The sequence below is a fragment of the Halomonas sp. MS1 genome, assembly GCF_024182575.1.
Classification (GTDB): Bacteria; Pseudomonadota; Gammaproteobacteria; order Pseudomonadales; family Halomonadaceae; genus Vreelandella.
This window is the reverse complement of the sequence record NZ_CP098926.1, coordinates 2,016,579-2,074,249: the sequence shown is the minus strand read 5'-3', so window position 1 is coordinate 2,074,249 and position 57,671 is coordinate 2,016,579. Positions and strand designations below refer to the sequence as shown.

The 57,671-nt window shown below is 55.3% G+C and carries 44 protein-coding genes (2 of these 44 cut by a window edge); 16 read left to right on the top strand and 28 right to left on the bottom strand.

Annotation, left to right across the window (positions count from 1 at the left end; all coding sequences use genetic code 11):
- The 3 genes in view from NF683_RS09385 to phnP are tightly spaced (at most 32 nt apart) and all read left to right on the top strand, a layout consistent with a single transcriptional unit that may run on beyond the window.
- Positions 1 to 549 carry the 3' end of an alpha-D-ribose 1-methylphosphonate 5-triphosphate diphosphatase gene (locus NF683_RS09385; RefSeq protein ID WP_253921792.1) on the top strand. It extends 600 nt beyond the left edge of the window, so only the last 549 of its 1,149 coding nucleotides appear in the window; the start codon falls outside the window, past its left edge; it ends in the stop codon at positions 547 to 549.
- Entirely contained in the window at positions 549 to 1,109 is a 561-nt protein-coding gene (phnN, locus tag NF683_RS09380; protein WP_253921791.1) for a ribose 1,5-bisphosphokinase, read from the top strand. Before NF683_RS09385 ends, phnN begins: the two co-directional genes overlap by 1 nt.
- Positions 1,110 to 1,141: 32 nt before the next feature.
- Positions 1,142 to 1,903 carry a phosphonate metabolism protein PhnP gene (gene phnP / locus NF683_RS09375; RefSeq protein WP_253921790.1) on the top strand — a complete coding sequence of 254 codons (762 nt, stop codon included), beginning with the start codon at positions 1,142 to 1,144 and terminating at the stop codon, positions 1,901 to 1,903.
- 366 nt (positions 1,904 to 2,269) lie between these two features.
- Here phnP and NF683_RS09370 read toward each other — a convergent pair whose 3' ends face one another.
- From NF683_RS09370 to lhpI, 3 genes are read right to left on the bottom strand one after another with little or no spacing between them, the layout of a single operon-like run.
- Positions 2,270 to 3,532 (bottom strand): NAD(P)/FAD-dependent oxidoreductase, encoded by a 1,263-nt coding sequence (locus NF683_RS09370; protein WP_253921789.1) that lies wholly within the window; start codon positions 3,530 to 3,532, stop codon positions 2,270 to 2,272.
- Positions 3,529 to 5,049 (bottom strand): Na+/H+ antiporter NhaC, encoded by a 1,521-nt coding sequence (gene nhaC / locus NF683_RS09365; RefSeq protein WP_089039305.1) that lies wholly within the window; start codon positions 5,047 to 5,049, stop codon positions 3,529 to 3,531. The genes NF683_RS09370 and nhaC overlap by 4 nt, the downstream gene beginning before the upstream one ends.
- 46 nt (positions 5,050 to 5,095) lie before the next feature.
- The gene (gene lhpI, locus NF683_RS09360) at positions 5,096 to 6,052 is read right to left on the bottom strand and encodes a bifunctional Delta(1)-pyrroline-2-carboxylate/Delta(1)-piperideine-2-carboxylate reductase (protein ID WP_089039306.1); all 957 of its coding nucleotides are present in this window, start codon (positions 6,050 to 6,052) and stop codon (positions 5,096 to 5,098) included.
- A 239-nt stretch (positions 6,053 to 6,291) separates the two neighbouring features.
- Here lhpI and NF683_RS21275 point away from each other — a divergent pair, with 239 nt between their 5' ends.
- Positions 6,292 to 7,122, top strand: a complete 831-nt coding sequence (locus NF683_RS21275) for an AraC family transcriptional regulator (RefSeq protein WP_089039307.1) — start codon at positions 6,292 to 6,294, stop codon at positions 7,120 to 7,122.
- 448 nt (positions 7,123 to 7,570) lie between these two features.
- Here the strand turns inward: NF683_RS21275 and NF683_RS09350 are convergent, their stop codons facing one another.
- From NF683_RS09350 to NF683_RS09315, 8 genes are all read right to left on the bottom strand, one after another.
- On the bottom strand, positions 7,571 to 8,953 hold the full coding sequence (locus NF683_RS09350; protein ID WP_089039308.1) for an L-serine ammonia-lyase: 1,383 nt from the start codon (positions 8,951 to 8,953) through the stop codon (positions 7,571 to 7,573).
- A 272-nt stretch (positions 8,954 to 9,225) separates the two neighbouring features.
- Entirely contained in the window at positions 9,226 to 10,092 is an 867-nt protein-coding gene (gene purU, locus NF683_RS09345) for a formyltetrahydrofolate deformylase (protein WP_089039309.1), read from the bottom strand.
- Positions 10,093 to 10,154: 62 nt separating this feature from the next.
- A complete protein-coding gene (locus tag NF683_RS09340; protein ID WP_089039310.1) occupies positions 10,155 to 10,790 on the bottom strand; it encodes a sarcosine oxidase subunit gamma in 636 nt (211 codons plus the stop codon).
- Positions 10,783 to 13,833, bottom strand: coding sequence for a sarcosine oxidase subunit alpha family protein (locus NF683_RS09335; RefSeq protein ID WP_253921788.1), 3,051 nt, complete (start codon positions 13,831 to 13,833; stop codon positions 10,783 to 10,785). Before NF683_RS09335 ends, NF683_RS09340 begins: the two co-directional genes overlap by 8 nt.
- Positions 13,830 to 14,171 (bottom strand): sarcosine oxidase subunit delta, encoded by a 342-nt coding sequence (locus NF683_RS09330; protein WP_038480866.1) that lies wholly within the window; start codon positions 14,169 to 14,171, stop codon positions 13,830 to 13,832. The genes NF683_RS09335 and NF683_RS09330 overlap by 4 nt, the downstream gene beginning before the upstream one ends.
- A gap of 25 nt (positions 14,172 to 14,196) precedes the next feature.
- Positions 14,197 to 15,447, bottom strand: coding sequence for a sarcosine oxidase subunit beta family protein (locus NF683_RS09325; protein ID WP_083000851.1), 1,251 nt, complete (start codon positions 15,445 to 15,447; stop codon positions 14,197 to 14,199).
- Between the two features lie 47 nt (positions 15,448 to 15,494).
- On the bottom strand, positions 15,495 to 16,808 hold the full coding sequence (gene glyA, locus NF683_RS09320) for a serine hydroxymethyltransferase (RefSeq protein ID WP_089039312.1): 1,314 nt from the start codon (positions 16,806 to 16,808) through the stop codon (positions 15,495 to 15,497).
- Positions 16,809 to 17,113: 305 nt separating this feature from the next.
- Positions 17,114 to 18,220, bottom strand: coding sequence for a hybrid-cluster NAD(P)-dependent oxidoreductase (locus NF683_RS09315; RefSeq protein WP_089040919.1), 1,107 nt, complete (start codon positions 18,218 to 18,220; stop codon positions 17,114 to 17,116).
- Positions 18,221 to 18,581: 361 nt separating this feature from the next.
- Between NF683_RS09315 and NF683_RS09310 the strand changes: the two genes are divergently transcribed.
- From NF683_RS09310 to NF683_RS09300, 3 genes are all read left to right on the top strand, one after another.
- Positions 18,582 to 19,868, top strand: a complete 1,287-nt coding sequence (locus tag NF683_RS09310) for an aromatic ring-hydroxylating oxygenase subunit alpha (protein WP_089039313.1) — start codon at positions 18,582 to 18,584, stop codon at positions 19,866 to 19,868.
- Positions 19,869 to 20,047: 179 nt separating this feature from the next.
- A complete protein-coding gene (locus NF683_RS09305; RefSeq protein ID WP_089039314.1) occupies positions 20,048 to 20,674 on the top strand; it encodes a TetR/AcrR family transcriptional regulator in 627 nt (208 codons plus the stop codon).
- A gap of 132 nt (positions 20,675 to 20,806) precedes the next feature.
- On the top strand, positions 20,807 to 22,858 hold the full coding sequence (locus NF683_RS09300; RefSeq protein WP_089039315.1) for an NADH:flavin oxidoreductase: 2,052 nt from the start codon (positions 20,807 to 20,809) through the stop codon (positions 22,856 to 22,858).
- Between the two features lie 40 nt (positions 22,859 to 22,898).
- Here the strand turns inward: NF683_RS09300 and NF683_RS09295 are convergent, their stop codons facing one another.
- From NF683_RS09295 to NF683_RS09255, 9 genes are all read right to left on the bottom strand, one after another.
- Positions 22,899 to 23,750, bottom strand: a complete 852-nt coding sequence (locus NF683_RS09295) for an ABC transporter permease (RefSeq protein ID WP_089039316.1) — start codon at positions 23,748 to 23,750, stop codon at positions 22,899 to 22,901.
- Positions 23,751 to 23,753: 3 nt separating this feature from the next.
- A complete protein-coding gene (locus NF683_RS09290) occupies positions 23,754 to 25,007 on the bottom strand; it encodes an ABC transporter permease (RefSeq protein WP_253921787.1) in 1,254 nt (417 codons plus the stop codon).
- A 90-nt stretch (positions 25,008 to 25,097) separates the two neighbouring features.
- On the bottom strand, positions 25,098 to 26,201 hold the full coding sequence (locus NF683_RS09285) for an extracellular solute-binding protein (RefSeq protein WP_193061709.1): 1,104 nt from the start codon (positions 26,199 to 26,201) through the stop codon (positions 25,098 to 25,100).
- A 79-nt stretch (positions 26,202 to 26,280) separates the two neighbouring features.
- Positions 26,281 to 27,423, bottom strand: a complete 1,143-nt coding sequence (locus tag NF683_RS09280) for an ABC transporter ATP-binding protein (protein ID WP_089039318.1) — start codon at positions 27,421 to 27,423, stop codon at positions 26,281 to 26,283.
- Between the two features lie 406 nt (positions 27,424 to 27,829).
- Positions 27,830 to 28,861 carry a M29 family metallopeptidase gene (locus NF683_RS09275; protein WP_089039319.1) on the bottom strand — a complete coding sequence of 344 codons (1,032 nt, stop codon included), beginning with the start codon at positions 28,859 to 28,861 and terminating at the stop codon, positions 27,830 to 27,832.
- Between the two features lie 129 nt (positions 28,862 to 28,990).
- Positions 28,991 to 30,499 (bottom strand): sodium:solute symporter family protein, encoded by a 1,509-nt coding sequence (locus tag NF683_RS09270; RefSeq protein WP_089039320.1) that lies wholly within the window; start codon positions 30,497 to 30,499, stop codon positions 28,991 to 28,993.
- Complete coding sequence (locus NF683_RS09265) at positions 30,492 to 30,680, bottom strand: hypothetical protein (protein WP_089039321.1); 189 nt, start codon at positions 30,678 to 30,680, stop codon at positions 30,492 to 30,494. The genes NF683_RS09270 and NF683_RS09265 overlap by 8 nt, the downstream gene beginning before the upstream one ends.
- A 21-nt stretch (positions 30,681 to 30,701) precedes the next feature.
- Positions 30,702 to 33,713, bottom strand: a complete 3,012-nt coding sequence (locus NF683_RS09260; protein WP_232471384.1) for a c-type cytochrome — start codon at positions 33,711 to 33,713, stop codon at positions 30,702 to 30,704.
- The gene (locus NF683_RS09255; RefSeq protein ID WP_089039323.1) at positions 33,706 to 34,194 is read right to left on the bottom strand and encodes a (2Fe-2S)-binding protein; all 489 of its coding nucleotides are present in this window, start codon (positions 34,192 to 34,194) and stop codon (positions 33,706 to 33,708) included. Before NF683_RS09255 ends, NF683_RS09260 begins: the two co-directional genes overlap by 8 nt.
- Positions 34,195 to 34,657: 463 nt before the next feature.
- Here NF683_RS09255 and NF683_RS09250 point away from each other — a divergent pair, with 463 nt between their 5' ends.
- Genes NF683_RS09250 through NF683_RS09235 form a run of 4 tightly spaced genes read left to right on the top strand, consistent with a single transcriptional unit; the run spans position 34,658 to position 38,105 of the window.
- Positions 34,658 to 35,818, top strand: a complete 1,161-nt coding sequence (locus NF683_RS09250; protein ID WP_089039324.1) for an FAD-dependent monooxygenase — start codon at positions 34,658 to 34,660, stop codon at positions 35,816 to 35,818.
- Positions 35,815 to 36,633 carry an alpha/beta fold hydrolase gene (locus NF683_RS09245; RefSeq protein WP_089039325.1) on the top strand — a complete coding sequence of 273 codons (819 nt, stop codon included), beginning with the start codon at positions 35,815 to 35,817 and terminating at the stop codon, positions 36,631 to 36,633. Before NF683_RS09250 ends, NF683_RS09245 begins: the two co-directional genes overlap by 4 nt.
- A gap of 15 nt (positions 36,634 to 36,648) precedes the next feature.
- The gene (locus NF683_RS09240) at positions 36,649 to 37,410 is read left to right on the top strand and encodes a maleate cis-trans isomerase family protein (RefSeq protein ID WP_089039326.1); all 762 of its coding nucleotides are present in this window, start codon (positions 36,649 to 36,651) and stop codon (positions 37,408 to 37,410) included.
- 50 nt (positions 37,411 to 37,460) lie between these two features.
- A complete protein-coding gene (locus NF683_RS09235) occupies positions 37,461 to 38,105 on the top strand; it encodes an N-carbamoylsarcosine amidohydrolase (protein ID WP_253921786.1) in 645 nt (214 codons plus the stop codon).
- Between the two features lie 41 nt (positions 38,106 to 38,146).
- Here the strand turns inward: NF683_RS09235 and NF683_RS09230 are convergent, their stop codons facing one another.
- On the bottom strand, positions 38,147 to 38,629 hold the full coding sequence (locus NF683_RS09230; protein ID WP_089039328.1) for a MarR family winged helix-turn-helix transcriptional regulator: 483 nt from the start codon (positions 38,627 to 38,629) through the stop codon (positions 38,147 to 38,149).
- Positions 38,630 to 38,838: 209 nt separating this feature from the next.
- Between NF683_RS09230 and NF683_RS09225 the strand changes: the two genes are divergently transcribed.
- Genes NF683_RS09225 through NF683_RS09215 form a run of 3 tightly spaced genes read left to right on the top strand, consistent with a single transcriptional unit; the run spans position 38,839 to position 42,660 of the window.
- Positions 38,839 to 41,109, top strand: coding sequence for a xanthine dehydrogenase family protein molybdopterin-binding subunit (locus tag NF683_RS09225; protein ID WP_253921785.1), 2,271 nt, complete (start codon positions 38,839 to 38,841; stop codon positions 41,107 to 41,109).
- Positions 41,109 to 42,077, top strand: coding sequence for an XdhC family protein (locus tag NF683_RS09220; protein ID WP_089039330.1), 969 nt, complete (start codon positions 41,109 to 41,111; stop codon positions 42,075 to 42,077). The genes NF683_RS09225 and NF683_RS09220 overlap by 1 nt, the downstream gene beginning before the upstream one ends.
- On the top strand, positions 42,067 to 42,660 hold the full coding sequence (locus NF683_RS09215) for a nucleotidyltransferase family protein (RefSeq protein WP_089039331.1): 594 nt from the start codon (positions 42,067 to 42,069) through the stop codon (positions 42,658 to 42,660). Before NF683_RS09220 ends, NF683_RS09215 begins: the two co-directional genes overlap by 11 nt.
- 256 nt (positions 42,661 to 42,916) lie before the next feature.
- Here the strand turns inward: NF683_RS09215 and fdhF are convergent, their stop codons facing one another.
- The 3 genes from fdhF to fdhA form a co-directional block, all read right to left on the bottom strand.
- Positions 42,917 to 45,766, bottom strand: a complete 2,850-nt coding sequence (fdhF, locus tag NF683_RS09210) for a formate dehydrogenase subunit alpha (protein WP_089039332.1) — start codon at positions 45,764 to 45,766, stop codon at positions 42,917 to 42,919.
- A gap of 11 nt (positions 45,767 to 45,777) precedes the next feature.
- Positions 45,778 to 47,496, bottom strand: coding sequence for an NADH-ubiquinone oxidoreductase-F iron-sulfur binding region domain-containing protein (locus NF683_RS09205; protein ID WP_089039333.1), 1,719 nt, complete (start codon positions 47,494 to 47,496; stop codon positions 45,778 to 45,780).
- 179 nt (positions 47,497 to 47,675) lie between these two features.
- The gene (fdhA, locus tag NF683_RS09200) at positions 47,676 to 48,869 is read right to left on the bottom strand and encodes a formaldehyde dehydrogenase, glutathione-independent (RefSeq protein ID WP_009724036.1); all 1,194 of its coding nucleotides are present in this window, start codon (positions 48,867 to 48,869) and stop codon (positions 47,676 to 47,678) included.
- Positions 48,870 to 49,113: 244 nt separating this feature from the next.
- On the opposite strand from fdhA, the gene NF683_RS09195 reads away from it, so the two are divergent.
- On the top strand, positions 49,114 to 50,694 hold the full coding sequence (locus tag NF683_RS09195; protein ID WP_089039335.1) for a BCCT family transporter: 1,581 nt from the start codon (positions 49,114 to 49,116) through the stop codon (positions 50,692 to 50,694).
- 67 nt (positions 50,695 to 50,761) lie between these two features.
- A complete protein-coding gene (locus NF683_RS09190) occupies positions 50,762 to 51,649 on the top strand; it encodes a DMT family transporter (protein ID WP_089039336.1) in 888 nt (295 codons plus the stop codon).
- A gap of 157 nt (positions 51,650 to 51,806) precedes the next feature.
- On the opposite strand, the gene etfB is transcribed toward NF683_RS09190, so the two are convergent.
- The 4 genes from etfB to dgcA form a co-directional block, all read right to left on the bottom strand.
- The gene (gene etfB / locus NF683_RS09185) at positions 51,807 to 52,649 is read right to left on the bottom strand and encodes an electron transfer flavoprotein subunit beta (RefSeq protein ID WP_089039337.1); all 843 of its coding nucleotides are present in this window, start codon (positions 52,647 to 52,649) and stop codon (positions 51,807 to 51,809) included.
- A complete protein-coding gene (gene etfA, locus NF683_RS09180; protein WP_089039338.1) occupies positions 52,639 to 53,922 on the bottom strand; it encodes an electron transfer flavoprotein subunit alpha in 1,284 nt (427 codons plus the stop codon). Before etfA ends, etfB begins: the two co-directional genes overlap by 11 nt.
- Entirely contained in the window at positions 53,919 to 55,922 is a 2,004-nt protein-coding gene (locus NF683_RS09175; RefSeq protein WP_089039339.1) for a (Fe-S)-binding protein, read from the bottom strand. The genes etfA and NF683_RS09175 overlap by 4 nt, the downstream gene beginning before the upstream one ends.
- Before the next feature lie 200 nt (positions 55,923 to 56,122).
- Positions 56,123 to 57,671: the 3' portion of a dimethylglycine demethylation protein DgcA gene (gene dgcA, locus NF683_RS09170; protein ID WP_089039340.1), read on the bottom strand. Its footprint extends 524 nt past the window's final position; only the last 1,549 of its 2,073 coding nucleotides appear in the window; the start codon falls outside the window, past its right edge; its stop codon occupies positions 56,123 to 56,125.

Below are 57,671 nucleotides of genomic sequence, written 5' to 3'. Positions count from 1 at the left end.
TTCATCGAGCGTCAGCAGGGCTTTAGCGCCCAATATTCAAGCGCCTACCGTAAAGCAATTTCTCAAGCCTGCCATGAGCGTGGTCTAGCGCTTGCCAGCCACGACGATGCCACTGTAGAGCATGTGGCCGAAAGCCTTGAGTACGGCACTAAAGTAGCGGAGTTTCCAACGACCCTGGAAGCTGCCAAAGCCTCACATAAGAACGGCATGGCAGTGATGATGGGTGCGCCTAATGTGGTACGTGGAGGCTCCCATTCCGGCAATATTGCCGCCAGTGAGTTAGTGCGCCATGGCGTGCTTGATATTCTTTCTTCGGACTACTACCCGGCTGCGCTTCTAGACGCAGTCTTCCAGATTGCCGCTATGGAGGGAGGCTATGACCTACCCCGTGCTGTGGCCTGCGCTTCGCGTAATCCTGCCAAAGCGGTCGGGCTTGATGACCGTGGCCGCCTTAGTGAGGGGCTACGCGCTGACCTGATTCGGGTGCGAGAAGTAGACGGCCATCCGCTGGTACAGCGGGTATGGTGCGCTGGAAAACAGGTGCACTAATGGGACGACTGGTCTATTTGATCGGTGCTAGCGGCGTGGGCAAGGACAGCTTGCTACAGGCCGCACGCCGCGCTCACCCCGAGTGGGTCGTTGCCCACCGCTATCTCACTCGGGAAAGTGGCATGGATGAAGACTGCGTGTCACTCAGCAATGCCGAATTCGCGGTGCGTCGCGAATCTGGCCTACTGTGCCTCGACTGGCATGCTCACAACTTAAATTATGGCGTTGGCGTGGAGGTTGAGTCGTGGCTTGCCAAAGATGCCATCGTGCTACTTAACGGTAGCCGCCGAGCCTTACCGAAGGCGTACGATCGTTTCGGTGAGGCGCTTCTTCCGGTAGTGATCACTGCGCCTGCCGAGGTGCTGCGTCGTCGGCTAATTGAACGTGGACGAGAATCGCCCTGCGAAGTCGAACACCGGCTCAGACGCCACCACGCAATGGAGCGCGAACTGGCCGAGTCTTTTCCTGAGATCGCCCGAGTCGACAATGGCGGAAAGCTTTCAGATAGCCTCGCGGCACTGACAGCGGTGATCGAGGGACGCTCTTCGTCCAAGTTATAGAATCCAGGGAAGCTATAGCAGGGGAACTATCGATGGAGTTTCGATTTAATGGTACCGGCGACAGCGCTCAGGTACCACGCTTTGGATGCAACTGTGTGGCCTGTAACCGAGCCAGGGTGTTCACCAGCTTACAGCGCAGCCCCTGCTCGGCGGAGGTCAGGGTCGACGGCAAGCGTTACCTGCTTGACGCCGGACGCATGGATTTGGCACTTAGCTGCGAGATGGAACGACCTGCGGCATTCTTAATCACGCATTATCATGCCGACCATGTTCAAGGCCTTTTTCATTTGCGCTGGGGTTGCGGAGAGCCGATTCCGGTTTATGGACCCAAGGACGCCCAGGGCTGCGCAGATTTGCATCGAAATTCTGGGATACTGGATTTTCAGCCCGGGCTCAAACCATTCAGAACGATCAAGTTCGATAGTCTGACAGTGACGCCTGTGCCGCTCAAACACTCCAAGCCCACACTGGGCTATTGTCTTGATGATGGCGGTACAAGGCTTGCGTATCTCACCGACACCTTCGGTCTGCCGGTAGAAACGGAGCGCTTTCTAAACAGCTGGCAACCTGACGTGGTAGTACTGGATGCCTGCCACCCAGCTTCCTACGCGACACCTCGAAATCACAACACGATTACCCAAGCGCTAGATATTATCACTCGGCTAAATCCACCCCGGGCCTACCTCACTCATATCAGCCATGAGCTTGACGCTGAGCGCCTGTTGAAACCTATGGACCTGCCACTCAACGTGCGCATTGCTCAAGATGGAGATACGCTCGATAATTGGCCATAAACACCCTAATAATAATTTAACTAACAAGTATTCGAGAGCAGCATTAAGGTATGCACGTTAACTTTATTATCCGGTTAACGCGTTGGCGTTCTGATTGGTTTTGCTCCTATCAAACACGCTCTTCTTGGAAACTATCAGTCGAACTGAGCTCTCTACTTACTGAGAGCTCATCGGCACTGCTCAATCGCGAGAAAACCCCAGAGCCGGACGCATCGGTAGTACACACCATGTCTCGATATACATTATGTGCTGAAGATTGCACTGAAGGTGACAACGCGGCTTAAAAGGTGTCGGACAGAAGAGGCCCATCAAAAGAGACAAGTGATCTGACACTAATATTAATATAGTGCCAGATCAGGTTTAATATTACGCGAAACGACCTGCTCGGAAAGGCGCCAGATTAATATCGGAAGGGCGCCCCGCCAGTTGATCGGCGATCAGTTCGGCGGTAATCGCCGCTTGAGTCACCCCTAGATGTTGATGGCCAAATGCAAACTGCACCTGCGGGTATTTAGGATGCCGACCGATCACTGGCAAAGAGTCTGGCAATGTCGGGCGAAACCCCATCCAGTCACAGGCTTGTCCAACGCCATGGTCATCGCTCAAAAGTGCGGAAGCATGATGCTTAAGCGTTTGTGAACGTTTAGGGTTGGGCGTTAGCGCCAACCCGCCCAGTTCAGAGAAGCCAACCACTCTAAGACCACATTGCATGGGTGTCATAACGATATTACGCTCAGCCGAACCAACTGGCTGACGTAACGCATTCTTGCGGTTAGTAATAGTGAGACTATGGCCACTTTCAGCCTCCAGCGGTATCTTCAGATCCAACTGCTCCGCTAGCTTAGCACTCCAGGCACCAGTGGCGATGACCACTCGCTGCGCTTCACTAGTGCGCTGATATGAGCGAATGGCGATACCTTCTCTGGTCACACCGATCTGCTCGACATCTTCTTGCACGATGTCCCCGCCCGCATTTTCAAATGCCTCGACCAAGCGCTGCAAAACGCGATAAGGGTCGCTTACCTGATGAGCGTTGGGAAAAAGCAGAGCATGATGAATATTCGGGTTCAGACCACTATCCCGCGCCTGTACCGCACCGGCATCTAACAGAATTGCTTCGATAGCGTACTTTTCAAGCTTGTCACGATGCCGACACGCCTGTTCCAGAGCACGCGCATTTTCCCAGACCATCAAATAACCCGAAGAGATCAATTCGTCCTGGGCACCGATCCCTGCCAGACAGCGTTTCCATGCCGCCAAGGAATGGCTGTTGAGCGCGGTCAGTGCTTGACGCCCCTTGTAAACGTCAGGCTTTCTAGCCGCCATGACAAAACGTAACAGCCACGGAAGCAAGTGTGGCAAGTAACGCGGCGGCAGCGCCAATGGCCCATGTGGATTAAGCAGTAGCTCTGGGGCTTTACGGAGTATCTCGGGTGTGGAAAGAGGATCAACCAGTTCAGTGGCAAGATAACCAGCGTTGCCAAAAGAGGCACCCTTGCCCGGTTCATCGCGATCCACAACCCGCACTCGAGCTCCCTCCTGTTGGAGCTTCAGCGCCGTTGTCATGCCGATCAGACCAGCCCCGATAACTACCACATCGGGGTGACGTGGGGAAGTTTCAAAACTCATGAAACCCTCGAATTGTTAAGCACCAGATTTTCGTCTTGTATCAGCGCAGATTCATCGTCCTGGGACGTGAGCTTAGCAGGCTGGTCACTGTTGGGGCGCTTCTTAGGATCGGCTTTATAGGAGAACCAACCGAACTGGGCGTAGATGATGCTCAACAGCGGCGATAGCCAGCAGGCAAATGCTAGAGGTATATAGAGCAAGGCGCTAAAATCACCGTCGCCCACTGTTAGCCCCAGAGTGGTGATAACAAAAGCGCCACCTACATTCCAAGGAATCAGCGGAGACATCAGAGTGCCGCCCTCTTCGATCGCACGTGCGAGGTTAAGTCGCGAGTAACCGAGTCGGTCATAAGCGCTAACGTACATACGGCCGGGTAACGCAATAGATAGATAAACATCACCGGAGATAGCGTTGACAAAAATAGGCGTTAACACCGCACTCGTTTGCAACGCCCTAAAACTACGCGCTTTTTCGGTAATAGTGGCGACCACTTTTTCTAAGCAACGGGTCTTTTCCAAAATACCGCCAAAGATCAATGCAAAAATGATTAGCGTCACCACCCAGGTCATAGACGTGACACCGCCACGGTTAAGTAGGGTATCTAGCGGCCCGACTCCTGTTTCAATCGCATAGCCACTATGGGCGTAGGTCAAAACATCGTGAAAGGAAACGCCCTGGGTCAGTATAGCGATGAGACCACCTAAACAGGTTGCGGTGAACAGAGCGGGAATAGGCGCGACTTTCAGAAAGGCTAACGATAAAATCACCAGCAACGGAAGCAACTGCCAGGCTCCCAATTGGAAAGCACCAGACAGACCTTCACGAATATCAACAATGCGGGCCAGCGTTGTCGTGGCTTCCTGGTCTCCCCCTCCCACCCAAGCATAAATCACCAAAGCAATGAGCATAGCCGGCACCGTGGTGGGCAGCATGTTTTTAATATGATCGAAAATATTGGTTTCGGTGACGGCAGGCGAAAGGTTGGTCGTATCAGATAGCGGAGACATCTTGTCACCAAAAAAAGCACCGGAGACTATCGCCCCTGAGGTCCAGTAAACAGGCACTTCGAGGGCAACACCGATCCCCATCAATGCAAGTCCAACAGTACCTACTGTGGTCCAAGAAGAGCCTACTACCAGTGACACAATAGCGCACATCAGCATAGTAGCCGCTAGAAACCACTGGGGACTGAGGAGTTCTAGACCATAGTAAATCAGCGTGGGAACCGTGCCGCTGGCAATCAAAACGCCGATCAACATGCCCACCACAATTAAGGTGGCAACAGCAGGCATCGCGACGTGGAGCAGCTTAAAGCCACCGACTTGCATTTCGTCCCAGCGATAGCCACGACTCCAGCCAAAGAGTGCGGCAATACCCGCACCTAAAGCTAGCGGTATATGAGGCGTGAAGTCACCGTAATAGAAAAGCTGAATCGCCAACAGGCCGATAGTAAGTATGATTGGCAGAAGCGCCATACTTAGCGACGGTAGCCCAATGGCTTTACTTTTATTTTTCAAGCTGGTTATTCCTTTTATTCAGCATTAGATCGTCAGTCAACTGTGATTAATTGCAGCTCCTTTCATAAGCAGTGATCGCAGCAGCAAGGTCTTCAGAAGACGCCCCGACTGCTTTAAACACCGTCACAGCTTCATTGGGGTTGTTTAGCTCGCTCCGTCCCAGGTGCCGCATGCCACAAAGTTCATAAAAATCTGCTAATACATCCGACTCACTTATGACACCGGACTTAATGGGGTCAATTAAATCTCCACTCTCGGCTAAGGCACCCGCTCTAGTGTCAACAAATACATAGCCCCTGCGCATAACTTCATCATCGGCTTCTCGCATATAAGGCGTAAAGCTGCCGACCAAATCGACATGCGTTCCTGGCGTGAGCCATTCGCCACGAATCAGTGGTTCTTGACTAAGTGTGGCGCAACTGATGATGTCGGCTTCGCTAACGGCCTGCTGAAGGCTATCTACGGAGACCACCTCTGCTTGGTAGCCCTGTTCAATAAGCTCATCGACCAGGGTAGCGGCTGATTTGGGGTAAAGGTCCCATACACGGACTCGTTTAATCGGACGTACCGATGCATGGGCGGGCACTAGGCGACGCGCCATCCTCCCGGCACCTACCATTAGCAACTCTGCCGAATTTTCGCGGGAGAGGTATCGAGAGGCCAGCGCTGACGCAGCCGCTGTTCTGCGTGATGTCAGCTCGTTGGCTTCGAACTGAGCCAAATGTTTTCCAGTACGTGCACAACTAAGCAGGTAGTGGCCGGTAAGTCCCGGCTCATGACGCGCTGTATTGCCAGGAAAAACATTTACTTGCTTAACACCTAGGTAGCGATTCTCTATCCATGCTGGCATCAGCAATAACGTTGCATCTGGATCGCCACTGACTTTCAAGTGATGGTGGTGGCGGATAGGTGACTGTACGTCGCGAGTAAATATTACGTCGAGAGCACCGATTAGAGCCTCCCAAGGTAAGGCATCGATAACTTGTTCAGCGTTGAAATACATACCAGACTCCATTTATAAAATGCATCGATACAGACTAAGATGGAGGAGGTTGCAAAGTCTTGGCATGGACTCCGTAATAGTTGTCATGTATTCCGTTTGAAGGCTAGTCTTTAAAATAGTCGCGTATACCTAACAAAGAGTGGCTCAGAGCCTACAGCTATTCTGTGTTTCCCTACACAGAGCAACATCCCCAGCTTGCCTACAGCTTGTACGGATTGAGTGATATCAGGATAACGACAATGCAACAAACTCAAGCAAGGTGTAACCGTATTGCCCGTAGTTCGGGCGAGCATTGCCATGACTTCCCACAGCTATTGCTAGGGTGGCGTGGAGAGATGAACTGTGAGCTTGAGAAAGCAACAGGAAGCCTGAATGCCACGACGGCCGCGATTATACCTGCCAATGAAAGACACATTTATACTGGTCGTAATGATTGCAGTGAGCTGCTGGTTATTGATTTAAGCAGCTATGACAGCTGCTTATCCGTACTTGAAAAAGACGCCAATATCGATATGTCGGAGCAGCTTTTTTCCAGACCACTTTTATTTGATATGCCTCCGATCCTCGTATCGACAGTGAGTCATGCAGTTGAGCAACTCCGCTTTTTTGGCCCTAGGGACTCGCGTTATCTACTGCGACGACAACTGGCAATGATGTTTGTTACGCAAGTTTATGAGCTGATGGCTGTAGGCAGCCTGGAAGCGCTGCCAAAAAATTGCCGCATTTCAGCTAGTGACATCAATTCCTTTATTGATACATCGTTGGAAATACCACCTTCTAATTACGCACTTGCCGATTTTCTGCATTTAGGGCAAAGCCAAATGCATCTACTATTTGTGCGCCATTTTGGTAAATCTCCACAGCAGTATGTATTAGAGCGACGGTTATCATGGGCAATGACATGGCTGCAAACCACTCGGTTGCCGTTGGGTAGAATTGCCATGGATTTAGGTTTCTCAGACAGTTCTTCCTTTTCTCGCGCTTTTCGCAAACATTTTGGTCATGCACCATCGGCAATTCGGAGTCAGAGCTCTACGCGATCGCAAATAAATCAGTTAAACTTAGACTAATAAAATAACCGCAGTATTTTGGGCACCAAGGTCGAGAAAAAAGGGCCAGTGCCGATATTTCCTCTGCTTTACTGACCTACGCTCGACGACGCCATATCCATGCCAACTATGACGTGGGCATAACCTGGGTGCGTCGACAGGGAGCTGTCCAAACCATTATTCTGCGCAACACTCACACCTGTGATCCCTACCGCTCCGAGCTCTGTGAGACCAACGAGAACACGAGTGGCCTGATACGGTAGTACTTCCCCAAAAGAACGAACTTACGGCAGGCCACCGCCGGATGGTGAAAGGTAGTCAAACCAACTGAATGCCCTCCCCCGAAAACGGCTCGTTTATCGGGCACCGGCGCAAGTGCTCAGGTGCCTTGGATATCGCAGGTCAGTAGCGTTAAAACAACGCACCCAAACGACTGATAATTTAACTACCCTGCCGAATACATTAGCGATCAGCATTCAATAGCATTAACGGCCAGTCCACCTTTGGATGTTTCCTTATATTTATCAAGCATGTCTCTCCCCGTATCGCGCATAGTGCGAATGACCTTATCCAACGATATAAAGTGAGTACCATCACCGTGCAATGCCATTTGCGCTGCATTAATGGCTTTTACGGTGGCAATAGCGTTGCGCTCGATACACGGCACTTGAACCAGCCCTCCCACCGGGTCGCAGGTTAACCCTAAATTGTGTTCCAGGCCGATTTCGGCCGCATGCTCTACTTGCTCGGGCGTTCCGCCCATCACATCCGCTAAGCCAGCCGCCGCCATGGCGCACGCCGAGCCGACCTCCCCTTGGCAGCCCACCTCTGCCCCCGATATCGACGCGTTTTTCTTACAGAGAATGCCAATGGCACCTGCCGCTAGTAGAAAGTCCACGACGTTTTTCTCGCAGGCGTTGGGCTGAAATTTCATGTAGTAGTGCAGAACAGCGGGAATAATGCCCGCAGCACCGTTGGTGGGCGCCGTTACCATCCGCCCTCCTGCGGCATTCTCTTCATTAACCGCGAGGGCAAAAATATTCACCCATTCCATTGCTGAAAACGTCGATGCGATTAGGCAATCATTCTGCTCAGCGGCTAAAAGCCGCTGATGCAACAGCTTAGCCCTGCGTTTCACGTTTAACCCACCCGGCAATACTCCTTCATGGGTTAACCCATTGTCGATGCACTCACACATGACTTGCCAGATTCGCCACAACTCATTTCTGACCTCGTCTTCTGTCCGCCATACTTTCTCATTCTCTAGCATTAAGCGGCTAATACTCAGCTGCTCTTTTTTACATAATGCTAGCAGCTCTTCAGCTGTATCGAAGTTGTAGGGAATAGTTGCCCCATCAAAGTCCTCTAACGGCATATCCACCTGGGCTTGTTCAACAACAAAACCGCCCCCTACCGAATAGTAGATATTTTCATGCAGCAACTCACCTTGATGTGTGAAGGCAGCAAGCCGCATGGCATTAGGATGATGAGGCAAACTCTCTTCATGGAAATAAATATCGCGATTCCAATCAAAAGCGATTGTTTTTTGGCGTCCAAGTTCTAATAACTGACTCTCTTTAAGCGACGCAATAGATGGCCCAATAATCAAAGGATCAATCGTGTCGGGGCGCTCACCCATTAGCCCCATAATAATCGCGTGATCCGTTGCGTGCCCTATACCCGTCGCTGACAGTGAGCCATAAAGATGAACGTCTAGACGGGCCACTTGATCAAGAAGGTCGGCTTCGCGTAGTGATGTAACATACTTAAAAGCGGCCTGCATGGGCCCGACGGTATGGGAACTGGAGGGGCCTACTCCAATCTTAAAAAGGTCGAAAACACTGATAGGCATTGGAGCACCTCTTGACGTATAAACAGGGGAAACTCAGGCGGCGCCTGAAAGTTTTAATAAGTTATTGATGTGATGAAAAATAAAACGAAACTATCTTTTATGGATAAGTTTTTATTTTTATAAACCGAAATTCTTAAGCACGCATTAGCATGCTTATACATAACTAAGGGCTACCTAGCGAACTAAAAAACGCTTGGTGCTGACAGTAGCCCCGTTATAAAAGCGCGCTATAACTGTGTGTGTTTATCGTTAATAGCTATAAGCCAAAAACCTTAGTTACCAAACACCACTGTACGCCCAGAATAAAAGAACACACGACGTTCCAAGTGATAGCTAATCGCTCTAGCCAGCGTCAGGCACTCGATATCCCTTCCCTTGGCAACCAGATCCTCTGGGTAGTGGGTGTGATCCACTGGCTCGACCCCTTGAGCAATAATTGGCCCTTCATCAAGGTCATTATTAATATAATGTGCCGTTGCCCCCACTAGCTTGACGCCTTTTTCGTACGCCTGATGATAAGGCTTAGCGCCTTTAAAACCGGGCAGTAGCGAGTGATGAATATTGATAGCGCGCCCGGCTAATAGTTCACACATTGAGGGGGAGAGTACCTGCATATACCTTGCCAGCACCACCAGCTCAGCGTCAGTATCCGCGATGATTTCGCGTATCTGCGCTTCCTGCTGCAATTTCGTCTCGGGCGTGATCGGCAGGTAGTGATAGGGCAAATCGTGCCATGCTGCCAACGGCTCCAGATCAGGATGGTTGGAAATCACCGCTTTGATATCCAGCGGAAGCTGGCCCGTCCGATAACGGTAGAGCAGATCATTCAAGCAGTGATCGGCCTTGGAGACCATAATCACGGCGCCTGTGCGTTTGCCCGGCGCCGTCAGCTCAAACTGCATATCGAATTCGCCTGCCCGCGCTGTAAAATCGGCGTGGAAGCGCTCTTCATGGAAGTCGTCTCGCTCTGGACGAAACTCGGCACGAATGAAAAAGCGTCCGCCAAGCCGGTCATCGAAAGAGTTGAGTTCAGTGATATAGCACTGCTGCTCTTTTAAAAAGCGCGTGACAACGTCCACCGTTCCCAAACGGCTTGGGCATTGGGCGGCAAGTATCCAGGTATCACTCATTCGGCTCATAATGCATGTATCTCTGTTAGCGGCAGAAGATAGCGGCCGAAACAGCGTTTCGGCCTGCCTGCTTATTGTTCTACGTTCACGCCATACTCTGCTGCTGCATCCAGTAGCCAGCGGTAGCAGTAGTCGGCAAAACTGCGCCGCACGACTAACTCCCAACGCTCCTCACTGGGCCGACGAAGGATGGTCGTGGCCTTGGCGAAAACGGTAGTAACGCCTTTGCCCACGGGAAAATGGCGGGGATGAACGTCGTAGATCACCGCTTTCATCAACAGCTCGCGGGCCGCCTCTCCGGTAATCTCTAACACCGTCTGCCCACCGCTGACATCGCTGATGGCGTAATGGGAATCCCCCAAACGCTCCCGCAACTGCGTCTCTAGCGGGAACTCCTCACCGCCAGGCACAATCACCAGCCACTCGTCAGGAGAAAGCCACTGAATGGACCGCTCGCCGCTGGCATCCTGCACTAGCGCCTGGGGCTTGCCAGGCAGACTAATCCCCAGCACATCGCGCACCGCCTCATCGAGAACGATGGCACCGCCTCGTAAGATCAGATGCCCAAGCATTGCCCGCTCGCGTAGCTGAACCCGACTTGAACTACCAGTACGAGGAGCACCGCTATGACGATAGCTAAAGGCTAACGGAGACTCTACCGGGATAGCGGTATCAGTACGGGTATCGAAAGTGGCCGCATTAGACATTTTGGCGCTCTCCCTTGGGATCATAAAAAATGGTGCTGACAATTTCGGCTTCGTGAACTTGGCCGTCTGCCATGGGCAGATAGACGGTTTCGCCCATTTTCTTGAGGCCGCCCTTAACCACCGCTAAGGCAAATCCAGAGTCCAGAATTGGGCTGTAGTAGCTTGAGGTCACATGCCCTGCCATGGGCATTGGGATCGCATGCTTGGGATCAAACACAATCTGGGCGCCCTCTTCCAGCACCACCGTAGGGTCCTTCGGTTTGAGACCCACCAGCTGCTTGCGGTTTTCGCGCTTGGTATCCGTTCGCGTCAGGGCTCGCTTACCAATCCATGAGAAAGGCTTGTCGTAACCTACGCACCACTGCATGCCCAGGTCTTCCGGCGTTACCGAGCCGTCGGTTTCCTGGCCGACGATAATAAAGCCTTTTTCAGCACGCAGGACGTGCATGGTCTCTGTGCCATAAGGCGTCAAGCCATACTTCTCGCCATGCTTGAACAGGGTCTGCCACACGTGCATGGCGTAGTTGGCTTGGACGTTAATCTCAAAGGTCAACTCACCGGTAAAGGAGATCCGATAAACACGCGCAGGCACCCCGGCCACTTTTCCAGCACGCCACTCCATAAACTTAAAGCTATCGCGGTCGAGATCGATATCCGTCATCTCAGCCAGCAGCTTGCGTGCTTCGGGGCCAGTGATCGTCATGGTGGCCCAGTGGTCAGTCACTGAAGAGAAGTAGACATCCAGTTCTGGCCACTCGGTCTGATGCCATAACTCCAACCATTCCAATATCGCTGCTGCACCACCGGTGGTGGTGGTCATCAAAAAGTGATTTTCAGCAAGACAGCTGGTTACACCGTCATCAGTGACCATGCCATCATCTTTGCACATCAAGCCATAACGGCACTTACCAACTGCCAACTTCTCCCACTTGTTGGTATAGACACGCGCCAGGAATTCACGCGCATCCGGCCCTTGAATGTCGATCTTGCCAAGCGTCGAAGCATCGAGAATACCCACTTTCTCGCGCACCGCTAAACACTCCCGGGCGACCGCTTCGTGCATGGTCTCGGTCTTGCCATTCACCTTCTGTGGGTAGTACCAGGGACGCTTCCACTGACCGACATCCTCAAACTCGGCGCCGCGCTCAACGTGCCACTGATGAAGAGCGGTATAGCGCTCGGGATCGAACAGATCACGGCAGTGGCGACCCACAATGGCGCCAAAGGTCACCGGCGTATAATTTGGCCGAAATACCGTGGTGCCCACCTCGGGGATGGAGCGATTCAGGCAGCGAGCTGCAATGGCCATACCGTTAATATTGCCCAACTTGCCTTGGTCGGTACCGAACCCCATCGCGGTATAGCGCTTAATATGCTCGATAGACTCAAAGCCTTCCCGGGTAGCCAGTTCGATGCCCGCCGCAGTGACGTCGTTCTGCAGGTCAACGAATTGCTTCGGCCCGCGCAGCGTGGGTTTCTCATGGGGAACCTGGAAAAGTGCCACCGCAGGCCCCTGCTGGAGACGTTCAACGCTAGGCAGGTTAACCGGCTGAGCCGCGTGGCCTGTGGCTGCCGCTGCTTTAATACCAGCCTCAACCCCCTCAGCAAGTACGTCTCCCAACGCATAGGTGCCATTAGCGCCACCGCAGGCATGAACGCCTTTCACTAGCCCTGGCACAAAGCCGAGAATATCGTCACGCCAAGTAGGCCGCGCGCCGGTATGGGAAGCCAAGTGGATAACCGGACTATAGCCACCTGAGCTAGCAATAGTGTCGCAGGCCAATTCCTGGACTGGGCCACTGACTCGGTAAGCGCCAATATCGATCTTGGCCACCCGAGCGGCAGTGACTCGGTTGCTGCCTTTCGCCTCGATAACGGCACTGCCGGTGATGATCTTGATACCTTGGGCGCGGGCGGCATCGACCCAATCCCCTGCAGGTGCTTCGCGGGCATCAACAACCGCCACCACCTCGCAACCTGCTTCCTTCCAGTCTAAGGCGGCGCGATAGCCATCATCGTTGCTGGTGGAGAGCACCAGTTGGCGACCTGGCACGACACCATAGCGTCGAATGTAGGTAGAAACAGCGCTTGCCAATAGGTTGCCTGGAACGTCATTTCCCGCATACACCAATGGCCGCTCGTGAGCGCCTGTGGCTAGGATCACCTGACCAGCGCGAACTCGATGCATGCGGGAGCGTACCGGGCGGCGGCCATTGACGACAGGCGCCGTTTCGCCCAGATGCTCAGTACGCCGCTCGTGCAGTGTCACAAAATTGTGATCGTGATAGCCGTTAGCCGTGGTGCGTGGCAGCAGTGTGACGTTGTCACATCCGGCTAGCTCTTCAAGCACTCGAGCAACCCACTGGTCTGCCGACTTGTCATCCAGAGTTTCGCGGCTACCCAACAGTGAACCGCCCATCTCTTCTTGCTCATCGGCAACGATCACCCGCGCACCGCCACGGGCAGCAGCCAATGCTGCAGACAAGCCAGCCGCACCAGCGCCAACGACCAGCACATCGCAGTGTTGATGAAGGTGGTCATAGCTGTCTGGATCGGCTTCCATAGGGCTACGGCCCAGGCCTGCCGCTTTGCGAATGTACTTTTCGTAGGTCAGCCACATCGACGCCGGTGCCATAAACGTCTTGTAGTAGAAGCCCGGCGGCATAAATTGCCCACCTAACTTGCCTATCAAGCCCATCAAGTCGCGCTGTACATTAGGCCAACCGTTGGTGCTACAGGCGGCTAATCCATCAAACAGTGCTTGCTGGGTAGCGCGAACATTGGGTACCTGTGCCGCTTCGGTACTGCCTAATTGAACAATGCCATTGGGTTCTTCGGCGCCTGCGGCGACGATACCTCTGGGGCGCGAGTACTTAAAGCTGCGGTTAACGATATCCACACCGTTAGCCAGCAGCGCCGAGGCCAGGGTATCTCCAGGATGCCCTTGGTAACGCTGACCGTTAAAGGTAAAGCTCAACGTGCGAGAGCGATCGATTCGGCCGCCTGCCTTTAGGCGGAACACTTGTTGCTTAGAATTACTCATGCCCGCACTCCTTCCTGATGGCTTACCGCTGCCGCCTCGCGAGGCTGCTTTTGGCTGTCGGCAGTTATCGTCGGCTGCTCGCCCATTTTGTAGGTCTCGAGAATCTCGTAGCTCACCGTATGACGCGTCACGTTGAAGAACTTGCGGCAACCTACCGCATGCACCCACATTTCGTGATGCACCCCTCTGGGGTTGTTGCGGAAGAAAAGGTAGTTCCCCCACTCTTCATCGCTACACGCCTCGGGCTCTTTGGGTCGCTCAATATGCGCCTGGCCTTTGGGGTGAAACTCCTCTTCCTCACGGTGCTCGCCGCAGTAGGGGCAATAGATATAAAACATGACGAATACTCCTCTCGTATGAACCCTAGTGGGCCACGCCGGCGGCGCCGTGCTCATCAATCAGCGCACCGCTATGGAAGCGGAACATGGAGAACGGCTCAGCAATGGGGTGCATCTCACCCTTAGCCAAGCTGGCAGCGAACACGTGACCCGATCCTGGAGTAGCTTTGAAGCCACCCGTGCCCCAACCACAGTTGAAGAACAACCCCTTCACCGGTGTTTTAGAGATAATCGGACAGGCATCCGGACAGGTATCGACAATACCGCCCCACTGACGATTCATACGCACCCTAGAGAAGATCGGGAACATCTCGACGATCGCCTGAAGGGTGTGTTCCACGGTAGGATAGCTACCGCGCTGACCATAGCCGTTATAGCCGTCAATGCCAGCGCCGATGACTAGGTCGCCTTTATCAGACTGACTGATATAGCCATGTACGTGATTAGACATCACCACGGTATCGAGAATCGGTTTGATCGGCTCGGAGACCAGGGCTTGTAGCGGGTGAGATTCCAAAGGCAACTGAAAGCCGCCCATATTGGCCAACACACCAGAATTACCGGCGGTCACACAGCCCACTGTCTTGGCTTCGATATCGCCACGGTTGGTGTGCACACCGTAGATCCTACCGTCACGGATTTTGAAGCCGGTAACTTCGGTCTGCTGGAGAATATCCACCCCGTGAGCATCAGCACCGCGCGCATAGCCCCAGGCCACAGCGTCGTGCCGCGCCACCCCAGCACGCGGTTGCCAGGAAGCGCCCATCACCGGGTAGCGAGCGTTCTTGGAACAATCCATGATTGGCACCAGTGCCTGCACCCCCTTGGTGTCCAGCACTTCGCCATCAATGCCGTTTAGGCGATTCGCGTTAACCCGGCGCTGGATATCGCGCATATCTTGCAGGGTATGCCCCAGGTTGAGCACCCCTCGCTGGGAGAACATGACGTTGTAGTTAAGGTCTTGGGAAAGCCCTTCCCACAGCTTCATGGCATGTTCGTAAAGGGCAGCCGATTCGTCCCATAAGTAGTTCGAACGCACGATAGTCGTATTACGGGCGGTATTACCACCGCCCAACCAGCCCTTCTCGATCACCGCGACATTCTTGACACCGAATTCTTTGGCCAAGTAGTAAGCCGTGGCCAAACCGTGGCCACCACCACCGACGATGATCACATCGTACTGCTTTTTAGGCGTGGGATTGCGCCATTGGCGCTCCCAGTTTTCATGGTGGCTCAGCGCGTGCTTGACCAGGCCGAAGCCGGAATAGCGTTGCATAGTGGTCTCCTTAGTTCAGCCGCGCCGGGCCTTGCCGGCAAGCCGATTCAAGCAATAGATTCGACGGCTTCAGCGACAGCTTCAGCATAGACAGGGTGCCGGGCACACACGTCACTCACTTTAGCCAGCACCTCGGCCTCGATGGCAGCGGTATCACTCCCAGCAGCTAATACGTCTAGGATGTCGCAAATCCAGCCAGCTAGTTCGCCACACTCTTGGGCATTGAAGCCACGCGTGGTAACCGCGGGGGTACCAATACGTAGACCCGATGTCACGAAGGGGCTCTGCGGGTCGTTGGGCACCGTGTTCTTATTAACGGTGATATGCGCGCGGCCCAATGCGGCATCCGCATCCTTACCCGTGACGCCCTGCTGGATAAGCGAGACTAAGAAAAGATGATCTTCGGTACCACCCGACACGACATCATAGCCGCGCTCCATGAATACGTTGGCCATGGCTTGGGCGTTGTCAATCACCTGCTGCTGGTAACGCACAAACTCCTGGCTCATGGCTTCCTTGAACGCCACCGCTTTCGCCGCGATAACATGCATCAATGGGCCACCTTGCTGGCCTGGGAAGACCGCACCATTAAGCTTTTTGTAGAGCGCCTCGTCGCCATCCGCAGACAGAATCAGGCCACCACGGGGGCCACGCAGCGTTTTGTGGGTAGTAGTAGTGACGACGTGGGCATGAGGCAGCGGGCTCGGATAAAGGTTAGCTGCCACTAAACCTGCAACGTGGGCCATGTCGACCATTAAGTAAGCACCCACTTCATCAGCGATAGTGCGGAAACGACGCCAATCCACCACGCGAGAGTAGGCAGAGAAACCGGCAATGATCATTTTCGGCTGATGCTCACGGGCCAAACGCTCAACTTCTTCGTAATCGATCTCACCGGTTTCCGGCTTGAGGCCATACTGAACAGCGTTGTAGTGTTTGCCCGAGAAGTTAGGGGCGGCGCCGTGGGTTAAATGGCCGCCGTGGGCAAGGCTCATACCTAGAATAGTATCGCCAGGTTTGACCAGCGCCATAAACACAGCGGCATTGGCCTGAGCGCCGGAATGCGGCTGCACATTGGCATAATTGGCACTAAATAAGTTGCAGGCACGTTCAATGGCTAAGGCCTCAACCTTGTCGACGAATTCACAACCACCGTAGTAGCGACGGCCTGGATAGCCTTCCGCATACTTGTTAGTCAGTTGGGTACCCTGCGCTTCCATGACAAGTTGACTGGTGTAATTTTCGGAGGCGATCAGCTCAATATGCGCTTCTTGGCGTACCGTTTCTTCAGCAATTGCTTCTGCAAGCAAACTGTCGTAACTGGCCAAACGTGCTTTGGGGGAAAAATTACTTTGAAGCATTATCGCCTCCTGATGAGTGACTTTTTTATTAAGTGCTGGACGTTCTCTTTAACGCTGACAAGCCCAGGTTTCTATCAACCAGAGTTTCTATCAACCAAGGTTCCTATCAACGTTTTCTTACCGCGATACTATCGTTGGTTTCCTAGCCCAAGATACTTGTTGACGTCACCACTCGATGCATTTGCGACATCGACATCAATTAGCCAGGCTGTGCAGATAGATCGTCATTGATTACCCATAAAAAAGCGCCCTAAACGGCAAAAGCCATAAAGGGCGCTTTACTGAAGTATTAAAAAATGACTGCGTTAAAAATCGACGACGAGGTCCCCTTTAGGACGACTGCAGCAAGATAGAATGTATCCTTCTGCGACATCCTCATCCGTAATGCCCCCGTTATGCTCCATATCTACCTCCCCCGATTTGAGCTCTACGCGGCAAGTACCGCATATCCCCATACCACATGCTTTGGGGATATGCAGACCCAACTTCGCCGCTGCTGCATGCACTGTTTCGCCAGGCTGAATACGCACACTTTTGCCGGTCGATGCGAACTCAATGCTGTGCAAGTCATTGCTATCAACATTTTCAGCATCGACTTCTGCTTGCTCGGCCAGCTCACGCACATCATCACGAACGTCGATAGGCGTGGCGCCAAACGACTCTTCGTGATAATGGCTCATATCAAAGTTATGGTGCTGCAAAATACGCTTGATGGCGTTCATATAGGGAGTTGGGCCGCAACAAAAGATCTCCCTCTCCATAAAGTCCGGCACCATTAATTCGAATAACGGCTCGGTGAGATAACCCCGGTAGCCAGCCCACGCCTCTCCAATATCCTCTTTACTCTCACAGATAATATGCAGTTTGAATTCGGGGATACGCGAAAACATATGCACCAATTCACGATGATAAATGACATCGCGGGGAGCTCGAGCACTATGTATAAATTCAACATCCACAGCGGCATTAGTATCAAAAAGCCAACGTGTCATGGACATTAAAGGGGTAATGCCAACACCACCAGAGAGGAACAACACTTTCTCGGCGGGAAAATCGATCGAGTTAAAGTTACCGACCGGCCCATGCACCACCAGCTCGTCGCCTATTTTTAAATTGGCATGCAGCCAATTGGAAACCTTGCCTCCCGGCACCTGCTTAACAGTGATCGAAAAGCTGTAAGGAATAGAGGGTGAGCTTGAGATTGTATAGGAGCGCATGATCGGCTGATTATCGATCTCAAGCTCAAGGGTCACAAACTGGCCAGGCTTGAAGAAGAACAGTACGGGTTGCTCCGCCATAAAACAGAACGTGCGTACATCTTGGGTTTCTTGGATCACCTTAACGCAACGTACCTGGTGGCGGCCGTTAGTCCAGGTTTGGGTCGTGACCGGGTTAAAGAAATTAGTTGTCATTATCGCCTCTGCCTGACCAGCCTTCATCGCTATGCATTACCGAACCATATTCGCTATAGCCCAGCACCGTTGATGTGCATTTTGGGGACGCTCCTCTTAGCCGACTTACCTGACAACGACGCGTACTTACCTCGTGCCACTCTTTATTGCTTAGAAAGCTCTTCTTTAGTCGCCGTTACGCCACCTGATGTCGCGGGCAGATAACTGGTAGGGGTTAGCCTGCAACACAATCAGACACTGACATCAGGCCCCATTCGAATAAAACGCCAGGTTACGCAACAGAACAACAAGATAAACAATCTTGACTAACGGCCGCCACGCAGCCCTTGAGGGGAAAGCGGAGGTTTACGAGGATACTGGTATGGAAAAAAGTGTTTCTAATATGATGGACGACCCACTCGCTGCGGCTCGTGAGTCAACGGCCCATATGCTGCAGGAAAGGGCGCGTACCTTTTCTCTTCCGCAACCGTTTTATAACGATGCCCGACTGTTTGCTCTTGATATGCAAGAGATTTTCGAAAAAGAGTGGTTGTTCGCAGGCATGACATGCGAGATCCCCACCAAGGGTAACTTCATCACCTTGGATATTGGCGACAACCCCATCGTTATTGTGCGCGGTAGTGAAGGCGTTATTCATGCGTTTCACAATGTGTGCCGCCATCGCGGTTCGCGTCTGTGCGTAAAAGATAAGGGCAAGGTAGCAAAACTCGTCTGCCCGTATCATCAGTGGACATACGAGCTTGATGGCCGATTGCTGTTTGCCGGTAGCGACATGGGCACTGCCTTCGACCTCAACCAGTTTGGCCTCAAGCCGGTCAACGTCCAAACAGCTGGCGGCTTCATCTTTATCAACCTAAGCGATGAGCCACCTGCCATTGACGATTTTCTGACAACGCTTGAGCATTATCTCGAGCCGTACCAGATGGACAACGTCAAGGTTGCCACCGAATCCAGCATCGTCGAGCAAGCCAACTGGAAACTCGTGATCGAAAACAACCGCGAGTGCTACCACTGTAACGGCGCCCACCCTGAACTGCTTAATTCGTTGCAGGAGTTTGATGATACCGACGACCCCCGCGCAACACCCGCTTATAAAGCGCTGGTGGCACGTAAACAAGCAGATTGGGATGCCGAACAGGTGCCCTACCAGTTGAAGCGGTTTGGTAAACGCAACCGCCTGACGCGTACGCCACTGCTGGATGGCATTGTCTCCATGACAATGGATGGTAAGCCCGGCAGCAAGAAACTGATGGGACGTTTATCAAGCCCCGATATGGGCTCACTGCGCATCCTTCATCTGCCCAACTCATGGAACCATTTCATGGGCGATCACGCAGTGGTATTTCGCGTGTTGCCAATCGGTCCGCAGCAAACCGTGGTAACTACCAAATGGCTTGTACACAAGGATGCCGTGGAAGGTGTCGACTACGACCCCGAACAGCTTCGCCGAGTATGGGATGCCACCAACGACCAGGATCGCCAGCTCGCCGAAGAGAACCAGCGCGGCATCAACTCAAAGGCTTATCAGCCTGGGCCTTATTCTGAAACCTATGAGTTCGGTGTTATCGACTTTGTCAATTGGTACGCCGCCCGTATGCTTGAGAATCTAGGCCACGAGGCTCCCGCGTTACAGTTAGCGCAAGGCTGACGTTTGCAGAGTGATTTCCCCATCCATCTGGCCCGCTTATGCGGGCCAGACTTGTTTAGCGGCGCGCATAGAGACATTGATCGTCACCTTCACCAGAACTCAGCCGAGAGCGCTAACCACGTGTACACATAAAAGACACATGTGTACACTGTATCGCAACACTCCTAAAGGTTAGCCCCATGCCCTCCCCCAATACGTCCGCCACCAAGGGCTCCCAAGACGTCTGGCTTGATGCGGCGTTTGAGACGCTACTGGAATCAGGCATCGATAGCGTCCGCATTCTGCCCCTGGCCAAGCGCCTAAAGCTTTCTCGGACCAGCTTCTACTGGTTCTTTAAGGACCGTGAGTCGCTGCTGGAAGCACTGATCGCACGCTGGCGTGAAAAGAACACCCAGGGACTGGTGCATCAGACCGAAGCTTATGCCGAGAATATCGTCGAGGCGATGCTTAATGTCTTCGACTGCTGGTTAGATCCTAACTTATTCGACTCCCCGCTAGAATTCGCCATGCGCAGTTGGGCACTGCAGTCGGCGCCGGTGGTGAGTGAAATCGAGACTGCCGATGCCACACGCATTGAAGCCCTGACACGCATGTTCCAGCGCTACGGTTATGATTCATTGGCGGCCAACGTTCGTGCCCGCACGATCTACCTAACCCAGATCGGCTATATCTCGATGAAGACGCAGGAGCCGATCAAAGTACGTATGCAGCGCATCCCCGCCTATGTCGCAATATTCACCGGCCAGTCTCCTGACTCAAGGGAGCTGCAACGCTTCCATGCCCGCCATGGGTACATAGAAGAGTAGTCGGCCGATACGATAAGCGACGGGTTTATGCCAGTTACCGCCCCGCCAACGTACACCAATGAACATTAAATTGACAGATATGAACATCGGCACCTAACTTTGTTAAATACACAACAAAATAGAGTGCTACCCATGGCTAACGATCCGCTGTTGCAGCCCTTCCAACTCAAACACCTGACCCTAAAAAACAGGCTTATGATGACAGCTCATGAGCCCGCTTATCCTGAGGATGGGATGCCCAAAGCACTCTACCGTGCCTACCACGTCGAACGGGCCAAGGCAGGTCTTGGCCTGACCATGACGGCAGGATCCGCGGCGGTAGCAAAAGACAGCCCGCCGGTGTTCAACAATATTCTCGCCTATAAGGATGAAGTCGTACCTTGGATGCGTGAGCTGACCGATGCCTGCCACGAGCACGGTACCGCGGTAATGATCCAACTGACTCACTTGGGCCGACGTACCCGTTGGGACAAAGGTGACTGGTTGCCAGCGGTGTCGCCTTCTCATCGCCGCGAGGCGTCCCACCGCGCCTTTCCCAAACAGGTCGAGGACTGGGATATCGAACGTTTGATCCGTGACTACGCCGATGCTGCCGAACGCATGCACGCTGCCGGTCTCGATGGCATCGAGCTGCAGGCCTACGGCCACTTGATGGATCAGTTTTGGTCGCCACTGACCAATAGCTTAGAGGAACCTTATGGTGGGGATCTCGATAACCGACTGCGTTTCACCTTTGACGTGCTGCGCGCCATTCGCCAGCGAGTTGGCGAGGCGTTCATCGTCGGCGTTCGCTATACCGGCGACGAAATGCTATCGGGTGGACTGACATCCAGTGATGGGCTGGAGATCTCACGACGCTTAAAGAGTAGCGGCCTGATAGACTTCCTCAACGTGGTTCGCGGCCACATCGACACCGACGCGGGGCTCACCGACGTGATTCCCATCCAAGGCATGCCCAGCGCCCCGCACCTGGATTTTGCCGGAGAAATACGCCGTGAGACCGATTTCCCCACCTTTCATGGAGCCAAGATTCAGGATGTCGCCACTGCCCGTTACGCCATTGCCTCCGGCAAGGTCGACATCATCGGCATGACCCGTGCCCACATGGCCGACCCGCACATCGTGCGCAAAATCGTAGAGGGGCGAGAGGAAGAGATCCGCCCCTGCGTTGGCGCCAACTACTGCCTTGACCGCATCTATCAAGGCGGTGCCGCCTACTGCATCCATAACGCGGCCACCGGGCGTGAAACCAGCATGCCCCACACCATTCCCAAGGCGGTACAGCAACGGCGAGTCGTCATTATCGGCGCAGGTCCAGCGGGATTAGAAGCTGCTCGTGTTGCCGGCGAGCGTGGCCATTCGGTGGTGATATTAGAAGCTGCCAGCGATGCTGGAGGGCAGATACGGCTCACGGCGCAGAGTGAGCGACGTCGCGAGATGCTGGGCATCATCGATTGGCGTCTGTCGCGCTGCGAGGCACTCGGTGTCGAGATCCGCTACAACGTCTGGGCCGAAGCCGAGGACGTGCTCGCCGAAAAACCTGATGTGGTGATCGTGGCCACCGGCGGCTACCCCATGGAAGACCAACCCACCGTCGGCCACGACTTAGTGATCAACACCTGGGACATTCTTTCCGGGCACGTGCCGCCGGGCAAGCGGGTATTACTGTTCGACGATGCAGGCGACCATGCCGCCTTGCAGGCGGCAGAGATCATTGCCGCCACGGGAGCAGAGCTTGAGATTATGACGCCGGACCGCACCTTCTCCGCAGAGATCATGGCCATGAACCTGGTGCCCTACATGCGTTCCCTACAGCGCGCCAACGTCATATTCACACCGACTTACCGGTTGAAGTCTGTGCAGCGCGACGGCAACCAACTGCTCGCCGAAATCACCAGCGATTATGTTGTTCACGGCCAGCAGGATAGGGAGCATGCACGGCGCATCGACCAAGTGGTGGTCAACTACGGCATTACACCGATGGCCGAACTCTATTTTGAGCTAAAACCGCACTCCAGCAACCGCGGCGAGGTGAATTACGATGACCTAATCGTGGGCGCCCCCCAGAGCATAACGCGCAATCCGGATGGCAGCTTCCAACTGTTCCGTATCGGTGATGCCGTCGAGTCCCGTAATACTCACGCGGCCATCTACGACGCGCTTAGGTTGGTCAAAGACCTTTAGTTTTCGCATCAAACCGGTGCGGTAAAAACGCTGTTTGGGCTTAGTCTGGAGAGAGCCCCCGCAGACGCTCACTGCGACGGCGTAGCAGCTCAAGCGTAGTGAGTAGCAGCATCGAGAGCAGCACCAGCAGGGTTGCCACAGCGAGGATCGTTGGGCTGATCTGCTCGCGAATGCCCGACCACATTTGAATCGGCATGGTACGTTGCTCGGGCCCGGCGATGAACAGCACCACCACCACCTCGTCGAAGGACGTAATGAAAGCAAACAACGCCCCCGACACCACCCCCGGCGTGACCAGTGGCAGCACCACCTTAAAGAAGGTCCGTGTCGGGTTAGCCCCAAGGCTATGCGCCGCGCGGATCAGCGTGGTGTCGAAGCTCGATAGCGTCGCCGTCACAGTGATGACCACGAAGGGAATGCCGAGCGCCGTGTGGGCCAGGATTACGCCTACGTAGGTCTGGGCGAGATTGACCTTGGAAAAGAAGAAGAACATCGCCGCCGCAGAGATGATCAACGGCACGATCATCGGCGAGATCAACAGCGCCATAATCGCGCCACGCGCAGGCATATGCCGACTCGACAACCCTAACGCCGCCACCGTCCCTAGCACTGTGGCTAGCAGCGTGGACGCAATACCGATGATAAAGCTGTTCTTGATGGCATTGAGCCACTCGCTCGATGTAAAGAAGTCCTGATACCAGCGCAACGAATAACCGGCTGGGTCGAAAGTCAGCATTTCCTTACTGAAGGTGAAGTAGGGCTGCGCGTTGAATGACAGCGGTATGATCACCAATAGCGGCCCGATCAGGAATAGGAACACTAGGCCACAGATAGCCAGAAAGATGTAATGCCAAATGCGCTCGCCACGGGTGGCGTAGGAAGGAATAGCCATCGTTTACCCCAGCTTGACCTTGTCGACGCCGATCAGACGATTGAACACCAGGTAACAGATAATCACCACGAACAGCAGGATGGAGGCAATCGCAGCCGCCAGCCCCCAGTTGAGCGATGTCTGCATATGGTAGGCGATGTAATTAGTGATGAAGCGACCCGACTGCCCACCCACCAACGCCGGTGTGATGTAGTAGCCAATCGATAGTATGAATACCAAGATGCCACCAGCGGCAATGCCTGGGATCGTCAGCGGAAAATAGACCCGACGGAAACTGAGAAACGGCTTGCCCCCCAACGAGCGGGCGGCGCGCATGTAGCTGGGTGGAATGGTCTTCATCACCGAGTAAAGCGGTAGAATCATAAAAGGCAGCAGAATATGCGTCATGGCGATGATCGTGCCCATCTTGTTGTGGATCATCTGCCACCGCGCCTCATCGGCGATCACGCCGAGGGCTACCATCACGTCATTGAGCACCCCCTGTGACTGCAGGATGGCAATCCAGGTGGTGGTGCGCACCAGCAGCGAGGTCCAGAACGGTAGCAGTACCAGGATCATCAGCAGATTGGAGTGACGCGTCGGCAGGTTCGCCAGCAGAAAGGCCACCGGAAAACCGAGCGCTAGCGTCAGGCCCGTGATGACAGCGCTCATCCATAGCGTTCGCCAAAACAGGGTGGCGTGGATCTGCATATGTTCCGGCACTTTGGCGATCTCGCCGTCCGCGTTCAACTGACGGTCGACCGCTGCCAGATAATACGAAATGGTGTAGGGCGACGCCTCACGCTGGATCAGCTTCCAGGTATCGAGTTCTCCCCAGGTATCCTTGACCTCGATCAGAGACTCGCGATACGGCGGTTCCAGCCTACCAACACGTCGCGCCGTGCGGCTAATGGTCGAACGCATACCCGACTTTTCATAATTCAGTCGGCTGGACAACAGCCCCAGGTTGCGTTCCTGCTGACCGACGCGAAGGTCCTCAGCCAAGGCGGCAAAGGCGGCTTCATCGGGTAATGACTCCCCATTCCAGCCTTCCAGCGCTGAAACGGTTCGTGATAGATGGGTGGACACTTCAGGGTTATCGACACTGCGCCACAGCATTTCGAACAAGGGCATCAGAAAGGCGATAAACAAGAATGCCAGTAGCGGCGCAACCAGCAGCAGCGCCTTGATTTTCGAGCGTCGCACAGTGCGACGCAGGCTAACCTTGAGCGGCACGCCATCGGCCGTTGTCAGAGGAGCTGCAAGCGGTTCGGACACGTAGATCTCTCCGTCAGGCAAGAAAAGCGATCAGCAACGATCGGCTATCGGTATGCCGCCGCCCGATTGTCGACGGACGGCGGCAGCGCCTTACTGGGATAGCCAGGCGTTAAAGCGCTGGGTCAGCTCATCGTTGTAGTCAGCCCAAAACAGGTCATCTTTTTGCAGTGCCGTTGCGAAGTTCGGTTCGTGGGTTGGCATGTGCGGCGTCATATCGATACCGGTTTCGGCATGGGTGGACACCAGCTCAGAGGAAGAAAGACGTGCCGGGCCATAGGAAATGTACTGAGCCTGATCGGCGAGTCGCTGGGTATCGGTGGCGAAATGGAGATAATCCTTCACCTTGTCGAGCTTGCCGGTGGGCACAACCCAGCCATCCAGCTCGAACACCTGCGCATCCCAAATGATCTCGAAGGGTTGGTCTTCAGTGACCATGGCATTGAAGATCCGACCATTGTAGGCGGAGGCAAAGGCGACTTCCTGATCGGCCAACAGCTGAGGCGGCTGGGCGCCCTCTTCCCACCAGATGACTTCATCCTTGATGGTATCCAGCTTGTCGAAGGCACGCTGCACGCCTTCTTCGGTCTCAAGCATGGCGTAGACCTCATCACGCTCGACACCATCGGCGATCAAGGCCCATTCCATATTGTTAATCGGCTTGCGCAGCAGAGCCCGCTTGCCGGGGTAATTTTCCAGGTCGAAGACATCCTCGATGGTGCTGGGCTGAGCGTCCTCTGGGAACATCTCGCTATTGAAGGCGACAATATTGGAATAGACGATGGACGCCACAAAGCAGTCCCCCAAGCCCCCCTCGACGAAGTCCTCACTTGGCGGCGTGCCATCCGGGGCGTCGGCCAGCAGCTCATCGTGGTCGAGAGGCTCGATAAGCCCTTCATCACAAGCGATCATGGCATCGGCGGGGAGCATGTCGACTAAATCCCAGGTCACGTTGCCAGCCTGAGATTGAGCACGCAGACCGGCCAAAGCGTTACCACTGCGGTCGATATTGACAATCTCGTCACCCGTCTTCTCTATCCACGGCTTATCGTAAGCCTCGTGCTGGCTCATGCTGTAAGCACCGCCCCAAGAAACAATATTCAGCGTCTGCTGAGCATGGGCACTAACCGCTACGGCAAGTGCCGACATCCCCACGGCAGCGATACTTGTCTTAACAACGCGATTGCTGATTTTCATAGAGATTCTCCGTTTGCTGTTGTCATCGCCGCCGGCACCATCAGGTACCGAGAAACGGCGCACTTGACTGCCGTCCGGCTCATGCATCCAACGCGCGGCAATCGGCACTCGACCAACCAACCTGAATTTGCTGGCCGGGGCGCATCACCCCACACCCTTGGGCATTGGGCGTTTTCAAAATAAAGTCCTCGTTACCGCACACCGACACCCGCGTGCGTAGATGGTCGCCAAGGTAGATAACCTCCTGCACCGTGGCAGTGAACTGGTTGTCGAACTGCGCGCCGTCGGTATCATCCGGCAGGATGCTGACCCGCTCGGGTCTCAGTGATAGCGTCGTACGCGAGCCTACGTCGCCCGATGCCACCGCTTTGGCAATCACCATGTCGCCGCTATCCAGGCGCACCTTGCAGTCACTACCGAGGTGCTCGATAACGTCACCCACCAAGCGGTTGTTCTCGCCGATGAAATACGCCACAAAGGCATTTTCCGGCCGTTCGTAGAGTTCGTCCGGAGAGGCTAACTGCTGCACAATGCCATCGTTGAAGACCGCAATGCGGTCAGACATGGTCAGTGCTTCGGTCTGGTCGTGGGTGACGTAAATCATGGTTACCCCAAGACGGGCGTGAATGCGCTTGATCTCGTACTGCATCTCTTCGCGAAGATTCTTGTCCAGCGCGCCCAGCGGTTCGTCCATCAGCACCAGATCAGGCTCAAAGACCAGCGCACGAGCCAATGCCACCCGTTGCTGCTGGCCGCCAGAGAGCTGCGCCGGGCGGCGATCACCAAACTCTTCCAGGCGTACCATGGCCAGTGCTTTAGCCACTTTCTCCTTGATCTCCGCTTTGCTGAGATGGCGCACCTCAAGCGGGAAAGCAAGATTCTCGGCCACCGTCATGTGCGGGAATAACGCATAGTTCTGGAAGACCATGCCAATGCCACGCTTGTGCGGCGGCAAGCCACTAATTGGCTCGTCGTTCAGCAGAATCTCACCATGGGTGGGGGTTTCGAAGCCTGCCATCATCATCAGACAGGTGGTTTTTCCAGAGCCCGAAGGGCCCAGCAGGGTGACGAATTCGCCCTTGCGGATATCAAGATTGAAGTCCTTGACGACCAGTTCAACACCGTCATAACTCTTTTGGACATTGACGAAGCGAGCAAAACTCGACGGCGCTTCTGCCGTTGCCTTCGTCGTGCCCCCAGCGTCTGCAAGGGTCTCATTCATGCACATTCCCCGGTAAAAGTCCCGTTGCGCCAAGGTAAGTGCTCGATTCAACACATACCTCCACACATCCCCGGGCCCCTATTGGTTTATATTTTTTTCCTAATACTTATTAATGACCATAAGGTGAGTTTGTAGCGCATTACAATTTCCGGGGAGGACAATTAGCGTTGAATATCAACCTAACATAGGCATAGCAAAGTCAACTATGGGAGATATCTTTTGGCATCGAGACACAGCAATGCCCATGGAGGATTCCCCCATGGACAGGAGCGGCGCTATCGGTTAGTTCATATTCAAGCGGCAAGAGGCAAGCGGCATACTTAAACGTACAATGGCATCGTTGCGTTCATCTTCGCACCATTCTTCGCACTATGTATTGCTCTTCGCACTATGTATTGCTTGCCTGTCAGTTTCTGTCCATCTGCAGCTCTTTTACGACAATATCACCATCAATCACGATGGGTTCATCATCAAGAAACAATGAGCAATTACGCATCGGGATATCCAAGTGGCAGGCGGTATCATTTGTGCCACCTAGCTCGCTGTTCGGGCCGGTGGAGAACATCACGTTGCCATAAAAGCTGCGCGGCTCCATCCCCATGCCACCCGGGAACTCCCCCGGCACCATGCGGTGCCATTTGGCGTTCGGGTTCATGCCCCAGCCTACGTGGCTCATGCCCATGCCGCGCGGATCGTTAAAGCTATCCATATAGGATTTCACTAGCTCCGCATCGAGCCCACCACGTATGTCGGTAATCCAGCCCTTTTCAATGGTGTAGGTAATGGGCTCTCTGACATATATGTTCTGAGGTAGCAGAATATCGCCCGGCGCCACCACAATGGTGCCATCAACGCCATCGTCATCCCCTCCGGTAAACACAAAGCCAGAGGGCCAGTGATCCCAACGCCCCGGTTCGTCGGTACAGGCATATTCAGCAACCGTCTCATAAGTATTCAGTTGGTAGGTGACATCAGTGCCATGGCGCGAGGTGATGCGCATCACTTTGGCTTTTTCCAGCAGCGCGGCGGCCAGTTCAACCTTTTCCCTTAGTTCCTTGGTGGGCAACATTCTGGCCAGTAATTCTGGCGGTTCAACCGCCGTCAATATACGCGTACCCGCGGCTTGGATCGCCATTTGCTCGGGAGAGAACAGCAGGAAAATACAATCGATCAACATGTCGCAGTTTTTCAGCGCTTCCACCGCATCGGGCATGCTAGCAAGCCCCGTTGTTCCCACGGCCCAGCCACCGGTAGGTAACGGCGCGGGTAACCGCATGTGGTACATATTGGCGCCTAAACGCTGTCCCGCCGCCATAAAGGCATCCGCATAATCAAGGCGTTCGCTACCCTGGGTCAGTACGACGAGTTTTTCGCCTTCATGTACGCCGGACATTTTTAGCTGATGGAGGCAAATTTCGGCAAAGCTTGCGTGATCCATACATACTCCTAACTCCCCAGGCGAAAGCACAGCTATAGCATACCGGGGAGTGTTAGCTGAGAGCGCTCGTGCTCACCTTTGGGCACACCAAGCGCTCTGTGGTGTTATCGGTTCAAAGCTGAACGTCAATTAGGCAGCCGCTTCTTTCGTCGCTTGATCGGTGGTAGTACGGCGCTTTTTACTCAGCTCTTCCGCGATGGCGGTAAAGAAGGCGTCCGAAGAGGCTTGATGAGGTTTGGTCATAAGGCTAACGCCAACAAACAGCACACTAGCGACCACAATGCCCCAAACGCCAGCGGGTAGGCCCAACAGCGAATTGCCAGTGGCATACATCAACAGCACAAAGGCGCTGGTGCCCACTACGCTTACCAGTGCACCGACACCAGTACCGCGCTTCCAATAGAAGGCACCGATAAGTGCTGGCACCATCGCTACCAGACCCGAGGAAGCGGCCACCGACAGCACTGCAATAAGGTCAAGCTGCAGCTCGGCAAAGGCCAGCGCCATCAGTGCGATCACTGGCACCACGAACTTGCCCACCAGCAGTTGGCGCTTTTCACTGACGTTCGGTTTGACGTTGGCATAGACGTCGCGGGAAACCATAGAGGCCAAGGTCAGCATGATCGAATCAATGGTGGAGACGGCAGCAGCCATGATGCCGATCATCACAATCACCCCTAATACTGGCGGTACAAACTCCGAGGCCAGCAGCGTAGGCGTGGCTAAATCTGCACTTGCAAGACTTGGGAATGCGGCTAAAGCAGAGAAGCCCCAAAGCACAGAGACCATGGTGTAGATAAAACCAAATACCAGGAAGCCAATCAGCATGTGGCGCATGGAGCGCAGCGAGGAAGGCATAAACAGGCGTTGACTGACCTGCGGGTTGGAAATGCTAAAGAAGAACCAGGGAATAGTAAGCCCCAGGAAAGTGACAAAGCTGAACAAGCCAGGGCCGGGCACCGTCAGCGACTGTGGATGTTCCGTTGCCAGCGTATCGAATAGTGCGCCGAAACCACCCAAGCCCTGGATTACCAGGAAGGCCACTAGGGTTGAAGCGACAATCATCATGATGGCCTGGAGCGAGTCGGTCCACATCACCGAACGAATGCCCGCGATATAGGAGAAGAAGATGGCGATGACAGTGGCCAGCACCACCCCAGTCGTAAAGGTAATCGCGCCATCAGTAATACCCTGCAATAGGTAACCGACACCCGCGAGCTGAACGGCCGAGTAGGGAATCAGGAAGATACAACTGGCAATCGAGACAGCCATGGCCACATGTTTGCTGTTGTAGCGGTGGCCCAACATTTCGCTGGGGGTGACAAAGCCAAACTTCTTGCCCACCGCCCAGAATTTTGGCCCGAAGATAGCCACAAGCGATACACCGGCAAAATAGATGATTTCAAAACCGAGCGCTCCCACGCCGCCGGCATAGGTAAGACCTGCCAAGCCCACCATCATAAAAGCACTGTAGGTAGTGGCACTGTAACTCAGCGCCGAGACAAAGCCGTTCATTTGTCGGTTACCCAGGAAGTATCCCGACATACTTTCGGAAGGGCCTTGGCGAGACATGATCGCAATGCCAATAGCGATCAATAAATAGATGGCAATCGACCACCAGATGAGTGACTCAGTCATTGCTGTGCTCCTCAAAATCTTTAGTGATAAACACATTCAGCGCAATGATGATCAGCCCTGCCAACATCCAAAACAGGAAGCTGCCGTACCAGAACGCGACCCCGCTTAGGAGGGTGTAAGGCACTAGGTAGCTCAGCAGGACAACTGCCCATACTAGCCATATCCATTTACTGCGTTTCATAATCCACCTCGTTTTATTACGTCAGGGAGTAGAGTGAGTGTTGTTGTAGTGAGGCTGGCGTAACTCTGTGATACGTTGTTTTACTTGTTGCCAAGGTGCTTTCTCTGGAGCAAAGCGCGCTCGGAGATAGGTCGTCAAATCAGCGACCTGGGTATTACTAAAGCTGTCGGCAAAGCCTGGCATGCTGCCGATACCGGGGACGTGTTCGGCATGAACACCGCCCAAAATTGACTGAATAACGTTATCGGGATGGTCGCTGTGCAAATTGGTATTCAGCGCCAGATTAGTGCTCGCCCTCGAAAAGGTAGGAACGCCAGAATCGACATGGCACGCCGCACAGGCGCCCTCGAAGAGCCGCTCCCCTGCCTCCCGCCCTGTTGAGCTAACGGCTGTACTGGTTACGCGCTGCGTAGCGTCCGCCACAGTCGCATCGCTATTCCCGGTTGGTGCCTGCATTTGGGCGGCCACATAGTGAGCAATCGCCCGCACATCGTATTCAGGTAGCTCCGCCAACCCCGCTACCACCGGGGCCATAGGGCCAGAGGCAACGCCGTGAAGCTCAGACTCACCGTGGCGCAGATAGTCGTAAAGCGATGTTTCACTCCACGGAATGGGTGCACGCGACAGCGTATTAAGCGGTGGTGCTTCCCAACCATCTACAAAGGCACCGGCAAAATACGCCTCGCCGTTTTTCTCAGCCCCCATGGCATTGCGGGGACTATGGCAGGCGCTGCAGTGGCCCAACCCTTCGGCGAGATAGGCTCCCCGGTTATACAGTTCGCTTTGCATGGGGTCAGGCTGGAAAGGGGTTGCATCGTGATAAAGCGTATTCCAGCCTGCCATTAAGCTACGCACGCTGAAGGGGAACGTGAGCGCATTGGCGTTTTTTTCAGTCGCGACAGGAGGTTGAGCCATTAAGTAGGCGTAAAGCGCCTGTAAATCGGCATCACTGGTCTTGGCAAACGCCGTATAGGGAAACGCGGGATAAAGGTGGCTGCCATCACGGCTAATGCCGTGGCGCATAGCGCGTTCAAAGGCTGCGTAAGACCACTGACCAATCCCCGTCGCCTCATCCGGAGTAATGTTAGTGCTGTAGAGCGTCCCGAAAGGGGTTTCAAATTCACGCCCACCGGCATTGGTCACGCCACCCTCTGTGGTATGACACGCCGCGCAGTCGCCTGCAGCCGCAACGAGTCGCCCGCGTTCAATGGTCTCGGCGGAATAAAGGTTGGCGGCTGGCCGTGAGACAGGCGCAATGGCCCCTTTCCACGGCCACGCCACGGCCGCAGTGCCCGCAATGGTGGTAAACGCTGCAGCGGCTAACCAGCGACGTTTCACTGACCGCGGCGGTTTCAATATAGATGGGCGCCCTGCCTCCTCGATGGACGAAGCTTCGAGTGCTTGGCGCACACGTTTGGCGGTAAACGGTGGTTGGCGAAAACGCAGGCCGGTGGCATCAAAAAGCGCATTGGCGATTACCGCAACACCCGGCGATAGCTCCGCACCGCTTAATACATCTTTACTGACGCCGTGATTAACACCTTCCTCAGCAGGGCTTGACGAAGAAGCGCTGGTTGGTAAGCCCGCTGAATAGTCACTTTTCGTTAGCGTACGACTGCCGTCACCCCACTCGTCGAAACTGGGCGCTTGCCCCAAAAGGGGGCGCGCTTCGCCCAATACCCGGGCCTGTAGCGTTTGCTGAAGGCGATCAGTATCCACATCAGGGCCAGCGTCCTGCCCCACCACCAAACGGGTAAGCTGAACATCACCGGTAACACGATTGACCTCAACATCGGCAATCCAGGCAGAGCGCACTCCCGATTCCACGCGCTGATTCCGATCGGGCAACTGCGAGTAGGCAAAGCCCCGCCCGCGCAGTAGATCCTGGGGTAAAGCGTCCGCTGATGGATTGGATGCCCTTGGCCATTCGGCCCGTTTAGCCACGGACTCTATCAACTCTATGCCACGTGCATCGTCAAGATGGCGAAGCCGCAGCGCGACAGGGTCTTGGTCGCTCTCGCGGGCAACCTCATCTAAAAAAGACTCCCGCGCAAACGTCTGCTGTATCCCCATCAAGGTGGCATTAGTGGAGAGTGACGCTGGCTGGGAGCGTGCGGCAAGGTATTGGTCGCGAAATACATAGGGCGAGAATGGCGTGGTGTCTTGCCCGCCAACGCGGGCCTCAGCGCTAGGCGTTGCTATCGTGGCCCTGCCACTTAACAACAACCCTATGGCAGCCACCTCACCCGTGAGATTGGCCTGCTGATAATGATAACGGGCTATCTCACCACTACTGGCAATGTCCGCATTTAGGCTAATTCGCTGCGCTTGGCCTAATGCCTGAGCATCCTTGGCGTAGTGGGCATCGAGCCAAACGGCTACCGGGCCGCCCACCGTCCGCGACATCAGCGCCGCATCCACGGCGGCATCGTCACCGCTGTGGCGACCCAGCCCTGAGGCCTGATTTGATGCGTGCTTACCGTCGGCGCTGTAAAGCTCAATCTGGCTAATATCCAGCGCGGTTAACCGGCTTAAATCCTGTTTCAGCGCCGCTGGTGTGACGGTTTGCCCCCACACGCTCAATTGTTGGTCGCGACAATCGGCAATTACCCAACTGGGGTGATTGCCCCAGCGCATGCGACTCGGCCAGCCATACGCATGGTTCGAATGCATGGACGACTGGTTAGGCTTTATAAGAGGCGACTCAGAGGGCGCTTGATCGCCTTCAGGCACTTTTTCGGATGCTTGGTGAACGGCCTGCCACTCAATCTTCAACTGTTTAGCGGCGTCGGTCGCCAAGGCCAAACTATCGGCAACCACCGCCACAAAATTCCCGTCCACCACGACTTCAATAGAGCCAGAGAGTGAGGCAATGCTACTGCGATCGACGCCAACCAAGCGATCACTCTCAAAACGCTCGCCATTCCACCGGTAGTAAGGTGGACGCACCACGACACCAAAACGTGCCTTCGCTAGCAGCGCGGGGATGTCGGCCTGTTTTTGCTGGCCATGGAGCACCGCCCCTTCACTCATGAGAAGCCTCCTGCAACGCGGCCGCGTTAAGGACCACGGCCCGCTCCGCTGCCTGGAGGATTTCAACATGGGTGCCACATCGACAGAGGTTATGCTCTAAAGCGGTGCGAATCTGATGCGCAGAGGGTTGGGCATTATGATTTAGCAACGCACGAATAGTGATGATCATGCCGTTCAAACAGTAGCCACACTGGGCTGCCTGAGCATCGACAAAGGCTTGCTGTACAGGATCAAGCTCACCGCCATGGGAAAGACCATCAAGGGTGGTTACCTCATGGCCAACAGCAGCGGACACGGGCAGCACGCAGGTGCGTGCGGCCATGCCATCAATCAATACGCTGCATGCCCCACACTCACCCAAACCACAGCCATACTTAGGCCCATTGAGCGCTAGGTCGTTACGCAACACATTGAGCAATGGTGTCTGTGGCGGCACGGCCAACTCGTGTTCGTGCCCATTGATAGTTAGCTTTAGCGTCATAGGGGATCATCATCGTTATTGTTAAGCCCGCCCTCTTGCTCTGAATAGGGCTTGGATATGACTTAGATATTACTAATAAGTACTGCCTGCCAAACACGCTTCGTAGCACCTTCATCCAGCCTATTTTCATCTCCCTTTCACATACAGCCAATCGACTTGCACCAGCTAAGTGCAGAGCTAACACTCATCGAGCATTAAAGGTGCGTACGCTATAAAAACAAGCCTAATAAACGTATAGCACTCAATGGATGCGTTTTTCAAGTTTTTGAATAAAACCAAAAAAACAGCTATAAATCCATTAAATTCATATATTTAAATAAAAACACCGCTTTATTTTCGTCTAAAAATAATTTCAAAACTAATTCTTGACCAAAAAATAAATGGTGTATACGTTGTATTATAGCATTCGCGAACGCATGCAGAAACAAGTGATAGGCGAATAAAACAGCGAGGAAACCAGAATATGAACAATAAACCCACCATAGCCGTTATTGGCGCGGGCCTTGGCGGCGCCGCTGCAGGCGCGCTACTGCAGAAAGCGGGTTACCCCACCAAGGTGTACGAACAGGCACCCGCGTTTGCGCGCCTTGGGGCAGGCATTCACCTTGGCCCCAACGTGATGAAAGTAATGCGCCGCATTGGCATTGAAGAGAAGCTCAATACCATGGGCTCACACCCCGATTACTGGTTCAGCCGCAATGGCATGACCGGCGAGTACCAGTCTCGTATCCCGCTAGGCGAGTTTGCTCGCGAAAACTATGGCGCAGCCTATATCACCGTACACCGTGGCGATCTGCACGAATTAATGGTCAGCACGCTCGACCAGGACAATCTTTATTTCGATAAGCGCCTGGTCGATGTCGACGACAGCGGCGACAAGGTCGTCATGACCTTCGCTGACGGTACGACAGAAGAGGCCGACCTGGTGATCGGCGCCGATGGGGTCAATTCGCGACTGCGCGAGAAGCTGCTGGGTCCGGAGGCGCCAATCTATAGCGGCTGGGTTGCTCACCGAGCCATTATCTCTGCCGAAAAACTCAAGGCATACGACCTGGATTTCGAAGCCTGCGTGAAGTGGTGGTCGGAAGACCGCCACATGATGGTCTACTTCGTGACCGGCGACGAGAAGGAGTATTACTACGTGACTGGCGTGCCTGAACCCGATTGGAACCACGGCACTTCCTTCGTCGACAGCTCCCGGGAAGAGATGCGCAAAGCATTCGAGGGTTACCATCCCACCGTACAAGCACTGATTGACTGCACTGAAACCGTTACCAAATGGCCCTTGCTGGAGCGCAACCCGCTGCCACTGTGGCATGAAAATCGACTGGTGTTGCTGGGCGATGCCTGCCATCCGATGAAGCCTCATATGGCCCAGGGCGCGGCCATGGCCATTGAGGACGCCGCCATGCTGGTACGCTGCCTGGAAGAAGTGGGCGCCGAAAACTACCAACAGGCTTTCGAACTTTACCGCACCAACCGTTTTGAACGCGCTTCGCGGGTTCAGCAGGTTTCCCACGACAATACTTGGTTACGGGAAGACGAAGACCCAGCATGGGTATTCGCCTATGACCCCTTTGAAGTACCGCTGAAGCAACCCACCAGTCAAGGGAGCCCGGCATGAGCAGCACCTATCTCTATGGCGCCAACGTACACGCCAATGGCATTCGTCAGCACTACCTGCGCTTTGGTGACAGCGCCGAGACAGCGCGCCAGCCGCTGGTGCTAATACCCGGCATCACCAGCCCGGCGATCACCTGGGGCTTTGTGGCCGAGCGCCTGGGCCAGCACTTCGACACTTATGTACTGGATGTCCGTGGGCGTGGCTTGTCGTCCACCGGGCCTGAACTTGCTTATGACACCGACACCTGTGCCAACGATGTGATCGCCTTTATCGATGCGCTCGGCTTAAGCAACGTCATTCTGGCGGGCCACTCCATGGGGGCGCGCTTTGCTCTGCGCGCCATGAATCGCGGCGCCAAGGGCATCGACAAACTGGTACTTATCGACCCACCGGTTTCAGGGCCAGGGCGCCGTGAGTACCCCAGCAAGCTGCCCTGGTATGTAGACTCGATTCGCGACTGCACCCGGGGCGCAGACATCGAAACCATGCGCCACTACTGCCCCACCTGGAGCGACGAGCAGCTGCGGTTACGCGCCGAGTGGTTACACACTTGCTTTGAGCCCGCCATTGTTCAGGCGTTTGAAGAGTTCCACAGCGTCGATATCCACCAGGACTTCCCAGCTATAAAAGTGCCCACGCTGCTGATGTGTGCAGGCAAGGGCGGGGTTATCCAGGATGAAGACCGCACCGAAATACGCGCCCTGCTACCGACGATTCGCGTTTCTACCGCGCAACAAGCGGGTCACATGATTCCCTGGGATGACTTCGACGGTTTTTTTGCCGCCTTTGAAGACTTCCTGGGCACACAACTCTAACCAAGGCCAATAATCATGACTCAGAGCACCAAGACCTACCGTATCGGCCAGATCGTCCCCAGCTCCAATATCACCATGGAGACGGAGATACCTGCCATGCTCGCTGCACGCCAGTTGATTCGTCCAGAACGCTTCACTTTTCACTCCAGCCGCATGCGCATGAAAACCGTTAGTAAGGACGAGCTGGCCGCGATGGATGCGGAGTCTGACCGCTGTGCCTTGGAACTCTCCGATGCAGCAGTGGATGTGATGGGGTATGCCTGCCTGGTTGCCATTATGGCGATGGGGCCCGGCTACCACCGAGCGTCGCAAAAGCGTTTGCGCAGCCGCACCGAAGAGAATGGCTGCGACACGCCGGTGGTCACCAGCGCCGGTGCGCTGGTTGATGCCCTGGGTGTGATGAAAGCCAAACGTGTGGTGGTAGTGGCGCCTTACATGAAGCCGCTGACCGAAATGGTGGTCGACTACATCCGTCAGGAAGGCATTGAGGTGCTCGACTACCGGGCGCTTGAGATCCCCAATAACCTGGATGTCGCTCGCCACGATCCCGCCAATCTCCCCGAAATCGTCGCCAGCCTCGATTTAAGTAACGTGGATGCGATCGTCTTGTCGGCCTGTGTACAAATGCCATCGCTACCGGCCGTTGCCAAGGTTGAAGCCCTGACCGGTAAGCCGGTGGTGACCGCAGCTATCGCGACTACCTACGCCATGCTCAAGGCGCTTGACCTGGAGCCCATCGTACCGGGCGCGGGTGCTCTCTTGTCGGGGGCTTACTAACGAGATCAGGTGCTGATTAACGATTTAGAGTGCTGGTTAAGGAGACAACCATGTCGCAGCACAATACTGATAATACGGCCTCGGACAACTACAAGGGCGTGTGGGATGGACGCATTGGCTTTGGTAAAAGGCCCGCGCTACTGGTGGTTGATTTTATGCAAGGTTACACCACCCCTGGCTCGCCGCTATTTGCCCAGGGCGTGGTGGATGCGGTGGCTAATATGCCACCGCTGCTCAATACCGCGCGGCGTACGGGCACCCCCGTTATCCACACCAACATCCTTTATCACGCCCCGGATCAAATCGATGGCGGCATTTGGGTCAAGAAGGCGCCGGTAATGCGAGCGATGGTGGCAGGTAATCCCTACGCTGACTTCTGCCCCGAGGTGACGCCTAACGACGATGAACTGGTAATGACCAAGCAGTATGCCAGCGCGTTCTTTGGTACTTCGCTTGCTTCCACGCTGGTCGCCATGGGCGTCGATACGCTGATCATTACCGGCTGTTCCACCAGCGGCTGCATTCGCGCCACCGCCGTTGACGGCGTACAGCACGGCTTTCGGGTGATGGTGGTACGTGATTGCGTGGGCGATCGCCACCCCGCGCCCCATGAAGCCAACCTGTTTGATATCGATAGCAAATATGGGGATGTAATTAGACTGGATGAAACACTGGGTTACTTAATGAAGCGTTAGGAGTGCCCGAAAACGCAAGTGAAGCGGGCACCTCTGTTGTGTCATCCGTCTGCGTTCATTTTTTCCAGTAGGTGCATTAAAGCAACCCGCTCTGCCGGGTTGAGATTTTTCATGGTCTGATCGCTGATCTGCTTGGCACTGGGCACCATGCCCTCGACTAATGTCTCCCCAGGCTCGGTGATCACTACCATGACTTTGCGTTGATCATTGGGGTCGGTGGTGAGCGAGATCCACTCACGTGCTTTAAGGCGTTTAATGACGCCACGGATGGTGGCTGGATCAATCGCCGTGGCGTTAACGATGTCGGTTAACGAGCTGGGGCCTCGCTCCATCACCGTACACAGCGTGACAAACTGAATGGCCGTAAGCTGTTTATCACTGCTGTAGCGCTGAAAAATAGCCGTATGCCGCTGGTAGGCTTTACGCAGTAGATGGCCTACTTGCTCAGAAAAATCATACCCCTGCTCTGAAGGCGTGGGGTGCTCGCCGGAAGACGAGTGTTTGAGCGCACTATCCGTTGTCATTCCATCTCCTTAATCTATTAGCGACGACGTGTATCGAGTATGGCACTGGTTAACAAAATGATGCATCAACGTATTAAATACGGCTTGCGTTGGATCAATTCACCATGCTTTTATGGCGTACACGCTACAATTTTACCTTAGTTATTGCTCGTTGATCACCTCAAATTCATCTGCACTGATTACTTAAAACGCTAGCGTGGGAGGCAAGCATGGCCGATAAATCAGACTATACAAGAGAGTCACTGCTGTATGGATCTGATGTTCTGGTGATCTATCGCGACCCGGTTACACCCCCTAAGCCCGCGCCCGGACAGCCAGGTACACACTCAAACTTCACTCCCCATGAGCCTGAGATATTTATTGCCGTGCTGAGCGATAGCCACATCGTGGCTTTCAACGGCCACGTAGACTTGGGCACCGGTATACGCACGGCGCTCGCTCAAATTGTTGCGGAAGAGCTTAGCGTCGCGTTCGACAGCGTTACCGTGGTGCTGGGCAACTCTGTTGAAGCCCCCAACCAAGGCCCCACCATTGCTAGTGCGTCGATTCAAATCACTGCCGAACCTCTACGCCGCGCGGCGGCTCAAGCGCGGGAGTACCTATTGACACTGGCAGCAAAGCACTTTGACACTGAGCGCTCACTACTTAGCTGCCAAAACGGCGCTATTATGCCCAGTGATGATAACCACTCATCCGTGAGCTTTGGAGAGTTGCTGCGGGGGACCCGTCATGCATTAAAGCTTGCCGATGAGGTGCCGCTTAAGCCGGTCAGCCACTATACCCTGGTCGGCCAATCGACCTCCCGCGTGGATATACCCGCCAAGGCCACCGGGCAATTGACCTTTATCCACGACCTGCGCCTGCCCGATATGCTGCATGGGCGAGTGATTCGCCCGCCTTATGTAGGCCATGATAACGGCGACTTTATTGGCAACAGTTTAATCGCGGTTGATGAAAGCTCTGTGGCACATTTGCCAGGCGTGGTAAGCGTCGTGGTGGTCGGTGACTTTGTTGGTGTGGTGGCCGAACGTGAAGAACAGGCTGCTGCCGCAGCCAAACAGCTAAAGATCCAGTGGCGACCCACCGAAGGCTTGCCTCAGTTGGACAACATAGAGCAAGCACTGCTCGACTTACCCAGCAAGCAGCGCATACTCCTCGATGAGGGTGATCTCGACAACGCGCTGGCCTCCGCACAGCATTCGCTCAATCGTCACTATGTGTGGCCTTTCCAGCTGCACGGCTCCATTGGCCCTTCGTGCTCCGTCGCCGATGCCAATGAAGATGGCCTGCACGTATGGTCGGGCACCCAAAATCCACACAGCCTGCGCGCCGATCTCGCCCGCCTTACCGGTTTAGACGAAGGCGTTATCACCATTACCCGCATGGAAACCTCGGGCTGCTATGGCCGCAATTGCGCCGACGATGTTGGCGCGGATGCTGTACTACTCTCTCAGGCGGTTGGCCGCCCCGTCCGTGTGCAACTCACCCGTGAGCAGGAGCACACCTGGGAGCCTAAAGGAGCTGCTCAGTATATGGCGATCCAGGGCGGTTTAAATGCAGATGGCAGCCCGGCAGGCTATCGCTTTAATACGCGCTACCCCTCTAACAGTGCGCCCACCCTGGCACTACTGCTAACCGGTGCTGCCTCGCCTATTGATATCCCCTTTGAGATGGGAGATAGAACGTCGGTGCCACCCTACCGCTACCCTCATCGCCAAATAGTCTGCGACGACGTCCCGACTCTGGTGCGCGCCTCCTGGCTACGTGGCGTCTCAGCATTGCCCAGCACCTTCGCCCACGAAAGCTATATTGATGAGCTTGCCTATTTAGCAAATGAAGATCCAGTCACCTACCGGTTGCGCTATTTAGCCGATAATCGCGCTTGCGAACTTGTCGAAGCGTTAGCCGAACGTGCGAACTGGAAGCCCTGCGTCGCTAACATCAACCCAAGAAGCGAGGGTGAGTGGCGCTACGGCCGAGGCTTCGCTTACGCCCAGTACGTGCATAGCAAATTCCCCGGCTTTGGCGCCGCGCTCGCCGCCTGGGTAATTGAGCTTAAAGTCAATGTGAAGAGTGGACGGATTGTCGTCGAGAATTTATATGTAGGTCAGGATGCGGGCTTAATGGTGAACCCCGCAGGCGTTCGCCATCAGGTGCATGGCAATGTGATCCAAATGCTCAGCCGCACGTTAAAGGAGCGGGTGACCTTTGAGGATGGTTTACCGACCAGCAAAGAGTGGGGCGGCTACCCTATTCTGCGTTTCTCGGAGCTCCCCCCCATCAACGTCATGCTGCTTGATCGTCCAGAACTGCCGCCACTCGGCGTAGGCGAGTCCGCCTCACTGCCCGGCGCTCCTGCGATTGCCAACGCGCTTTTTGATGCCACGGGGGTGCGCTTTACCCATCCTCCTTTTACCCCTGACACCATTCGCGACTCACTGAAGGCCTCTCTTCAACTCCCCATGGAGGCGGCTAGTTAATGCAACACCTTGATCTACAGGTTATCGAACGCGCATTGAAATGGGCCAACCAGGGGCTGACTATTTGGTTGTGTACGGTGCTAAAAACCTTTGGCTCGGCACCCCGGGAGCCGGGTGCCATGCTAGTAGCATGTTCGACAGGCGACTATCTGGGGTCACTGTCGGGCGGCTGTGTCGAAGAGGACTTTATCACCAGGCTTCAAACGGGAGAGTTCAACGAACCGGTTCAGTCGGTGCGCTATGGCGGTGACGCTGGTTCAGCGAATATTCGTTTACCCTGCGGTGGTAGCCTTGAAGTGCTGGTTGAACGGCTAGCCCCCAACACCGAAAACCTCACTCACCTAGAAGTGGTGCATGCCACGCTACTGGGTCGCCAACCGCTAACCCGCTGTATCAAATTGGATGGCAGCGGCAAGCGCTTTAACCCCTCGAAGAACACCGAGCCCACCGTTATTTTTGATACCGCTAGCGTCAATATTCGCATAGGCCCTGCGCTACGGCTGATTATCGCGGGGATCTCCTCCGTCTCTGCGCCCTGTGCGCTGTTTGCCCAAACGCTTGGTTTTGAAGTGATTGTCTGTGAACCCAGGGACGAAGTCCGAAAAAATTTCGATGTACCCGGCATAGAAGTGCAGGCCGTTCTACCTTCGGTGTTTATTTCATCAGGTGGCTGCCATGCCAATACCGCCATTGTTGCCTTGACCCATGACCCGCGTATTGATGATTTAGCCATGATCGAAGCCGTCCGTACGAATGCATTTTACATTGGGGTCATGGGTTCTCATCAGACCTCACAACAACGTGCAGAGCGGCTGCTGCGCTCTGGCGGCCTAACAAGTGCCCAAGTAGCACGAATTAACATGCCCATTGGGCTTAATCTAGGCAGCAAAACACCGGCTGAAATTGCGTTAGCCGTCATGGCCGATATTCACCGTATTTATCGTGGAAAAACACGTCATGAGTTGTAGTGATATCATCGTGATTGTCATGGCGGCTGGCCAGTCTCGTCGCTTTGGTAGCGATAAAAGAATTGCTAAATTAAGCAATGGAGAGACACTACTGACCTCCACGTTGTTAACTATTCAGAAGCACTTTCCAAACATTATCGTTGTGCTTAAAGAAGATGATAAGGCTCAATCACTCGGCCTTTCTCCAATCACCCCAACGCTGGTTAGCCCGCGCAGTCATTTAGGACTCGGATACAGCATTAGCGATGCTTTCAAATATCTATGTTCAGACGAAAAATTTAATAATTACCGATCCGCGGCGATTTGGCTTGCCGATCTCCCTTGGGTGACTCAAAAAACGTGTAAGTTATTAGCAGACATGTCTAGCGCAGAAAATATCGTTCAACCAACACACCTACAGATCCCAGGCCACCCGGTTATTTTTGGTAGAAAATTTTGGAAACATATCGCTGATTTAAGCAATCCCAGCGGCGCTTCCGCTATTCTCCAGCGGTATAGTGATCATATTGTAAAAATCTCACTCAATGATCCTGGCGTATGCTATGACATTGATACTCCAGACAATTTATTTCCACCCTTCTGACATGCTAACTATGACGATATTATAAAAAGAGACCGTCAACTAAGATTGCCTCCCTTTCCACCATTGAAGCCGATCTAGCCGTCATATCAATGGGTTTTCACACACCATATTTAAGCTCCCGTAGGCCTTTACTGGCTCTACAATTTCGAGGCAGACAACGCTACAACCTGACCCAACCGATCATTCCGAGTGGCTGGTTGATAGGCGCCCTTTATTAAGCGCCTGATCAACTACTACTGTCTTCAGTAAATGCTGACTAACTAACTCGCTTTATATGGGTTTCCGGGCGGCTCAACCGGCAAGCGGCGTACTTGAACTCTGGAATCTTTCCATACGGATCCAGCGCCGGGTTAGTGAGTAGATTCGCCGCCGCCTCCTCGTAGCAGAAAGGCACGAAAACCATCCCCTCAGGCATGCCCGGATCCGTCCTGACCTTGAGGGTGATGGCCCCTCGCCGGGTGGTGATCGTTAGGTCATCGCCAGGTGCCAACCCCAGCCGGATAAGCTCAGCGGGCGCCAAGCTCGCCACGGCTTCCGGCTCCAGGTCATCGAGCACTTTGGCGCGGCGGGTCATGGATCCGGTATGCCAGTGTTCTAACTGACGGCCAGTGGTCAGCACCGTCGGATAGTCGTTATCTACCGGCTCATCCGGTGGCAGCGGACGCGTAGGCGCGAACTTCGCCCGGCCACTGGCCGTAGGGAAGACCTCGCTGAAGACTACGTCTTGCCCCGGTGCGTCCTCCGCTGGGCAAGGGTAGGTCACCGACTGCTCGCGCTCCAAACGCTCCCAGGAAATATGGTCGAGAGAGGCCATACCTTGCTTCATCTCGGCGAAAACGTCCTGCGGATGCTGGTAATTCCAGTTGAGGCCGAAGCGTTTGGCCATTTCCTGGATAATCCACCAGTCCGGCTTGGCCTGGCCCGGCAGTGGCAAGGCCGCACGCCCCATCTGCACTTGCCGATTGGTGTTGGTGACGGTGCCGTCCTTCTCGGGCCAGGCGGAGGCCGGCAGAATGACATCGGCGAATTGAGCGGTTTCAGTGACAAAAAGATCCTGTACCACCAGGTGCTCTAGTTTGGCCAACGCGGCCCGGGCATGGGCCAGATCTGGATCGGACATCGCCGGGTTTTCACCCTGGATATACATGCCGCGAATGGTGCCCGCAGTGATAGCATCCATAATTTCCACCACGGTGAGACCCGGTGTGGGATCCAGTTTGGTATTCCACAGCTCTTCGAAAGCACTGCGTACCTGCGCATCGCTAACCGGCTGGTAGTCCGGCATCACCATGGGAATCAGGCCGGCATCAGATGCCCCTTGAACATTGTTCTGCCCCCGCAGAGGGTGCAGGCCGGTGCCAGGGCGACCGGTCTGGCCGCAAGCCAGCGCCAGCGAGATCAAACAACGGGCGTTGTCGGTCCCATGGGTATGCTGAGAAATGCCCATGCCCCAGAAAATCATTGCCCGCTCGGCGTTGGCATAAAGCCTAGCCACTTCGCGAATGGTCTCTGGCTCAACACCGCACAAACCGCTCATCGCTTCGGGGGTCATGTCCACCGTATGCGTTTTGAGCGCCTCAAAGCCTTCGGTATGCTCGGCGATATAGGCCGTGTCATAAAGTTCTTCGCTGATGATCACATTGAGCATGGCATTAAACAGCGCCACATCCGTACCCAGTGAAAAGCGAACACTGCGATGGGCGTAGGCATCCAACGCCTGACCACGGGGATCGAGTATCACTATCTTGGTACCGCGTTTGGCGGCCTGTTTAAAGAAGGTGGCCGCCACCGGATGGTTTACCGCGGGATTACAGCCGGTAAGAATCACTACATCGGCCTGACTGGCCTGCATAAAGGAAGCGGTTACCGAACCGGAGCCGATACACTCCATGAGCGCTGCTACCGAACTGGCGTGGCACAAGCGGGTACAGTGATCCACATGGTTGGAGCCAAAACCGGTACGCACCAGCTTCTGGAACAGCCACGCCTCTTCGTTGGAGCACTTGGCACTGCCGAATCCCGCTAAGGCATCAGGGCCATGATTCACTTTAAGGTTCACAAGCCCGCTGGCGGCCACCTCAAGGGCTTCGCCCCAGCTCGCCTCGCGGAAATGCGTCAAGGGCTTGGCAGGGTCGAAGTCTGGATCGATCCCCTTTGCGACACCCTCGCGACGAATCAGCGGGGTAACAAGCCGAGATGGATGGCGCGGATAGTCATAGCCGAAGCGACCTTTAACACAGAGTCGGTTCTCGTTTGAAGGACCGTCGCGGCCCTCCACATAAAGGATCTTATCGTCTTTGATATGGTAGGTAAGCTGACAGCCAACCCCGCAGTAGGGACACACTGAGTCAACCTTACGGTCAGCCACAGCAGAGTCTCCGTGCCCTTGCTCATCCACCAGGGTGGCAGGCATTAAAGCTCCAGTGGGGCAAGCTTGAACACACTCACCGCAAGCAACACAGGTACTGTCCCCCATGGGGTCGTCGAAATCAAATACGATCTTAGACGCCGCCCCACGGTGAGCCAGTCCGATAACATCGTTAACCTGTACTTCGCGACAGGCACGCACACACAGATTGCACTCAATACAGGCATCAAGGTTAACGCGCATGGCAGAGTGGCTGCTGTCTTGCTCCAGGCTACCCACCCTAGTCGCCACATGGTGCACGGTAGCTGTCTCACGCTCTTCGCGCTTGGGCAGCTTGCGGCGCACTGCCGTGGCATCAATGGCCAACTGGTCAGCCATGGCCCAGAAATGGCTTGAGCTGTCGGGGCTCTCTTCCCGCTCAGGCTGGTCGACCAGCAGCATTTCCATGACCATCTTGCGGGCCGTGTGCGCGCGTTCAGAGCTGGCACTATTAACCACCATACCGGGCGCCGCTTCGCGCAGACAGCTTGCGGCCAAGGTGCGCTCGCCCTCGATTTCCACCATACAAGCACGGCAGTTGCCGTCGGCGCGATAGCCGCTGGCATCCTTGAAACACAGATGCGGAATGGTCTCGCCGGCACGCTTGGCGACTTGCCAGAGGGTTTCACCGGGGTAAGCGCTGACGTCAACGCCATCCAGGGTCAGGGTAAAGCTTTGGTTTAAGCTCTGTTCACTCATGCTGATCTCCCTTATCCCTTGACGATAACGTTCTGGGCAGCCAGTTCACTGCGAAAATTCTTGAGCAAGCCCAATACTGGGTTAGGTGCCGCCTGTCCCAGCCCGCAAATAGAGGCATCTATCATCACTTGGGAAAGCTGCGTCATAAGCCCAGCATCCCATTCATTACGCTCAAGCAGGGTGAGCATTTTTTCGGTTCCCACCCGACACGGCGTGCATTGGCCACAGGACTCATCGGCAAAGAAAGCCAGCAAGTTGGTCGCCACACTGCGTAAGTTATCCTGATCAGAAAGCACGATCACCGCAGCGGAACCGATAAAACAGCCGTGCTCCTGGAGGGTATCGAAGTCGAGAGGAATATTGGCTTTAGTGGCGGGCAGAATGCCGCCAGAGGCGCCTCCAGGTAGATAAGCCGCCAAGCGGTGACCTTCCGCCATGCCGCCACAATACTCGTCAATTAACTCGCTTAGCGTGATGCCAGCAGGCGCCAGATAAACGCCAGGCTGCTTAACTCGCCCCGAAACCGAGAAACTGCGCAGCCCCACGCGGCCATGGCGGCCCTGACTGGAGAAAGACTCAGCACCGCGCTGCCAGATCATCGGAATCCAGTAGACGGTCTCGACGTTATTGACCAGCGTTGGGCGATCAAAGAGCCCTTTCTGAGCCACAAACGGAGGACGATGGCGGGGCTTGCCCGGCTTGCCTTCCAGGGACTCAATCATCGCCGACTCTTCGCCGCAGATGTAAGCACCCGCTCCGCGGCGCAGCACGATATATCCCGGTGCCACTAGGCCAGCGTCCTCAAGCTCGCCAATTGCCTCGCGCAGCACGACATGTAACGCTGGATACTCGTCGCGTAGGTAGATATACAGCGCCTCGGCGTCTACCGCCCAAGCACTGACCAAGGCACCTTCAAGAAACTGGTGCGGCGAACGCTCCAGATAATAACGATCCTTAAAGGTACCGGGTTCGCCTTCGTCAGCATTAATGGCACAGTAGCGAGGGCCAGCCTCCTGACGCACAAAGTGCCATTTCTTAAAAGTAGGAAAACCCGCGCCCCCTAAACCGCGAAGGTTGGCCTGCTGCATCGCTTCCATCAGTGCTTCGACCGTTACTTCCCCGTTGCGGCAGGCCTGAAACAATGCAAAACCACCCTCGCTGCGATAGCTATCAAGTCGTTGCCAATCGATAGGTTCGGGGTGAGTGTCGTCGCCATCGATAGCTGCCTGAACTTGAGCCGCGTCGGCTCGACCCAAGTGGCGATGGCCAACCTCCACGACGGGCGCAGTGTCGCAGCGCCCCATGCATGGGGCGCGCAACACCCGTACCTGCTCGATATCGACATTTGCTTCCAACTGCGCTTTAAGCGCCTCAGCGCCAGCTAACTGGCAAGCCAGAGAGTCGCAAACGCGGATGGTCAACGCCGGGGGCACTTCCTGGTCGTCATGGATGACATCGAAGTGAGCGTAAAAGGTAGCTGTCTCATAGATCGCTGCCATCGGCAGGTTCATATAAGTTGCCAGGGCACGCAGGTCTGCCAACAACAAATGCCCTCGGGCATCCTGAAGAGTATGCAGGTGTTCAATCAATAAATCGCGGCGGCGCAATGCGGCATCGTTGCGTTCATCGCCCAGCAGTTCACGCAATCCCTCAAGACGAATGGGATCGAGTTCACGGCCGCGGGGCTTGCCGCGAAAGCGGCGCTTGGGGGTCACGGTCTGGACGGTCATGGGTCACTCATTATTATTTTGATCGGCGTGATGCCGAATGAACGAAGACGGCACCCCGCGGGGTGCCGTCTAGGGTCTTACTATCAATCTTGAACTATCTATACCGAACTATCTACCTCGAACTATCTACCTCGAACTATCTATCTCGTCTCCTCTACGGACGGGCAGTTACTTCCGGCTTATGCAGGCACGCTGCCGTGGGGATCGATGACAAATTTCTTGGCGGCTCCGCCATCGAAATCGGCATATCCTTGGGGCGCCTGATCCAGAGTGATCATCTGTACATTTACCGCATCGGCGATCTTAACTTTACCGAATAGAATAGCCTGCATCAGCGGGCGGTGGTACTTCATTACCGGGCACTGTCCGGTATGAAAACTGTGGGATTTGGCCCAGCCGAGGCCAAAGCGCATGCTCAAAGCACCCTGCTTAGCGGCATCATCAGCGGCACCTGGGTCTTCGGTCACATACAGGCCAGGAATACCGATTTGGCCGCCCGCGCGAGTTAGCGACATCGCCGAGTTCAGCACGGTCGCAGGTGCTTCTTTACCATGGTTGCAGCCGCAGGCGTGGGCCTCGAAACCAACACAATCGACAAAGGCATCGACTTCACGCTCGCCGAGAATCACCTCAATCTTGTCGGCCATGTCGCCGTCCTGGGTCAGGTCAATGGTCTCGCAGCCAAAGCTTCGCGCTTGAGCTAAACGGTCTTCGACCATATCGCCGACAATCACACAAGCCGCGCCAAGCAACTGCGCAGAAACTGCCGCCGCCAGACCCACAGGGCCAGCACCGGCAATGTAAACAGTGCTACCGGGGCCGACACCAGCAGTAACGCAACCGTGGAAGCCGGTGGGGAAGATATCGGACAGCAGGGTTAAATCTTTGATTTTCTCCATCGCTTGATCGGTGTCCGGGAACTTCAGCAGATTAAAGTCCGCGTAGGGAACCATGACATATTCGGTCTGGCCACCCACCCAGCCACCCATATCGACATAGCCGTAAGCAGCCCCTGGACGAGAGGGGTTCACATTTAGACAGATGCCGGTACGGCCTTCTTTACAGTTACGGCAGCGACCGCAGGCAATATTAAACGGCACCGAGACGAGATCGCCGGGCTGGATAAACTCGACGTCGCGACCACACTCGACCACCAAACCAGTGATTTCGTGACCCAGCACCAAGCCGGATGGCGCAGTGGTGCGGCCGCGCACCATATGCTGGTCGCTGCCACAGATATTGGTGGTGACGACTTTAAGAATGACGCCGTGCTCACACTTTCGATTACCGATGGCGAGCTCAGGATAGGCAATAGATTCGACGGCGACTTCACCCGGCCCTTTATAGACCACTCCGCGGTTGGCTGCATTCATGGCTAGCTCCTGTTGTTTATTGTTGTGCGCTTGATGGTGGATTGCGCTTTCCCACCCTATCCCCTCCGTGCCTAAGGACTTACCCCACAAAGGCACTCACATATCTATTCAAGACATCCTAGCCAAGACGAATAGCTAGAGGTCGCTTTCACGACACTCTTACCCTGAAACAGGCCCAACAATCCGTTGTGTCGGCGATGCGGGCGCATAGCCGATATCTAACAATAGCCACCAAGGACATCTAATGAAGAACAATGACGATCCTGTCCTGTCGCCCGGACAGGACAATACTCAGATAATGGGGTTAGATTTTCATAACCCCGTATTCCCACTCTCTGCTCTCGCCATTCTGCTATTCATTCTTTACGCACTGGTTTACCCGGATGCCGCTAACACGCACCTAGGGCTTGCCAAGAACTGGTCAATTGAACACTTTGACTGGCTGTTTATGATTGCAGGCAATACCTTTGTGGTGTTCTGCCTCGTACTGATCTGCTTGCCCCTCGGGCGAATTCGTTTGGGCGGCAGCGATGCCAAGCCGGAGTACTCGCGCACGTCCTGGTTCGCCATGCTTTTTGCGGCGGGTATGGGTATCGGCCTAATGTTCTGGAGCGTTGCTGAGCCAGTGGCCTATTACACCGACTGGTACGGTACGCCCCTCAACGCCCCCGCAGGCACGCCGGAAGGCGCTAGTGCTGCCATGGGCGCGACCATGTTTCATTGGGGGCTGCACCCGTGGGCAATCTACGCAGTCGTCGCACTCTCGCTGGCGTTCTTTGCCTATAATAAGGGCTTGCCACTCACGCTTCGCTCCGCCTTTTATCCACTTCTAGGTGAGCATACCCGCGGCTGGGCAGGTCATATCATCGATATTCTTGCCGTACTCGCCACCATTTTCGGCCTCGCCACCTCGCTTGGCTTTGGCGCTACCCAAGCGGCAGGTGGGCTCGCCTATCTGTTCGGCATCCCCAACACTATTGGCACTCAGCTGGCGATCATCCTAGTGGTCACGGTGATTGCACTATTCTCGGTATGGCGGGGTATCGACGGTGGCGTAAAGCTATTCTCAAACATTAATATGATCATCGCGGCGATACTGCTGCTATTCGTTGTGATAGCAGGCCCGACCCTGATGATATTGACAGGGATTGGCACCACAACGCTAGACTATGTCAGCCACCTTTTGCCGCTGTCGAACTGGATCGGACGCGAGGACGACACCTGGTACCACGGCTGGACCATCTTTTACTGGGCGTGGTGGATCTCCTGGTCTCCGTTTGTCGGCATGTTTATCGCTCGCGTCTCGCGTGGACGTACCGTTCGGGAGTTTCTAATTGCCGTACTGCTGGTACCAACGCTAGTCACGCTGGTTTGGATGAGCGCCTTCGGCGGTACAGCTCTTTTTCAGGCGACTAACGGCATAGGCGAACTGGCCAACGGCATTGGTGATGTCTCACTCGCCATGTTCCATATGCTGGAACAGTTGCCTCTCACCAGCATAACGTCAACACTAGCCATTATCCTGGTGCTGGTTTTCTTCATCACTTCATCAGACTCCGGCTCGTTGGTAATCGATAACATCACCGCCGGTGGCAAAACCGATGCACCTAAGGGCCAGCGTGTTTTCTGGGCCGCACTTGAAGGCGTCATTGCTGGAGTGCTGCTGTATGGCGGCGGTAGCACCGCGCTCAGTGCGCTTCAGGCAGGCGCGGTAGCCACGGGGCTGCCCTTCACACTGGTACTATTAATGATGTGCGTCAGCCTTTACATAGGCCTTAATAAGGAGTGGCAACAACTTAACGCAATACCCAAAACCGCCAAGTAATCTCCCCCGCAACCGCCCGCCCAACCAGCGGGCGGTTGCTCTCTTTTACCGACCAGGAACCAAGACAATGCAGTCAAATTCTTACCAGCGCGGTCTGGCCATGGTGATACTGGGCGTGGTGTTCCTCAGTTTCGACGGTCTGCTGATCCGCCTAGCCAATACCGATGGCTGGACTATCGTATTCTGGCGCGGTTTCTTGATGTTCTGCGTGCTGGGAGTCCTGTGCTGTGTGGGTAATCGATTAGGGGCACTGAGAAGCCATCCGTTTTCGTCACTTGCCTCAGCGCTGCTGCTGGGTCTAATGTCGAGCCTCTTCGTACTCGCAGTGATGAACGCCAATGTGGCCAACGTGGTAGTAATACTGAGCACAGCGCCACTGTTTGCCGCACTGTTTTCACGGGTTTTCCTACATGAAAAGGTGCCGCTAAGAACGTTGGTAGCCATTGCCGTCTGCATGCTGGGTATGGGTTTGGTGTTCTTGGGCGAAGGCGCCATGGGAATGCTGGCGGGTAACCTGTATGCCTTAACGGCTGCGGCGGCCATCGGCGGTAACCTGACCTTGCTACGCCGCTATCCCGCCATTGACCCCATGACGGTGATTGCTGGTGGCGGACTGCTCTCAGCAGCAATTGCTCTGCCCATGGCCTCGCCGCTGGCGCTTGATGCCGAGCGTTATGGCGTGCTGGCACTGATGGGGCTAGTGCAGATGCCTCTGGCCACGGTGCTGATCAATAGCGCCACCCGTTACCTGCCGTCTACCGAGGTGGCACTGTTTTACCTAGTGGAAACCGCATTGGGCACACTATGGGTGTGGTGGCTATTAGGCGAGACGCCAACGGCATCAACACTATTGGGCGGGGTCATCGTCATCACGGTGCTAGTACTACACGCCTGGATGGGGTTACATCTAGAAAGACAGCGCCTGCGGCTTTACCCTGGCTTTGCTGGCAAATAGGTCATAACAACATAGAAGAAGATAACGACAGAGAACGTAAAGACTTAAAACGTAAAGGCTTCGAAAATAAAGACTCAGAGATTAAATAATAGATAACAAGAAGCCCGCCAATAAAGGGCGGGCTTTAAGAGTGCTAACATGCCGTGATCAAAAGACTTCAGCGCAGCACGTCCTCTTCCTTGAGCAACTTGTAGATCGCCTCGGCGCCCTGCTCAGGGGTAACGTCGGTAAGCACTTGCCCGCCCTTGCCCTCGGCTTTGGAAGCCGCCGCCTTGAAGCGGTCTCTTGCAGAGGCGGCTTTGATGATTTTCAGACGCTTAGGCCGTTTACGTGCGGGGCTCAAGTGCCACTGGGCCAACTCACTGTCGGCTTCAGAGGTAGTGGGCGCCACCGAGAAGGTGGCTCGACGAGCCGGGCCGAAGGCGCTCTGACGCGCCGCTGGCGCTGCTTCATCCACGCTAATGATGGCGGGCAAGCGCACCTTGAGACGGCGACGCTGGCCCCGTGGCAACGCCTGAAGCAGCGTTACCACGCCATTTTCCACCGTCTCTATCGATGCCAAGCTATTCACTAACGGCCAACCGAGATGCTCCGCCAACGCATAGGGCAAAAGCCCAGAACCTTCTCCGCGCTCGGCCCGGGTACCGGTGATCACTAGCTGAGGTGAGGTAGCGGCTAAATGTTCCACCAGCGGCAGAATAGCATCGCTGCCTTCAGGCTGCTCCAGCAAAGTCATGGACTCAAGCCCCATACCAACGCCTGTGGCCATACCTAAGTAACTGCGCAGAGCTGCCTCGCTGTCGACATCCTGAGAACCAGCGTGCAGTACGTCAATCCGACTACCCGGCAGTTCTGCTTCCATGGCTAGGGCAAGCTCCAGACCCCGTGCATCCTGCTCGGCGCGCCTCGCACGACCGGTTGTGGGGTGACGGCCTATGGAGACCAGCACCGCTACGTCGATACCCGTTTTTTGTTGTTTTTGCTGTTGTTCAGGCCGCATCGCGCTGCCCTCCTCGCTGCTGTTCCACCATCGCCACTAACGCAGCAAGAATTTGCGTGCTGTCGCCTATCACCGCCAGGTCTGCGCGTTTGATCATGTCGCACCCCGGATCGAGATTGATGGCCACCACCTTGTCGCAGCGCTGAATGCCCTGTAGGTGCTGGATAGCGCCTGAAATACCCACCGCCATATAGACTCGGGCGGTTACCCAGGTGCCGGTTGCACCTACCTGCCGATCACGAGCCATAAAGCCGTCATCCACCGCGACACGCGAGGCCCCTTCGGTAGCACCGAGCACTTTCGCAGCATGGTGGAAGGCGTCCCACTGTTTAACACCATTGCCAGCAGAGAGGATGAACTCAGCCTCGGCCAGCGCCACACCAGCGGGATCCACTGCCACCTGCCCCAGGTCTTCAATGCGCGATAAAGTGGTGGGAATAGGCGCCGCCAAGGTCTGGCGCTCGGCCGCATGCCGCGTCTCATCCACCGGCTCAGCGCACTCTGCCAGTGCCAGGGCAACCCGCGGCAGAGGGCGCTGGATATCCAGGCTTCCAGCGGCGCCACGGGCAGTGCAGCGCCACCCCAAGGAAGCCTCATTATCAACTTCCACCTGCCACACCCCCGTGGCAGCGCGTTCACCCAGGCGTAAGGCAAGCCTCCGCCCCAGATCAGCCCCGCCTAGGGGCGAGTCCGGCAACAGCCAGAAGCGCGGCGTCATCTCACGTTCGACGGCACTTAACACCGCCAGCCGTGCCTCGGGAGCAAACCCAGCGTAAAGTTCATCATCAAGATGCACGACACGATCGATCCCGGCTTCACCAAGCGCTTCTTCCTTATGCTCGCCGAATAAGACCGCCACCACGGCACCAGGCTGTTCGGCGTCGGCATCCGCCACGCGTCTGGCTAGCCCCAACAGATCCTTATCATGGCTTGAAAGGCGGCCACCGGTCAGGTCGGGTACTACTGCTACCAGAAAGGCGGGCTGATCAATGGTCACCCCACGGCGACTATCGCGGGCCGCCGTGGTGGTCGCGGCGGCCTGTCCACCTTGCTGGAGGCCGCTACGATCAATCCGTTTGATGCCATTGGGGCCGATAAAACCAATGGCGCGAGGATTCTTACGCACCACACCGTTGGGCCCCAGCCACTCACTGGCTGCTCCGCCGCCCTCACTGTTTACACCAAGAGCGGCGAGCACACTGGCGTGGTCTGGATGAAGACGGTTCCGGGCGATCCACTCGCGACGCGGATCGCGGCGAATAATCTCACTCATAAGGTCACCTCTTCAGCAGTCGTCACTGCAGTGGTTCGGCGGGATACGCCAGACACATCGCCAGCAGGACGCTCAACCAGGGCATCAGCTACCAGTTCGGCGATATCGCGCACTTCAGCGCTGGCATCCACCACGCCCTCCAGCATGGCAGTGCACTGTGGACAGCCCACCGCCACCAGCTCGGCGCCGCTCTCTTTAACGTCATTCATGCGCATATCGGGAATTCGGCGCTCACCAGGAATATCCGTGATTGGCGCCCCACCGCCGCCGCCACAGCAGCGCGAACGGAACCCAGAGCGCTCCATCTCGGCCACCTGGATGCCCAGCGCTTTAAGCACTCGCCGCGGGGCTTCGTATTCACCGTTATAGCGTCCCAAATAACATGGGTCGTGATAAGTAACACTGCCACCTTTCCAGGGAGCAAAGGTCAGCCGTCCTGCATCATACAATTCAGCAATAAAGGTACTGTGGTGGCGCACCTCGTAGTTGGCACCACCCAACTCGCCATACTCATTGCCCAGCACATGAAAACTATGCGGATCACAGGTGACAATCTGCTGGAAGCGATACTTGGCCAGGGTGGCAATATTGCGCTTAGCCAGGGACTGGAACGTCGCTTCATCGCCCAATCGTCTTGCCACATCACCACTGTCGCGCTCTTCAGCACCTAACACGGCGAAGTCTACTTCGGCAGCACGCAGTACTTTAACCAGGGCACGTAGGGTTCGTTGGTTACGCATATCAAAGGCGCCATCCCCCAACCACAACAGCACATCAACCTGCTTTAGGTCAGCCATTAGCGGTAGGTTAAGATCCGCCGCCCAGTTGAGCCGTGAGCCTGGGTCGAAACCGCCGGGGTTGTCAGTGGCAATCAGGTTGTCGAGCACCTCAGCACCTTTATTGGGTGTCTTGCCCCGCTCCAAGGTCAGGTGGCGGCGCATATCGACAATCGCATCCACGTGCTCAATCATCATTGGGCACTCCTCGACACAAGCACGGCAGGTCGTGCACGACCAGAGAGTCTCGGCGTCAACCAACGCCTTTCCCTCTTTCATAACAACAGGCGCCACGATCGGCGCATGGGGAGCGCCTTGGTGCTCTCCCACTGGCTTACCAGGATAAGGAGAACCGGCATAGCCAGCATCGCTACCACCGGCAAAACCCACCACCATGTCTTGAATCAGCTTTTTGGGATTGAGCGGTTGGCCAGCAGCAAACGCAGGGCACACCGCCTCGCAGCGGCCGCACTGCACGCAGGCATCGAAGCCCAGCAGTTGGTTCCAGGTGAAGTCGGCAGGCTTTTCCACGCCCAGAGGCGCCGCTTCATCCTCCAGGTTCAGCGCTTTGAGCCCCGTTGACCGGCCACCACCAAAGCGCTCGGCACGGCGGTGAAAGGCGAGATGTAAGGCGCCAGCGAAGGCGTGCTTCATTGGGCCGCCCCAGGTCATGCCAAAGAACATTTCGCCCAGGCCCCAAACCACGACGCCCGCCAACACCAGCGCCAGAAGCCAGCTACCGCTGCCTTCTACTAACCCTTCAGGCAACAAACCTACTGTGGGCAGTGTGATCAGGAAAACGCCTATCGAAAACGCCATCAGGCTCTTTGGCAGCCGCATCCAGGGGCCTTTGGAGAGCCGTGCAGGAGGGTTAAGCCGCCGACGCGCTACGAAGAGGCTACCGACGAACATGGAGGTGCTAGCCAGTAACAGCAACCCGCCTAGCAATGGGTTAGCGATACCCAGACCATGCACCAGGATCATCAGCACGGCGGCAGCCACGAAGCCTCCGGCGGTGGCTACGTGGGTATTGGAGATCATTTTGTCGCGCCCCACGACATGGTGCAGATCCACCAAATAGCGGCGCGGCAGGGCCATCAACCCCTGGAGTAGGTTCACCCGCGAGGGGCGCCCCTGACGCCACAGGCGTATACGGCGTACAGCGCCGATTACTGCCAGGGCCAGAGCAGTAAAAATCAGTATCGGCAAGAGCGTATCGAGCATGGTACTCACCTCATCTTTCGCGGCGGGGCTGCTCCGGCGGCAGACCTCTGCGAGGGCGCTGTAAACCCATCCCTGGGCGCTACATTTGCCATCTGACCGCCATGGATGGCGGAAATGCCGTAAACGTATGGAACTGTTTTACGGCCATGGCAAATGACCCTCGCTACGGTCTACCACCGGCGCCCCGGCTCTCGCTCAGGTCAAAAGTCCTTGCAGATTCGCAGGGCGTCGTAGATGGCCGCATGGGTATTACGCGGTGCCGTGCAATCGCCCAGGCGGAAGAGTAAAAAGCCGTCCCCTTCTTCGCTCAGGCTGGGCTGAGGCTGGATGGCATAGAGCGCCTCCAGATCCACCTGCCCTTTGTTGCGAGACTGCTCTTTGAGGGCGTAATAAAGCGCCTCGTCAGGACGCACGCCGTTTTCGACGACCACCTGATCAACCACTCGCTCTTCCAAGGCACCGGTGTACTCATTTTCGAGCACTGCCACTAGGCCGTCGCCCTCGCGGTAGACCTTATGCAGCATCAAGTCAGAGGACATGATCACTTCTTTCTCGTACAGGCTTCGGTAGTAGGTGGGGAAGGTGGTACCGCCCACCGCCGCGCCGGGCTTGATATCGTCGGTGACGATTTCGACCTTGGCGCCCTTATCAGCTAGAAAATCTGCCGCTGAGACGCCGGAGAATTCGCAAATGGCGTCATAAATCAGCACGTTTTTTCCGGGTGCCACCTTGCCTGAGAGAATATCCCAGGTGCTGACCACCAGGCTCTCCTCAGCATTCTCCGAATAGCCCCACTCGGGGTGCTGGCTAAGGAAGGGTTGGCCACCGGTGGCGAGCACCACGATATCGGGGCGTAGATCCAGCAAGGTTGCCTCATCGGCACGAGCCCCTAATCGCAGGTCGACTTTCAGGCGTGCCAACTCCAGCTGGTACCAGCGAGTGATACCGGCGATTTGGTCGCGCTGCGGAGCTTGAGCAGCGATAGTGATCTGCCCACCCAGGGCGTCAGCCGCCTCAAACAGGGTGACATCATGACCGCGCTCAGCAGCAACGCGAGCTGCCTCCATACCGCCGGGGCCACCGCCAACCACCACAACTTTGCGCTTAACGCCCTCGGTCTTTTCAATGATATGCGGCAGACCCATGTATTCCCGCGAGGTGGCCGCGTTTTGAATACACAGTACATCCAGGCCCTGGTATTGGCGGTCGATGCAGTAGTTAGCCCCCACGCACTGCTTAATCTGGTCTATCTGCCCCATCTTGATCTTGGCAATCAGGTGAGGGTCAGCAATATGCGCCCGGGTCATGCCCACCAGATCCACGTAGCCCCCTTCGAGAATACGCTGGGCCTGATTGGGATCTTTAATATTCTGGGCGTGGATCACCGGCACATTCACCACTTCCTTGATCCCCGCCGCCAGATGTAGAAAAGGCTCCGGTGGATAAGACATATTGGGGATAACGTTGGCGAGCGTGTTGTGAGTGTCGCAGCCAGAGCCGATGACGCCGAAAAAGTCGACCATTTTAGTGGCATCGTAATAAGCGGCGATCTGCTTCATGTCTTCATGTGAGAGGCCATCTGGGTGGAATTCGTCACCACAAATGCGCATACCCACCACGAAGTCATCGCCCACTTCGGCGCGCACCGCTTTGAGCACTTCCATGCCGAAGCGCATGCGATTTTCAAAACTACCGCCCCACTGGTCCTCGCGCTTGTTGACCCGCGGGCTCCAGAACTGGTCGATCAGG

What these genes read in the sequence shown, in the direction of transcription:
- phnN (WP_253921791.1), top strand. Translation starts at nt 549, where the DNA reads ATGGGACGACTGGTCTATTTGATCGGTGCTAGCGGCGTGGGCAAGGAC.
- phnP (WP_253921790.1), top strand. Translation starts at nt 1,142, where the DNA reads ATGGAGTTTCGATTTAATGGTACCGGCGACAGCGCTCAGGTACCACGC.
- NF683_RS09370 (WP_253921789.1), bottom strand. Translation starts at nt 3,532, where the DNA reads ATGAGTTTTGAAACTTCCCCACGTCACCCCGATGTGGTAGTTATCGGG.
- lhpI (WP_089039306.1), bottom strand. Translation starts at nt 6,052, where the DNA reads ATGTATTTCAACGCTGAACAAGTTATCGATGCCTTACCTTGGGAGGCT.
- NF683_RS21275 (WP_089039307.1), top strand. Translation starts at nt 6,292, where the DNA reads ATGCAACAAACTCAAGCAAGGTGTAACCGTATTGCCCGTAGTTCGGGC.
- NF683_RS09350 (WP_089039308.1), bottom strand. Translation starts at nt 8,953, where the DNA reads ATGCCTATCAGTGTTTTCGACCTTTTTAAGATTGGAGTAGGCCCCTCC.
- purU (WP_089039309.1), bottom strand. Translation starts at nt 10,092, where the DNA reads ATGAGCCGAATGAGTGATACCTGGATACTTGCCGCCCAATGCCCAAGC.
- NF683_RS09340 (WP_089039310.1), bottom strand. Translation starts at nt 10,790, where the DNA reads ATGTCTAATGCGGCCACTTTCGATACCCGTACTGATACCGCTATCCCG.
- NF683_RS09335 (WP_253921788.1), bottom strand. Translation starts at nt 13,833, where the DNA reads ATGAGTAATTCTAAGCAACAAGTGTTCCGCCTAAAGGCAGGCGGCCGA.
- NF683_RS09330 (WP_038480866.1), bottom strand. Translation starts at nt 14,171, where the DNA reads ATGTTTTATATCTATTGCCCCTACTGCGGCGAGCACCGTGAGGAAGAG.
- NF683_RS09325 (WP_083000851.1), bottom strand. Translation starts at nt 15,447, where the DNA reads ATGCAACGCTATTCCGGCTTCGGCCTGGTCAAGCACGCGCTGAGCCAC.
- glyA (WP_089039312.1), bottom strand. Translation starts at nt 16,808, where the DNA reads ATGCTTCAAAGTAATTTTTCCCCCAAAGCACGTTTGGCCAGTTACGAC.
- NF683_RS09315 (WP_089040919.1), bottom strand. Translation starts at nt 18,220, where the DNA reads ATGACAACTAATTTCTTTAACCCGGTCACGACCCAAACCTGGACTAAC.
- NF683_RS09310 (WP_089039313.1), top strand. Translation starts at nt 18,582, where the DNA reads ATGGAAAAAAGTGTTTCTAATATGATGGACGACCCACTCGCTGCGGCT.
- NF683_RS09305 (WP_089039314.1), top strand. Translation starts at nt 20,048, where the DNA reads ATGCCCTCCCCCAATACGTCCGCCACCAAGGGCTCCCAAGACGTCTGG.
- NF683_RS09300 (WP_089039315.1), top strand. Translation starts at nt 20,807, where the DNA reads ATGGCTAACGATCCGCTGTTGCAGCCCTTCCAACTCAAACACCTGACC.
- NF683_RS09295 (WP_089039316.1), bottom strand. Translation starts at nt 23,750, where the DNA reads ATGGCTATTCCTTCCTACGCCACCCGTGGCGAGCGCATTTGGCATTAC.
- NF683_RS09285 (WP_193061709.1), bottom strand. Translation starts at nt 26,201, where the DNA reads ATGAAAATCAGCAATCGCGTTGTTAAGACAAGTATCGCTGCCGTGGGG.
- NF683_RS09280 (WP_089039318.1), bottom strand. Translation starts at nt 27,423, where the DNA reads ATGAATGAGACCCTTGCAGACGCTGGGGGCACGACGAAGGCAACGGCA.
- NF683_RS09275 (WP_089039319.1), bottom strand. Translation starts at nt 28,861, where the DNA reads ATGGATCACGCAAGCTTTGCCGAAATTTGCCTCCATCAGCTAAAAATG.
- NF683_RS09270 (WP_089039320.1), bottom strand. Translation starts at nt 30,499, where the DNA reads ATGACTGAGTCACTCATCTGGTGGTCGATTGCCATCTATTTATTGATC.
- NF683_RS09265 (WP_089039321.1), bottom strand. Translation starts at nt 30,680, where the DNA reads ATGAAACGCAGTAAATGGATATGGCTAGTATGGGCAGTTGTCCTGCTG.
- NF683_RS09260 (WP_232471384.1), bottom strand. Translation starts at nt 33,713, where the DNA reads ATGAGTGAAGGGGCGGTGCTCCATGGCCAGCAAAAACAGGCCGACATC.
- NF683_RS09255 (WP_089039323.1), bottom strand. Translation starts at nt 34,194, where the DNA reads ATGACGCTAAAGCTAACTATCAATGGGCACGAACACGAGTTGGCCGTG.
- NF683_RS09250 (WP_089039324.1), top strand. Translation starts at nt 34,658, where the DNA reads ATGAACAATAAACCCACCATAGCCGTTATTGGCGCGGGCCTTGGCGGC.
- NF683_RS09245 (WP_089039325.1), top strand. Translation starts at nt 35,815, where the DNA reads ATGAGCAGCACCTATCTCTATGGCGCCAACGTACACGCCAATGGCATT.
- NF683_RS09240 (WP_089039326.1), top strand. Translation starts at nt 36,649, where the DNA reads ATGACTCAGAGCACCAAGACCTACCGTATCGGCCAGATCGTCCCCAGC.
- NF683_RS09235 (WP_253921786.1), top strand. Translation starts at nt 37,461, where the DNA reads ATGTCGCAGCACAATACTGATAATACGGCCTCGGACAACTACAAGGGC.
- NF683_RS09230 (WP_089039328.1), bottom strand. Translation starts at nt 38,629, where the DNA reads ATGACAACGGATAGTGCGCTCAAACACTCGTCTTCCGGCGAGCACCCC.
- NF683_RS09225 (WP_253921785.1), top strand. Translation starts at nt 38,839, where the DNA reads ATGGCCGATAAATCAGACTATACAAGAGAGTCACTGCTGTATGGATCT.
- NF683_RS09220 (WP_089039330.1), top strand. Translation starts at nt 41,109, where the DNA reads ATGCAACACCTTGATCTACAGGTTATCGAACGCGCATTGAAATGGGCC.
- NF683_RS09215 (WP_089039331.1), top strand. Translation starts at nt 42,067, where the DNA reads ATGAGTTGTAGTGATATCATCGTGATTGTCATGGCGGCTGGCCAGTCT.
- fdhF (WP_089039332.1), bottom strand. Translation starts at nt 45,766, where the DNA reads ATGAGTGAACAGAGCTTAAACCAAAGCTTTACCCTGACCCTGGATGGC.
- NF683_RS09205 (WP_089039333.1), bottom strand. Translation starts at nt 47,496, where the DNA reads ATGACCGTCCAGACCGTGACCCCCAAGCGCCGCTTTCGCGGCAAGCCC.
- fdhA (WP_009724036.1), bottom strand. Translation starts at nt 48,869, where the DNA reads ATGAATGCAGCCAACCGCGGAGTGGTCTATAAAGGGCCGGGTGAAGTC.
- NF683_RS09195 (WP_089039335.1), top strand. Translation starts at nt 49,114, where the DNA reads ATGAAGAACAATGACGATCCTGTCCTGTCGCCCGGACAGGACAATACT.
- NF683_RS09190 (WP_089039336.1), top strand. Translation starts at nt 50,762, where the DNA reads ATGCAGTCAAATTCTTACCAGCGCGGTCTGGCCATGGTGATACTGGGC.
- etfB (WP_089039337.1), bottom strand. Translation starts at nt 52,649, where the DNA reads ATGCGGCCTGAACAACAGCAAAAACAACAAAAAACGGGTATCGACGTA.
- etfA (WP_089039338.1), bottom strand. Translation starts at nt 53,922, where the DNA reads ATGAGTGAGATTATTCGCCGCGATCCGCGTCGCGAGTGGATCGCCCGG.
- NF683_RS09175 (WP_089039339.1), bottom strand. Translation starts at nt 55,922, where the DNA reads ATGCTCGATACGCTCTTGCCGATACTGATTTTTACTGCTCTGGCCCTG.